This is a genomic window from Streptococcus sp. 27098_8_113 (assembly GCF_041432545.1).
Lineage (GTDB): Bacteria > Bacillota > Bacilli > Lactobacillales > Streptococcaceae > Streptococcus.
The window spans coordinates 1-57671 of record NZ_JAPVZU010000003.1 but is presented as its reverse complement, the minus strand read 5'-3'; the positions used below and the strand labels follow the sequence as shown (position 1 = coordinate 57671).

General features: G+C 42.4%; 62 protein-coding genes and 1 other annotated feature (1 of these 63 running past the window's edge). Of the genes, 11 read left to right on the top strand and 51 right to left on the bottom strand.

Annotation, left to right across the window (positions count from 1 at the left end; genetic code table 11):
- From O3644_RS02885 to O3644_RS02725, 33 genes are all read right to left on the bottom strand, one after another.
- Nucleotides 1–42, bottom strand: partial view of an ABC transporter ATP-binding protein gene (locus O3644_RS02885; RefSeq protein WP_371595066.1) — the beginning only. The gene continues 693 nt to the left of window position 1, outside the view; the window shows 42 of its 735 coding nt (coding positions 1–42); the start codon lies at nucleotides 40–42; the stop codon falls past the left edge of the window.
- 268 nt (nucleotides 43–310) lie between these two features.
- Complete coding sequence (slmA, locus tag O3644_RS02880; RefSeq protein ID WP_371595008.1) at nucleotides 311–442, bottom strand: salivaricin M family lantibiotic; 132 nt, start codon at nucleotides 440–442, stop codon at nucleotides 311–313.
- 267 nt (nucleotides 443–709) lie between these two features.
- On the bottom strand, nucleotides 710–1078 hold the full coding sequence (gene rplL / locus O3644_RS02875) for a 50S ribosomal protein L7/L12 (protein WP_001196964.1): 369 nt from the start codon (nucleotides 1076–1078) through the stop codon (nucleotides 710–712).
- 74 nt (nucleotides 1079–1152) lie between these two features.
- Nucleotides 1153–1653: a 50S ribosomal protein L10 gene (gene rplJ / locus O3644_RS02870; RefSeq protein WP_001287273.1), complete on the bottom strand. Its 501-nt coding sequence runs from the start codon at nucleotides 1651–1653 to the stop codon at nucleotides 1153–1155.
- A 37-nt stretch (nucleotides 1654–1690) separates the two neighbouring features.
- Nucleotides 1691–1825: a sequence feature (ribosomal protein L10 leader region), on the bottom strand.
- A gap of 60 nt (nucleotides 1826–1885) precedes the next feature.
- Complete coding sequence (locus O3644_RS02865) at nucleotides 1886–2227, bottom strand: hypothetical protein (RefSeq protein ID WP_005589765.1); 342 nt, start codon at nucleotides 2225–2227, stop codon at nucleotides 1886–1888.
- 128 nt (nucleotides 2228–2355) lie between these two features.
- The gene (locus O3644_RS02860; protein ID WP_005589763.1) at nucleotides 2356–3153 is read right to left on the bottom strand and encodes a formate/nitrite transporter family protein; all 798 of its coding nucleotides are present in this window, start codon (nucleotides 3151–3153) and stop codon (nucleotides 2356–2358) included.
- 106 nt (nucleotides 3154–3259) lie between these two features.
- Complete coding sequence (mmuM, locus tag O3644_RS02855; RefSeq protein WP_062004717.1) at nucleotides 3260–4204, bottom strand: homocysteine S-methyltransferase; 945 nt, start codon at nucleotides 4202–4204, stop codon at nucleotides 3260–3262.
- 136 nt (nucleotides 4205–4340) lie between these two features.
- Nucleotides 4341–5039 (bottom strand): glucosaminidase domain-containing protein, encoded by a 699-nt coding sequence (locus O3644_RS02850; protein WP_371595007.1) that lies wholly within the window; start codon nucleotides 5037–5039, stop codon nucleotides 4341–4343.
- 292 nt (nucleotides 5040–5331) lie between these two features.
- Nucleotides 5332–5919 (bottom strand): ribosome biogenesis GTP-binding protein YihA/YsxC, encoded by a 588-nt coding sequence (gene yihA, locus O3644_RS02845; protein ID WP_005589759.1) that lies wholly within the window; start codon nucleotides 5917–5919, stop codon nucleotides 5332–5334.
- 9 nt (nucleotides 5920–5928) lie between these two features.
- Nucleotides 5929–7158: an ATP-dependent Clp protease ATP-binding subunit ClpX gene (clpX, locus tag O3644_RS02840; RefSeq protein WP_005589758.1), complete on the bottom strand. Its 1230-nt coding sequence runs from the start codon at nucleotides 7156–7158 to the stop codon at nucleotides 5929–5931.
- A 218-nt stretch (nucleotides 7159–7376) separates the two neighbouring features.
- On the bottom strand, nucleotides 7377–7889 hold the full coding sequence (locus tag O3644_RS02835) for a dihydrofolate reductase (protein WP_048764204.1): 513 nt from the start codon (nucleotides 7887–7889) through the stop codon (nucleotides 7377–7379).
- 151 nt (nucleotides 7890–8040) lie between these two features.
- Complete coding sequence (locus O3644_RS02830; RefSeq protein ID WP_048764203.1) at nucleotides 8041–8526, bottom strand: hypothetical protein; 486 nt, start codon at nucleotides 8524–8526, stop codon at nucleotides 8041–8043.
- Nucleotides 8527–8660: 134 nt separating this feature from the next.
- Complete coding sequence (locus O3644_RS02825) at nucleotides 8661–9500, bottom strand: thymidylate synthase (RefSeq protein ID WP_048764202.1); 840 nt, start codon at nucleotides 9498–9500, stop codon at nucleotides 8661–8663.
- A gap of 84 nt (nucleotides 9501–9584) precedes the next feature.
- Complete coding sequence (locus O3644_RS02820) at nucleotides 9585–9992, bottom strand: hypothetical protein (RefSeq protein WP_048764201.1); 408 nt, start codon at nucleotides 9990–9992, stop codon at nucleotides 9585–9587.
- 45 nt (nucleotides 9993–10037) lie between these two features.
- A complete protein-coding gene (locus O3644_RS02815) occupies nucleotides 10038–10997 on the bottom strand; it encodes an ROK family glucokinase (protein WP_048764200.1) in 960 nt (319 codons plus the stop codon).
- Nucleotides 10998–11203: 206 nt separating this feature from the next.
- Complete coding sequence (locus tag O3644_RS02810; RefSeq protein WP_048764199.1) at nucleotides 11204–12052, bottom strand: DNA/RNA non-specific endonuclease; 849 nt, start codon at nucleotides 12050–12052, stop codon at nucleotides 11204–11206.
- Between the two features lie 71 nt (nucleotides 12053–12123).
- Entirely contained in the window at nucleotides 12124–12312 is a 189-nt protein-coding gene (locus O3644_RS02805; protein ID WP_005592154.1) for a DNA-directed RNA polymerase subunit beta, read from the bottom strand.
- Nucleotides 12305–13585, bottom strand: coding sequence for a UDP-N-acetylglucosamine 1-carboxyvinyltransferase (murA, locus tag O3644_RS02800; RefSeq protein ID WP_061423045.1), 1281 nt, complete (start codon nucleotides 13583–13585; stop codon nucleotides 12305–12307). Before murA ends, O3644_RS02805 begins: the two co-directional genes overlap by 8 nt.
- A gap of 68 nt (nucleotides 13586–13653) precedes the next feature.
- Nucleotides 13654–13884: a DUF1146 family protein gene (locus O3644_RS02795; RefSeq protein WP_371595006.1), complete on the bottom strand. Its 231-nt coding sequence runs from the start codon at nucleotides 13882–13884 to the stop codon at nucleotides 13654–13656.
- A gap of 88 nt (nucleotides 13885–13972) precedes the next feature.
- Nucleotides 13973–14395: a F0F1 ATP synthase subunit epsilon gene (locus O3644_RS02790; RefSeq protein WP_125446508.1), complete on the bottom strand. Its 423-nt coding sequence runs from the start codon at nucleotides 14393–14395 to the stop codon at nucleotides 13973–13975.
- A gap of 7 nt (nucleotides 14396–14402) precedes the next feature.
- Nucleotides 14403–15809: a F0F1 ATP synthase subunit beta gene (atpD, locus tag O3644_RS02785; protein ID WP_005589740.1), complete on the bottom strand. Its 1407-nt coding sequence runs from the start codon at nucleotides 15807–15809 to the stop codon at nucleotides 14403–14405.
- Between the two features lie 37 nt (nucleotides 15810–15846).
- Nucleotides 15847–16725 carry a F0F1 ATP synthase subunit gamma gene (locus tag O3644_RS02780; protein ID WP_005589739.1) on the bottom strand — a complete coding sequence of 293 codons (879 nt, stop codon included), beginning with the start codon at nucleotides 16723–16725 and terminating at the stop codon, nucleotides 15847–15849.
- 15 nt (nucleotides 16726–16740) lie between these two features.
- Entirely contained in the window at nucleotides 16741–18246 is a 1506-nt protein-coding gene (gene atpA / locus O3644_RS02775; RefSeq protein WP_005589738.1) for a F0F1 ATP synthase subunit alpha, read from the bottom strand.
- 15 nt (nucleotides 18247–18261) lie between these two features.
- Nucleotides 18262–18798: a F0F1 ATP synthase subunit delta gene (locus tag O3644_RS02770; RefSeq protein ID WP_148888066.1), complete on the bottom strand. Its 537-nt coding sequence runs from the start codon at nucleotides 18796–18798 to the stop codon at nucleotides 18262–18264.
- Nucleotides 18798–19292: a F0F1 ATP synthase subunit B gene (atpF, locus tag O3644_RS02765; protein ID WP_005589735.1), complete on the bottom strand. Its 495-nt coding sequence runs from the start codon at nucleotides 19290–19292 to the stop codon at nucleotides 18798–18800. The genes O3644_RS02770 and atpF overlap by 1 nt, the downstream gene beginning before the upstream one ends.
- 22 nt (nucleotides 19293–19314) lie before the next feature.
- The gene (atpB, locus tag O3644_RS02760; protein WP_048764192.1) at nucleotides 19315–20028 is read right to left on the bottom strand and encodes a F0F1 ATP synthase subunit A; all 714 of its coding nucleotides are present in this window, start codon (nucleotides 20026–20028) and stop codon (nucleotides 19315–19317) included.
- Nucleotides 20029–20061: 33 nt separating this feature from the next.
- Nucleotides 20062–20262, bottom strand: a complete 201-nt coding sequence (locus O3644_RS02755; RefSeq protein ID WP_005589732.1) for a F0F1 ATP synthase subunit C — start codon at nucleotides 20260–20262, stop codon at nucleotides 20062–20064.
- Nucleotides 20263–20612: 350 nt separating this feature from the next.
- A complete protein-coding gene (locus tag O3644_RS02750; protein ID WP_371595005.1) occupies nucleotides 20613–21989 on the bottom strand; it encodes a sensor histidine kinase in 1377 nt (458 codons plus the stop codon).
- On the bottom strand, nucleotides 21986–22642 hold the full coding sequence (locus O3644_RS02745) for a response regulator transcription factor (protein ID WP_045496783.1): 657 nt from the start codon (nucleotides 22640–22642) through the stop codon (nucleotides 21986–21988). Before O3644_RS02745 ends, O3644_RS02750 begins: the two co-directional genes overlap by 4 nt.
- A gap of 21 nt (nucleotides 22643–22663) precedes the next feature.
- A complete protein-coding gene (locus O3644_RS02740; RefSeq protein WP_371259509.1) occupies nucleotides 22664–23818 on the bottom strand; it encodes an ABC transporter permease in 1155 nt (384 codons plus the stop codon).
- Nucleotides 23819–23892: 74 nt separating this feature from the next.
- Entirely contained in the window at nucleotides 23893–24567 is a 675-nt protein-coding gene (locus O3644_RS02735) for an ABC transporter ATP-binding protein (protein ID WP_005589728.1), read from the bottom strand.
- On the bottom strand, nucleotides 24554–25819 hold the full coding sequence (locus tag O3644_RS02730) for an efflux RND transporter periplasmic adaptor subunit (protein WP_371595004.1): 1266 nt from the start codon (nucleotides 25817–25819) through the stop codon (nucleotides 24554–24556). The genes O3644_RS02735 and O3644_RS02730 overlap by 14 nt, the downstream gene beginning before the upstream one ends.
- A 28-nt stretch (nucleotides 25820–25847) precedes the next feature.
- Nucleotides 25848–26114 carry a hypothetical protein gene (locus O3644_RS02725; protein ID WP_005592220.1) on the bottom strand — a complete coding sequence of 89 codons (267 nt, stop codon included), beginning with the start codon at nucleotides 26112–26114 and terminating at the stop codon, nucleotides 25848–25850.
- A 238-nt stretch (nucleotides 26115–26352) separates the two neighbouring features.
- Here O3644_RS02725 and O3644_RS02720 point away from each other — a divergent pair, with 238 nt between their 5' ends.
- Both O3644_RS02720 and O3644_RS02715 read left to right on the top strand, forming a co-directional pair.
- Nucleotides 26353–27363: a lactonase family protein gene (locus tag O3644_RS02720; protein ID WP_048764021.1), complete on the top strand. Its 1011-nt coding sequence runs from the start codon at nucleotides 26353–26355 to the stop codon at nucleotides 27361–27363.
- Nucleotides 27364–27394: 31 nt separating this feature from the next.
- The gene (locus O3644_RS02715) at nucleotides 27395–27580 is read left to right on the top strand and encodes a hypothetical protein (protein WP_005589722.1); all 186 of its coding nucleotides are present in this window, start codon (nucleotides 27395–27397) and stop codon (nucleotides 27578–27580) included.
- 60 nt (nucleotides 27581–27640) lie between these two features.
- On the opposite strand, the gene O3644_RS02710 is transcribed toward O3644_RS02715, so the two are convergent.
- On the bottom strand, nucleotides 27641–28225 hold the full coding sequence (locus O3644_RS02710) for a hypothetical protein (RefSeq protein WP_371595003.1): 585 nt from the start codon (nucleotides 28223–28225) through the stop codon (nucleotides 27641–27643).
- A gap of 76 nt (nucleotides 28226–28301) precedes the next feature.
- Entirely contained in the window at nucleotides 28302–29606 is a 1305-nt protein-coding gene (gene eno / locus O3644_RS02705) for a surface-displayed alpha-enolase (RefSeq protein WP_015604660.1), read from the bottom strand.
- A gap of 184 nt (nucleotides 29607–29790) precedes the next feature.
- Between eno and O3644_RS02700 the strand changes: the two genes are divergently transcribed.
- Complete coding sequence (locus O3644_RS02700) at nucleotides 29791–30249, top strand: DUF1694 domain-containing protein (protein WP_045496765.1); 459 nt, start codon at nucleotides 29791–29793, stop codon at nucleotides 30247–30249.
- A complete protein-coding gene (locus tag O3644_RS02695; protein WP_125379588.1) occupies nucleotides 30246–30596 on the top strand; it encodes a nuclear transport factor 2 family protein in 351 nt (116 codons plus the stop codon). Before O3644_RS02700 ends, O3644_RS02695 begins: the two co-directional genes overlap by 4 nt.
- A 130-nt stretch (nucleotides 30597–30726) precedes the next feature.
- Here O3644_RS02695 and O3644_RS02690 read toward each other — a convergent pair whose 3' ends face one another.
- The 9 genes from O3644_RS02690 to O3644_RS02650 form a co-directional block, all read right to left on the bottom strand.
- The gene (locus tag O3644_RS02690) at nucleotides 30727–31860 is read right to left on the bottom strand and encodes a glycerate kinase (protein ID WP_371595002.1); all 1134 of its coding nucleotides are present in this window, start codon (nucleotides 31858–31860) and stop codon (nucleotides 30727–30729) included.
- Between the two features lie 8 nt (nucleotides 31861–31868).
- On the bottom strand, nucleotides 31869–32516 hold the full coding sequence (gene serB / locus O3644_RS02685; protein ID WP_048763830.1) for a phosphoserine phosphatase SerB: 648 nt from the start codon (nucleotides 32514–32516) through the stop codon (nucleotides 31869–31871).
- Between the two features lie 99 nt (nucleotides 32517–32615).
- Nucleotides 32616–34340, bottom strand: a complete 1725-nt coding sequence (gene ezrA / locus O3644_RS02680; RefSeq protein WP_148888057.1) for a septation ring formation regulator EzrA — start codon at nucleotides 34338–34340, stop codon at nucleotides 32616–32618.
- A gap of 85 nt (nucleotides 34341–34425) precedes the next feature.
- Nucleotides 34426–36375, bottom strand: coding sequence for a DNA topoisomerase (ATP-hydrolyzing) subunit B (gene gyrB, locus O3644_RS02675; RefSeq protein WP_371595001.1), 1950 nt, complete (start codon nucleotides 36373–36375; stop codon nucleotides 34426–34428).
- 1 nt (nucleotide 36376) lies between these two features.
- The gene (locus O3644_RS02670) at nucleotides 36377–36955 is read right to left on the bottom strand and encodes an HAD-IA family hydrolase (protein WP_371595000.1); all 579 of its coding nucleotides are present in this window, start codon (nucleotides 36953–36955) and stop codon (nucleotides 36377–36379) included.
- A 122-nt stretch (nucleotides 36956–37077) separates the two neighbouring features.
- On the bottom strand, nucleotides 37078–37626 hold the full coding sequence (locus O3644_RS02665; RefSeq protein WP_371594999.1) for a DJ-1 family glyoxalase III: 549 nt from the start codon (nucleotides 37624–37626) through the stop codon (nucleotides 37078–37080).
- A 36-nt stretch (nucleotides 37627–37662) separates the two neighbouring features.
- The gene (locus O3644_RS02660; protein ID WP_371594998.1) at nucleotides 37663–38895 is read right to left on the bottom strand and encodes an FtsW/RodA/SpoVE family cell cycle protein; all 1233 of its coding nucleotides are present in this window, start codon (nucleotides 38893–38895) and stop codon (nucleotides 37663–37665) included.
- A 12-nt stretch (nucleotides 38896–38907) separates the two neighbouring features.
- Nucleotides 38908–39882, bottom strand: coding sequence for a YeiH family protein (locus O3644_RS02655; RefSeq protein WP_371594997.1), 975 nt, complete (start codon nucleotides 39880–39882; stop codon nucleotides 38908–38910).
- A gap of 114 nt (nucleotides 39883–39996) precedes the next feature.
- A complete protein-coding gene (locus O3644_RS02650; protein ID WP_371594996.1) occupies nucleotides 39997–42441 on the bottom strand; it encodes a bifunctional DnaQ family exonuclease/ATP-dependent helicase in 2445 nt (814 codons plus the stop codon).
- 132 nt (nucleotides 42442–42573) lie between these two features.
- Here O3644_RS02650 and O3644_RS02645 point away from each other — a divergent pair, with 132 nt between their 5' ends.
- Nucleotides 42574–43206, top strand: a complete 633-nt coding sequence (locus tag O3644_RS02645; RefSeq protein ID WP_125388120.1) for an MBL fold metallo-hydrolase — start codon at nucleotides 42574–42576, stop codon at nucleotides 43204–43206.
- Between the two features lie 184 nt (nucleotides 43207–43390).
- Nucleotides 43391–43588, top strand: a complete 198-nt coding sequence (locus O3644_RS02640; protein WP_371594995.1) for a hypothetical protein — start codon at nucleotides 43391–43393, stop codon at nucleotides 43586–43588.
- Nucleotides 43589–43677: 89 nt separating this feature from the next.
- On the opposite strand, the gene ftsX is transcribed toward O3644_RS02640, so the two are convergent.
- The 3 genes from ftsX to prfB form a co-directional block, all read right to left on the bottom strand.
- Nucleotides 43678–44604, bottom strand: a complete 927-nt coding sequence (ftsX, locus tag O3644_RS02635; protein WP_371594994.1) for a permease-like cell division protein FtsX — start codon at nucleotides 44602–44604, stop codon at nucleotides 43678–43680.
- Entirely contained in the window at nucleotides 44597–45289 is a 693-nt protein-coding gene (gene ftsE / locus O3644_RS02630) for a cell division ATP-binding protein FtsE (protein ID WP_005589698.1), read from the bottom strand. The genes ftsX and ftsE overlap by 8 nt, the downstream gene beginning before the upstream one ends.
- 54 nt (nucleotides 45290–45343) lie before the next feature.
- A protein-coding gene (prfB, locus tag O3644_RS02625) for a peptide chain release factor 2 (protein ID WP_111705360.1) occupies nucleotides 45344–46439 on the bottom strand; the annotation gives its coding sequence in 2 pieces (ribosomal slippage) (nucleotides 45344–46366 and nucleotides 46368–46439; 1095 coding nt in all).
- Between the two features lie 280 nt (nucleotides 46440–46719).
- On the opposite strand from prfB, the gene O3644_RS02620 reads away from it, so the two are divergent.
- Nucleotides 46720–47580, top strand: a complete 861-nt coding sequence (locus tag O3644_RS02620) for a metallophosphoesterase (protein WP_371594993.1) — start codon at nucleotides 46720–46722, stop codon at nucleotides 47578–47580.
- Here the strand turns inward: O3644_RS02620 and O3644_RS02615 are convergent.
- From O3644_RS02615 to O3644_RS02605, 3 genes are all read right to left on the bottom strand, one after another.
- Nucleotides 47574–48365 (bottom strand): DUF2785 domain-containing protein, encoded by a 792-nt coding sequence (locus O3644_RS02615; protein WP_371594992.1) that lies wholly within the window; start codon nucleotides 48363–48365, stop codon nucleotides 47574–47576. The two genes, O3644_RS02620 and O3644_RS02615, sit on opposite strands and share 7 nt — an antisense overlap.
- Before the next feature lie 88 nt (nucleotides 48366–48453).
- A complete protein-coding gene (locus tag O3644_RS02610) occupies nucleotides 48454–51150 on the bottom strand; it encodes a cation-translocating P-type ATPase (RefSeq protein WP_371594991.1) in 2697 nt (898 codons plus the stop codon).
- Between the two features lie 206 nt (nucleotides 51151–51356).
- Nucleotides 51357–51746 carry a DUF1934 domain-containing protein gene (locus O3644_RS02605; RefSeq protein ID WP_371594990.1) on the bottom strand — a complete coding sequence of 130 codons (390 nt, stop codon included), beginning with the start codon at nucleotides 51744–51746 and terminating at the stop codon, nucleotides 51357–51359.
- A 117-nt stretch (nucleotides 51747–51863) separates the two neighbouring features.
- Here O3644_RS02605 and O3644_RS02600 point away from each other — a divergent pair, with 117 nt between their 5' ends.
- The 4 genes from O3644_RS02600 to O3644_RS02585 are packed head-to-tail and all read left to right on the top strand — an operon-like array spanning nucleotide 51864 to nucleotide 56440.
- Complete coding sequence (locus tag O3644_RS02600; RefSeq protein ID WP_371594989.1) at nucleotides 51864–53165, top strand: HD domain-containing protein; 1302 nt, start codon at nucleotides 51864–51866, stop codon at nucleotides 53163–53165.
- A gap of 1 nt (nucleotide 53166) precedes the next feature.
- Nucleotides 53167–53976, top strand: coding sequence for a sugar-phosphatase (gene yidA, locus O3644_RS02595; RefSeq protein ID WP_371594988.1), 810 nt, complete (start codon nucleotides 53167–53169; stop codon nucleotides 53974–53976).
- On the top strand, nucleotides 53976–55190 hold the full coding sequence (locus O3644_RS02590; protein WP_371594987.1) for an aminoacyltransferase: 1215 nt from the start codon (nucleotides 53976–53978) through the stop codon (nucleotides 55188–55190). The genes yidA and O3644_RS02590 overlap by 1 nt, the downstream gene beginning before the upstream one ends.
- A gap of 14 nt (nucleotides 55191–55204) precedes the next feature.
- A complete protein-coding gene (locus O3644_RS02585; RefSeq protein WP_371594986.1) occupies nucleotides 55205–56440 on the top strand; it encodes an aminoacyltransferase in 1236 nt (411 codons plus the stop codon).
- Nucleotides 56441–56472: 32 nt separating this feature from the next.
- On the opposite strand, the gene O3644_RS02580 is transcribed toward O3644_RS02585, so the two are convergent.
- A partial coding sequence (locus O3644_RS02580; RefSeq protein ID WP_371594985.1) for a GBS Bsp-like repeat-containing protein occupies nucleotides 56473–57671 on the bottom strand: 1199 nt, incomplete at its 5' end.

Below are 57671 nucleotides of genomic sequence, written 5' to 3'. Positions count from 1 at the left end.
ACCAAATGTTTTCGTTAATCCTGTCACAATAAGCTGTTTCATCATTTCATTCCTCCGTTTCTTTTTTACACTCTCATTATACGGTTTCTTTCAAGGTTTGCCATGAGTATTTTGTGCAATATATTTATGCTATAAAAAAAGCCGATACTTTTTTAGGTATCGGTCGATATTGATTATTTTCGATTGTTTCTTTTTTTCATAAAGTAAACAATCCCTATGACAATAACTCCTAAGACCAGTACAGGTGCATAGAAATCTAGTGTCCCAATAATTCCTTCCATTTTATCCTCCTGTCAAAAAATAGAGAGTTTTATCCACAGCGCACGTTTGGCGAAAAAGAATATGTAAACCACCAACCACAGCGCCCCTGTACTGTTAATCTAACAGCCGTACGCCACCCAGCAGCAGATTTACCATCCAATTCTTGGATATTAATTTCCATAATCCAAAGAATTAATCTCAAAGTTGTCTTGTTTTATTTGTATTTCTCCCCGTAAATATAACACCAAATCAAAGTGTTGTCAAATTTAAGTAAAATAATCAATGACTTGATAAAATTTTATTACTTTTCATAAAAAAGACACCCCCACAATAATTTGTGGGGGTGTCTTCGGGGTGTTTCTAACGAAACTTCCCATTTTTTGAATCGCCTTAACTCAACGAAAAGGCTTTAATACTAGGCTTTCAGTCCCAAGCAATCAATAAATGATTATTTAAGAGTAACTGAAGCTCCAGCTTCTTCCAATTTAGCTTTGATTTCTTCAGCTTCTGCAGTTGGAACGCCTTCTTTGATGACACCTGGTGCACCATCAACAAGTTCTTTAGCTTCTTTAAGGCCAAGACCAGTGATTTCACGTACAACTTTGATAACGCCAACTTTTTTGTCACCAGCAGCTGTCAATTCAACGTCAAATGAATCTTTAGCAGCACCAGCGTCAGCAGCACCAGCTGCAGCAACAGCTACAGGAGCAGCTGCAGTTACACCAAATTCTTCTTCGATAGCTTTTACAAGGTCGTTCAATTCAAGGATTGAAGCTTCTTTAATTTCAGCAATAATGTTTTCAATGTTCAATGCCATTGTTATTTCCTCCAAATAAGTTTTTATTTTTATAATAATTTTTTTGTAGCTAGGCTACGCTGCGTAGCTTAAGATTAAGCTGCGTCTTCTTTGTTGTCTGCAACTGCTTTGACAGCAAGTGCAACGTTGCGAACTGGCGCTTGAAGTACAGAAAGGAGCATAGAAAGAAGTCCTTCGCGGTTTGGAAGAGTTGCAAGTGCAAGAATCTCTTCTTTTGATGCGACAGCGCCTTCGATAGCACCACCTTTGATTTCAAGTGCTTCTGCATTCTTAGCAAAATCGTTCAAGATTTTCGCTGGTGCGATAACATCTTCGTTAGAAAATGCTACTGCAGATGGTCCAACAAATACTGATGCAAGATCTTCAAGACCAGCTTTTTCAGCTGCACGACGTAAGATTGAGTTTTTAATTACTTTGTACTCAACTTCGCTTCCACGAAGCTCACGACGAAGAACAGTATCTTGCTCAACTGTCAAACCACGAGCGTCCACAACAACGATTGATGCAGCAGCTTTCATTTTCTCAGCTACTACGTCAACTAATTCTGCTTTTTTAGCAATAATTGCTTCACTCATTTAGTGTTTCACCTCCGTAATTATTTTGCTTGGGGAATTTTCTAAAAGAAAAACGCGCCCAAACCTAGACACGAAAGTACAATACGCTTCTTTTACATGATACGTTTTGTCCTCGGTAGGATTTTTATGAGTCGAGCTCCCCTACTGTCTTAGGCAGTTTTTTCAAACCATTGATAATTATAGCAAAAGAAAAAAAAGATTGCAAGCTTTTTGTGCAATCTTTTTACTTTTTTTATGCATTTTTAGGAAAAGTCTTGTCAAGCAAGGCTTTACTAGCATCGTCAGTAGGCACCCAACCATCAGTGAAAACTCGGTCTTTTATCCAAAGACGATTATAGAAAAAGGCCCAAAACAAGTTGTAGGCAGTTCCTACAGGTCTCAAGAAATCATCTGGGATAAGAAGTGTTGCAATCACAGCAAATACAAACAGTGATCCAAGCATGATCCCAAAGTATTTCCAGTCTTTACGAAAAAGAGGAACGAAAAAGTTAAATAGCAAGGTTGTAATAGAGTACATTGGTGACAAAGTCTTAACATTGCTGCCATCTGGTGCTTGAATAGTAAGTTTATTCATCAAGATCTCCCTAAATATAAAAATATTAATAAAGTTTAACAAAATTTTATATGTTTGTCAATTTAGGCAAATCTAGACGAGAATCAGAGCGTCACTTCTTCAAAAAAATGTAACCCTAAGGCTACATTTTAATCTACATAATGCTCTTCTTTTTTATTGAACCAAGCATATGGCAGACCGATTAGGAGACCACCACCAATCAGGTTTCCTACGAAGGTCACAGCCCAGTGACGCAGGATATTTCCAATACCAAAATTTGCCACCTGTGATGCAGCTGAGCTAAATTTGACGATAGCAAAAGAAGCAAAGTTAGCTGCCAAGTGTTCGTTGGTTAAGAATACAAACATATAAATGGCTGAAATAACCAAGAAAAGCTTAGCTGTACTATCTTTCACCAAGACGAAGGAAAGAATCGCAATATTAACAAATACATTGGCTAGTATTCCCTCAAGTAAAATAAGTTCATTGGAACGGGCAAGCTTCATCTGCACAACACCAGCAATGAAACTTTCCTTGCTCAGTCCTGCATAAGCCGCAGAATTAGCAAAGAGCCAGCCAGCAATCAAAGCCCCAATCAAGTTAAAGAAAGTACAATAGAACAAAATAATCAATGCTTTTTTCCAGTCAATCTTCTTCAAGAAAGTGCCAGCTGTCAGAAACATCATGTTGGAAGTCACCAGCTCAGCATTCAGAAAGACGATGTAGGCCAATCCCCAAGCAAAGATAAAAGGGAAGAGAAAACGACCCGTTCCTGGGACAATCTTATTTGTCAGGTCTGCCGCAATAGCTCCTGCTCCTGTACTGAAAGTCAGAAAGGCCCCCGCAAAGATAGAGCGAACAGCATACTTCCCTTTACTTGTGTCGAACAAGCCTTCTTTCTTACGGCAAGCTGCTTCTATTTTTGGAATAAATGTCGATTCGACCATAATAATTCTCCTCTAAGTTAAACTATGTACAGTATATCACAAACTTTTATTTTTCGAAAGCGTTTTCTGTAAGTTTTTTTCTAAATTTGAACTTGGAATGCTATATTCAAGTTCTTAATTCGCCTGCTAGCTGCCTTATATCTTCTGGCCGAGTTCGACAGCAACCGCCAAAAAGCTGAACGCCCTGTTTCTTCCAAAGATGGCTGTAATCAGTTAAACAGAGCTGCTGCTCAGGATTGTCCTGCCAAGTATTCGTCACCCCATTATAGACCTCTCCAGAATTTGGATAGGCTAGTAAGGGATTATCGCACACCTGTTTTAACTTTTCTAATAAAGGAGCAATCAAATGCGGAGCTGTACAGTTAAAACCGACAGCCAATACTTGTGGACTCGACTGAGCCAAGCGCCCAACTTCTTCTATCAGTGTTCCATCCGAAATCGCTGATACCGTTTGAGCGGTAAAAGATAAATAGGCTTCCACCTGAGGAAATTCTTCTGATAGTAAATGAACAAGCGCCTCGGTTTCTGCTCCGTTAGGAATCGTTTCAAGTGCCAATAAATCACAACCCGCATCCAGCAAGGCTTGTATCCGCGGACGATGAAAGTCTTTAAATTCCTCCTCACTTAAGTGATAGGCTCCTGTATACTCCGAACCATCAGCCAGATAAGCAGCATATGGTCCGACCGATCCAGCTATCAAAGGATATGAACGCTGCTGCTCATCTAGCGATAATCCCTGCCAGACATTTTTAACAGCTGCCTGTGCCAAAAAGACCGTTTCTTTGAAGATTTCATAAGCCTTATCTAAACTCAATCCTTCTTCGACCAAAGCTGGAATGCTGGCTTGATAACTGGAAGTGGTGATGATGTCACTACCCGCCCGAACATAATCTTCATGCAGGTCTTGGATAATCTGAGGATTCTCAAGCAAGTACTTGGCTGACCAAAGCCGACCAGAAACATCATAGCCCTGCCTCTCCAGCTCTGTCCCCAAAGCACCATCTAGAATTATTATGTCTTGCTTTTCAAGTAAGTCTTTAAACGCTCCCATCTTGCTCCTTAAGCCTTTTCTAAAATATCAACTTAGTCAGTTTTGCTAAAGATAAATAAATCTGCTTATTTGAAATGATCGTCTATTTCATTAGTAAAACGCAAAAAAGAGATTATTACAATCTCTTTTTTCTTATCTAGTTATGTGATGCCCATGCTTGGTCTGTTTCCAGAACATCTTGAGTCGTGTATTGTCCACGGTAAGGATTGTAAACCATATTAGATGCTCCTGTCTGATAGCTAGGTGAATCAAACTGAGTCAGATTGTATGCTTCAATCAGATAGTTCAATTTCGCATAGTAGTTACTATCCGTCGCATACACACCTGTCAAGGCAGCTGTCGCATCTTGATAAGTCGGGGCATTGCTCTTCCAAGCTCCTGCAAAATGACTTTGTCTCAAGACGTAGACATAATCCTGAAGTGACTCAACATAACTTGAGTAAGAGCGGAATTGATCATTGATTGCGTAAGTATTGCCCTGACCATCTTCTTCCAAGGTCTCCATCGTCGCTGACTGACCAGCATAAGCTCCTTTAATCCCGAACAGATTATAGTGAGGATAGCCTGATAGACCAGACTGGCCAGAACCACTCTCTAAAATAGCTTGTGCAATCATCACAGAAGCATACAGATCATTATCCTGGGCCAACTGGCGAGCTGGCTCACTAATTTGTGAAATGAAATATTCTGTTTGGTTCAATGGTTGCTGAACAGCATCATTTGCACTTGCTGGCTTGATTTGCTTTGACAAAGCCAGACCAAAGACAATGGTTGAGGCCATTACTGCCAAACCTATCAAAAGTTTTTTTCTTTCTTTTGAAATTCTCTTCTTCACAGTCTTTCTCCTAAATACAATATTTATTCTACTATTGTAACATACTAAAAGCAAAATAACATTAGCAATAAATTACAAGTATATGACATTTTTTAGATCTTCTACGAATATAAGTTTCACAAGCCACGATTGTTCCATTCAAAACTTTCTCGTTCGACTTGCATAATGAGCCTTATCACTAAGATATACAGACTGAACTGAAGATAAAAATAACCTGACTCCAACCCATACGGAATCAGGCTATGATCTTAAACTCTGAAATTTCAACTATCATTCCGATACAATCTAACATCTAGATCTTGCCTAAAATCGCATCCCAGGCTTGATCAAGACCAGTTTTATCAACTGAAGAAAAGATAATAAAATCATCAGTTTTATCAAAGTCCAGCTTTTTCTTAATGGCGCTCTCATGTTTGTTCCACTTACCACGTGGAATTTTATCAGCCTTGGTAGCCACAACAATAACTGGAATTTCATAGTATTTGAGGAATTCATACATCTGCACATCATCCGCACTAGGATCATGGCGTAAGTCTACTAGACTCACGACCGCTCGCAGATTGTCCCGACTGGTCAGGTATTCCTCAATCATTTTACCCCATTTAGCGCGCTCCGTTTTCGAAACCTTGGCATAGCCGTAACCAGGAACATCCACAAAACGGAGCTTGTCATCGATATTGAAAAAGTTCAACAACTGCGTTTTACCAGGCTTACCCGAAGTCCGTGCTAGATTTTTACGATTGAGCAGAGTATTGATAAAACTAGATTTACCGACATTGGAACGACCCGCCAAGGCGATTTCTGGGATATCATCCTGCGGGTAATGCGATTTATTGGCTGCGCTCAGTAAAATCTCAGCATTATGTGTATTGATTTCCATAAGCTTCCCCTAGGCAGTTTCTAAGATTGGCTTGTCTGTGCCGTCCACTGCTTCCTTCGTGATACGAACCAGCTTAACATTTTCCTGACTTGGCACTTCAAACATGACATCCATCATGGTTTCTTCAATAATTGAACGAAGTCCACGCGCACCTGTCTTGCGTTCGATAGCTTTTCTAGCTATGGCTTGCAAAGCTTCCTCGTCAAATTCAAGTTCAACATCATCATAAGAAAGCAAGGTTTGGTATTGCTTCACTAGCGCATTTCTCGGTTCACTTAAAATGCGAACCAAATCATCAACAGTCAGCTGCTCTAGTGCTGCAAAAACTGGCAAACGACCAATCAACTCAGGAATAATTCCAAATTTTTGAATATCGTCCGCAACAATAGCTTGCATATAAGACGCACCCTCGTCAATTGCCTTATTATTTTGACCGAAACCGATAATCTTCTCACCAAGACGTTGCTTGACAATCTCTTCAATACCGTCAAAAGCACCACCAACGATAAAGAGAATGTTCTTGGTATCAACCTGAATCATTTCTTGCTGTGGATGCTTACGACCACCTTGAGGAGGCACGCTGGCAACTGTTCCTTCAATAATCTTCAGTAAGGCTTGCTGAACACCCTCACCTGAAACATCACGAGTGATAGAAACATTTTCGCTCTTCTTAGCAATCTTATCGATTTCATCCACATAAATGATGCCGCGTTCTGCCCGTTCAATATTGAAATCAGCTGCCTGTAAAAGCTTGAGCAGGATATTCTCTACATCTTCACCAACATAGCCAGCCTCAGTCAAGGCTGTCGCATCCGCGATAGCAAAAGGAACATTGAGACTGCGCGCCAAGGTCTGAGCCAGGAATGTTTTCCCAGATCCAGTTGGACCAATCATGAGAATGTTGGATTTTTGTAGCTCCACATCATCCTCTTCGCGACTGTCATGAAAATTAATTCGCTTATAGTGATTGTAAACAGCAACTGCCAAAGCCCGCTTGGCCCGATCTTGACCAATCACATAGTGGTTCAAAATATTGAGCAATTCTTGCGGTTTTGGTACCTCAGAAAGATCAGCTAAAACTTCCTCAGCTAATTCTTCTCGAATAATTTCCTGCGCCAATTCGACACATTCATTACAGATAAAGGCATTGTTGCCCGCAATAATTTTTTGGACTTCGTCCTGATTCTTTCCACAGAAAGAACAATATACCATCATCTCATTATTACGATTTGTAGGCATTTTTTACTCCCATTCTAAATTTCTAATTCAATTTTTATTTACATTTTAAAAGAGGGTCATATAAAAAGCATGGATGGAATTAACAAGATTTGTAAAAGCATTTAACAAAAATAAAATAGCCAATCCATAACGTTTTTTACGAAAAGTCTGAAGCGAACAGATCAGACAAATTGCACATAAAAAGGCCGTAAAAAAACCAAAAACACTTCTTTCCATTCCTATGAACCCTTTCTTTTGAGGATTTTTACGGTGAAATCATACTCATTTTTTTCATCTTTGGGTTGAAAGCGACTGCTCACTTCCTCGAACTGTGTCAGATCAAAGTCTGTTGGAAAATAAGTATCGCCTTCCAAGCTAGCATGGATTTCCGTCTTAATCACCTCATCCAAGTCATGCTCAAATAAAGAAAAGATTTGGCCGCCACCGATAATATAGAGATTCTTCTCTTGCTCTTGGTACCATTTCAACACCGCTGAAAGATCATGAAATACTAAAACACGCTCATCTTCAATCTGATAATCCCTATCGCGTGTCAGAATCAGAGTTTTTCTATTTGGCAGCACGCGCCGATGCATGCCATCAAAAGTCACCCGACCCATTAAAATCACATGTCCAGTCGTGATTTCTTTGAAATGCTTCAACTCTGCTGGTAAATGCCATGGCAAGCTTTGGTCTTTGCCAATCAGACCATTTTGATCCTGTGCCCAAATCGCCGCAATCTTTTTCGTCATTTCTCCATCCTTCACATTGATATTTCTATTCTATCAAAATTTATTAAAAAAGACTTGTTTGGACTATCACTTCTATCTATTATTTTTGCCAGCTGATTCAGAAAAAAATCGATAACCCAAAAGATTATCGACTATTCATTTGCTAGGTAAATCACCCTTTCTTCATCTTTTTGACAAAGACAAATCCTACAACAGCAGCCACAAGGCCAAACAAGGAAACGTTCAAGAGCGTTGAGTCTGACTTCTTAGGCTCAGCAGTGGCGGCCTCTTTTTTATCCGCTAAGGGATCAATATCGCACCCCTCTCTTTTGACTGACTTACCTTCAGTTGAAGCATCAGCATTGCTTTGCTCGGTCCCTTTGTTTTTAGGGCCTTTTCCATGACAAAGCAAATCAATCGTATAGGATTTCTTTCCCTGATTTGCCCCATCCGAACCTTGGTCTACAAGCTGCAGAAAGTCATCTTCTTCCACTGAAGAATCTGCTATTTGCTCAAGTTGGGACTCTGCCTGTTGGACTTCATCCGCACCCACAACAGCCATCGGTGTCACAGAAACCGATAAGCCAAGCAAAAATGAATAAATGCCCAGACTAAAAAGTTTTCCCCTGCTTCTATGTGTTAAAAAATTTGCTTCCATATCAATACCTCCGAGATAGGCACTAGCGAAACACATATATCTATTGTCATTATAGCACTTACAAAATATATTTCAATCATTTGCTCTTGAAAATTAAAAAACCTACTGACTATCATTCAGTAGGAAAAATATAATCAAATCGCTAAATCGAATTTGAGCTGAGGTTTGACTGGATCGTAGTCTAAGAGCTCAAAATCCTCTGCCTTGATATCAAAGAAATTGGTTCCATCCGGCACATTTAAAATGAGTCGTGGTTGACAATCGCTAGGCTCTCGGCGTAAGAGTTCCTCCGCCTGCTCGAACTGATTGTCATAGATGTGCAAGTTATTGATAAAGTAAAAGAACTTGCCGACCTTCCAGCCAAAATGCTTGGCAATCATCATCTGCAGAGCCACATACTGCATAGCGTTGATATGGTGAGCCACTAGCATATCATTTGAGCGCTGGGTCAGAGTCGCATCCAGATAAATGTCTCCATCTACACGACGAACATCAAACATGGTTTGAAAAGCGCATGGCAGCAGGCCGTCTGTTTCTTCAAAAGCTTCATAATCCCAGAGAGAGATGATATTGCGACGGTTCCAAGGATTGGCTTCCAGCTGTTGAAGAATTTTATGGATAATATTGTGCTTCTTGACAACAGCACCATAGCGCTGGCCAATAGTACCCGTGTCGCCAACTTCCCAGTCATTCCAGTAGTGAACATTGTACTTGTCGTTGAGCAGTTCCAAGCTATTAGACTGGTCTTGATAGATCCAAAGGACTTCCTTGATGGCAGACCTGATGGCAATAGGGCGCAGCGTTGTGATTGGAAACTCGCCCTTGCTCAAATCGTATTCTGCGAAAGAACCAGTGATATATTTAGAGTTGGCCACATTTCCATCCTTGTAGCGCGGACGGGCATTCTCAGAAAAAACACCTTGCTCCATAATCTTTTTTATATTTTCTTTGAAAATCGTATCTGCTAACGTCATGATTTCTCCTTCGTTCGGTGAGCTCTTTCTAGTATAGCAAATTTTCCATAAAAATTCTCCTGACAAGTTTAGCAGGAGAAAACCTTATTTGACCCATTCATCTGGATGATTGAGCTTATTCGCATTCTTTTCTGATAATCTCAAGGTAATATCTGACACAGCAGGAATATTTGAAAGAGTTACATAGGGGTAGTTTTTGTAGGTCGTGAATTTAACGCCACTTTCTCCCTTTCTCCCACTAATATCGTAGATGTAATTAACCTCTGCATCATCAGGTAAATCAACCCAGGCATCTTCATTATCTTCCTCAGATTCGACCTTATCCAGAATGTCTGCAAATTCATCCAAAGTTTTGGTATTATTCGTCTGATAAACTTGCTGATTCTGACTATCCAATATGGTCAGAAAACCTTCTGTCTTTGATTTGCAAGCGGATAGGATCAAAAGAAAAATGGGAAATAATATTAGAAAATATGCAACTTTTCTCTTCATTTTTAGCCCTCCTTATAGCTATGCTAAGAGAGGAAGTAATTAGAACTATTGAAGTACCAGCGAAGCTGCTCCAATTACGCCAGCATCATTTCCAAGTGTAGCCAGCGCCAATTTAGTTGATGTACGCACTTGTGGGAAGGTATTTTCATCATAAACTTTTTGGACACCTTGTAGAAGGAATTCTCCCGCTGCTGACACTCCGCCACCGATAACAATGGTTGAAGGGTTTAGGATAGAGCCGATATTGGCACAAGCAATCCCCAAGTAACGTGAGAAGTTACGATAAACGATCAAGGCAAGATCGTCGCCTTCTTTTGCCAAATCAAATACAGTTTTAGCGGTTACTTCTTCTCCGTTATCAATCAAGCGTTTCAAAGTTGCGTCACCCTCATATTCATCAGCGTAACGACGAGTCAAATTGACAATCCCTGTTGCAGAAGCTACTGTTTCAAGACAGCCTTTTTTACCACAAGTACATGCGATTGGTTGGTCGAAATCAACAGTGATGTGGCCCAGCTCACCCGCCGCACCTGCCACACCGTGGAGCAGCTTACCTTCCGCAACGATACCGCCACCAACACCTGTACCAAGCGTCATAAAGACAACGTCTGGTTGGTTTTCACCAGCACCCATCCAACGCTCACCAAGCGCAGCTACGTTGGCATCATTATCGATGAAGAATGGAATGCTTGTCGCTTTTTCGATTTTCTCTTTTACCGGTTGAAGGGTCTTCCAGTTTAGGTTATAGGCACCGATAACAGTCCCTTTCTCACGATCAACCACACCCGGTGATCCCATGCCAATTCCGACAAAGTCCTCAGCTGATAGATTTAGGAGCTCCAAACGATGCTGGATAGACTCAATCATATCGTCTACAATATGGCTTCCTTCATCCAAAATATTAGTTTTAATAGACCATTTTTCTTGGATTTCACCCTCTTGCGTTAAAATTGCAAATTTGATAGATGTACCACCAAGGTCAATCCCAATAATTTTTTTTGACATGATATTCTCCTCTGTATTCGTTCTCCCTCTTATTATAGCAGATTTTTTTAACGGTGAAAAGGTTTGCACGGGATTTTTTACGTTTAGTTTGTGCTTATTTCACTCAAAATAAAAATCGGCATCTCTTGAGATACCGACAAGTCTATTGAAGCACACAAATCATCCTAGCTGCTAACTTCAAATGGATCATATTATTTAAATCATATTTATCTAATGCTCACTCTGCCAGTGCGGTAATCAAGGACAATTCCTGACTGGACATTTGGGACAAAAACATTGAATTCCAAACTTCCATCGCTGGACTTAGCTTCTAAATGCGAACCAGAGGGCACCAGATCATTTTCCGAAGCATAGATCAACGTGACACGATAGCGAACTCGCTTATTCTGATCCAAGGCACGACGAATCAGAGTTTCGTAGTAGTTCTGCCCCGTCGAGTTGTCTTTATTGGCCTGATTGGCCCAAGCTGTCTGGACTGCGATATTGACTGGATTGCTAGTGGAAGCATCAAAGCCCTTTAAGCCACCGATTAGAGAGTAAGCCAAAAGATGCCCGCGATCCACTGCATGGTTGTATTCACCTGATAGATGTTTGACTTGGTGCCAACCAGCAGGAACCCAAGAAGTGGAACCATTTCCCGTTTCTTCCCTTGATTTATATTGGCGGGTCGATTTGGTAAGCAAGGCATTGGCAACTGTAGGGACCGTCTGCCCTTGAACAATCTTCGTTTTATTATCTGCATAAGGCGCACTCGACACTTTGGCATCTAAGTTCGTTTGATTCCCATTGATGATGAAGGCGCCAGTCCCATTCCACTCGATTTTTCCACCAAGTTGAGAACGCACTGAGTCTGTGAGAACACTCTCAGCCAGCGCTTGATCTGGTGTGCTGGTATCCTTATTTTGACTGACAACTGCAGGTGTATTTACTGCTGGTGACTGAGTGCCATTTCCAAAAAAGTAGGCTCCCAGTGATAAAGTCAGAGCAACCAGAAGCCCAGCTATCGTCTGAGTAGATTTAGTGCTCTTTTTTTGTAATTTCTTTCTTTTGGACATCTTTTCTTTTCCATTTAAAAGGACTGCGCAAAATTCTGCACAGTCGGTAACTTTTCGGACATCTTGGCTGATCAATGACCAGTGAACTTAGAAACAAGTTCATTCCAAGTATCTAGCGATAAGATAGACCAAGGATTGTCTGCATTTCCAATCACGCCATATCCGATGACCAGACCAAGACAAAAAATGATAAAAGCGACTACCAGCACCAAGGCAATGATGCCTAATTGTCTAGCCAAATATTTCCAATTTTCACTCATCATCTTCTTCCTTTACGCGTTTGACGTTGGCACCAAGAGCTGCCAGCTTTTCATGAAATTTATAGTAGCCACGATCCAAATGGACCAACTTGCTAACTTTTGTCTCCCCTTCAGCAATCAAGCCCATCAAAATCAAGGTCGCACTAGCCCGGAGATCTGTCGACATGACTTCTGCTCCTTGCAAGCTGCTACCACCCCAAATCCGAGCGGTATCCCGCATAATATCGGAGTGAAGACCCATCCGTCGCATCTCTTCTAAGTGCTGGAAGCGGTTTTCAAAGACCGTCTCAACCATGACAGACTCTCCTTGAGCTATCGCCATCAAGGCAGTAAACTGAGCCTGCATATCGGTTGGGAAACCTGGATAAGGCAAGGTTTTGACAGACACAGCTTTTAACTTTGAAACATCTGAACGGACGCGAATTCCTTCGTCTTCTTCCGTCACTTCTACACCCATTTCTTGCATCTTTGACAGAAGCGGACGATTGTGCTCCCAAATCGCATCCTCAATCAGCAAATCACCACCCGTCATAGCAGCAGCAACCATAAATGTACCAGCTTCGATGCGGTCTTGCACGACATTGTGCTCAGCTCCATGAAGTTTTTCAACACCGATGATTGTTATATTCTCCGTTCCTGCCCCTCTGACTTTAGCGCCCATTTTATTTAACAATAAAGCCAAGTCGACAATTTCAGGTTCTCGAGCAGCATTTTCAATAACAGTGGTACCTTGAGCCAAAGTCGCTGCCATCATAATATTCTGTGTCGCGCCAACACTTGGGAAGTCCATGTAGATATGGGCTCCCATCAAGCGGTCTGCCTTGGCTTCGATGTATCCTGCAGTCTGCGTAATCTGAGCACCCATTGCTTCCAAGCCCTTCAAATGAAGGTCGATAGGTCGGCTACCAATCGTACAACCGCCCGGCATGGACACTTTAGCATGCCCATTACGAGCAAGAATGGGACCCAATACAACAATCGAAGCCCGCATCTTGCTGACATACTTATAAGGAGCCTCTTCTGTCAATGGTTTAGTCGCATCTACAACTACAGTATTTTCATCTTGATCAAAGTCTACCTGCGTATTCAAGCCACGAACAACATTGTTCATGGTAAAAACATCCGAAAGGACTGGCACATTTTTAAGAGTTGTTTTTCCCTCACTGGCTAAAACAGTTGCTGCCAACAACGGGAGCACCGCATTTTTAGCTCCTTCAATCCGAACTCTGCCAACCAGACGGTTATTTCCACCCTGAATAATAATTTTTTCCATACTAACTAGTTACTCCAAATCTTAAAAATTCATCCTTACTATCATACCATAAAATCAAGATTCTGACCTTATAAAGTTCCATTAAAGATTGCCCGACTCATATCATAAATACCGATAAAAAATAGGCTAGCCATGTAGCCCAAGGCAATACTTAGCAATAAAATCAAAAAACGAATTTTGATGGCATTATCAGCATTTACTTTTAAAAATTTTTCCCAACTGACCACTGTCGCCAAAAGGTGAAAAGACACAAAAATAAAGAGAAGGTGACTGCATAATCGAAACATTAATTCTATCATAGATTTTATTATACCATAAGAAAAGCTGTTTCTAGCGGAAAGGAGTATGGGACAATAAAAAAAGAATGGAAACTCCATTCTTTTTTCATTACATTCTTGTTCCAACGTTAATACGGTTGATGGCACGCTGGAGGGCGATTTTAGCGCGTCGCTCTTGGTCAATCAAATGCTTGTCTTGGGCTTCTTCGATCTCTTTCTCAGCACGCAGCTTAGCTCGCTCGGCACGGCTGATATCAATATCACGCTCACGTTCAGCTGAGTCCGCGATAATAGTAATCACATTATCAGCGATTTCTATGATGCCACCGTTGACCGCAATCCAGTCAATATGCTTGTCATCATCAATTCTGCGTACCTTGACTTGATCCACTTCCAAAACAGCAATTGTATTGATATGGCGAGGCAAAATCCCCATTTCTCCGTCAATCGTTTTTACGGAAACAAATGCAGCATGGTGGTCATAGATCAGACCATCCGGTGTAACGATTTGTACTGTCATTTGAGCCATCATTCACCTCTTAGAATCCCATTTTTTCCGCTTTAGCAATGACATCCTCAATCGAACCGACACCACGGAAGGCATCTTCTGGTAACTTATCATACTTGCCTTCGAGGATCTCTTTAAAGCCACGAACTGTCTCAGCTACAGGCACATAAGATCCCGGCTGGCCAGTAAATTGCTCCGCAACGTTGAAGTTTTGAGACAGGAAGAATTGAATCCGACGCGCACGCGCAACCAAAGTCTTTTCTTCATCTGACAACTCATCCATACCTAGGATGGCAATGATATCCTGCAATTCATGATAACGTTGCAATACGCGTTTCACTTCAGCAGCCACTGCATAGTGCTCTTCACCAACAATCTCAGGAGAAAGAGCTCGAGAGCTTGAAGCAAGTGGATCCACGGCTGGATAAATCCCCAATTGAACCAATTTACGTTCCAAGTTGGTTGTAGAGTCCAAGTGGGCAAAAGCCGTCGCTGGTGCTGGGTCAGTATAGTCATCGGCTGGCACGTAGATGGCCTGGATAGAGGTTACAGAACCTTTCTTAGTCGATGTGATACGCTCTTGCAATTGACCCATTTCAGTCGCAAGTGTTGGTTGGTAACCAACGGCTGACGGCATACGTCCCAAAAGGGCAGAAACTTCAGAACCTGCCTGCGTGAAACGGAAGATGTTGTCAATGAAGAGCAAAACATCTTGACCTTCCACATCACGGAAGTATTCTGCGATCGTCAAACCAGTCAAAGCAACCCGCATACGTGCTCCTGGTGGCTCATTCATCTGACCGAAGACCATGGCTGTTTTCTCGATAACGCCAGACTCCTTCATTTCCCAATAAAGGTCATTCCCTTCACGGGTACGTTCCCCAACGCCAGTAAATACAGAAATACCACCGTGTTCTTGGGCAATGTTGTGGATCAATTCTTGAATCAGGACGGTCTTACCAACTCCGGCACCACCGAAGAGTCCAACTTTACCACCTTTCAGATAAGGGGCTAAAAGGTCGATAACCTTGATACCTGTCTCTAAGATCTCTGATGAAGTAGATAACTCATCAAAGGTTGGAGCTTTCTTATGGATTGGTTGACGCTCTGCATCATCCGCAAAAGGAGCATCCAAGTCAATGGTATCTCCCAAAACGTTAAAGACGCGACCAAGTGTTTCTTTGCCGACTGGCACAGAAATTGGACGGCCAGTATCTAGCACTTCCATGCCACGAGTCAACCCATCCGTTGATTCCATAGCGATGGTCCGAACCACTCCATCACCAAGCTCAAGAGCTACTTCAAGGACGATTTTTGATTTTTTTTCGTCATTTTTATAGACTACAAGTGCATTATTGATCTCAGGTAGCTTGTCGCCAGCTGCAAACGCTACATCTACAACCGGTCCGATAACCTGAGTAATTTTGCCTGAGCTCATTCTTTTCTCCTCTTTATACTATTTATTTTCTGTGACACTATTCCAGTGCACTTGCACCCGCCACAATTTCAGTAATTTCCTGCGTGATAGCTGCTTGTCTAGCACGGTTATACTGAATGGTCAAATCATTGATAACTTTTTTAGCGTTATCCGTTGCTGTCTGCATGGCTGTCATACCAGCAGCATTTTCAGCAGTTTTTGCGTCAATAATCGCTCCATAAATCATACTTTCAGCAAACTGAGGCAAGAGCTGATCTAAAATCGCGTTTCGGCTGGATTCTAATTCTAGATTGAGGATATAGTTCTCATCCGCTTCACTAGGATCCAAGTCGACGATTGGCAACATTTGCTCTACCCGCATCTGACTGGTCAAACTGTTGACATGGTGGTTATAACACACATAAAGTTCATCAAAAAGCTCATTCTGATACATTTCAATGGTCTTGGAAATGATTTTCCGAACTTCATCAAAACTCGGATGATTAGCCAAGCCGCGCAATTCATAAATCGGCTGAATGCCTCGTGCGCGGAAGAAATCCGCTCCCATTCCTCCGATCGAAATAATGACATAGTCATCCTTTTCGTGGTATTCAGAAATCAATTCCATCATGGATTTGAGGATGGTTGCGTTGTAGCCACCGACCAAACCACGATCAGACGTAATGACGATATAAGCCGTTTTCTGAACTGGTCTGCTCTTTAGCAGTGGATGGTGGCTAACATTTTCTTCCTCATGACCATGCAAAAGGTCGGTCAAGAGTTTTCGAACCTTAGAAGCATAAACCTGGAAGTTTTTTGCTGCTTCTTCGGACTTTCCCAACTTAGATGCAGAAACCATCTGCATCGCATTAGTGATTTGACTGGTGTTTTTTGTGGATGCAATTTTATTTTTTATATCATTTAATGAAACTGCCATCTGACACCTCTATTCTTATTTGAAGTTAGACTGATTTATAAATTCAGTAATAGCGGCATCCAGCACTTCTTCGCTCGGCAAATCTTTTGTCTGACGAATTGTTTCATAAATGTCTTCATGATGAGCATCAAAGTAAGCGAAAAGCTCTGCTTCAAACTGAAGAATCTCATCCACTGGTACTGTATCTAGGAAACCATGAGTCAGTGCATAAAGGATCACAACTTGTTTTTCAACTGGCAGTGGTTCATGAACTGGCTGTTTCAATACTTCTACCGTACGACGTCCTCGGTTCAACTTAGCCTGTGTTGCTGCATCCAAGTCAGAACCGAATTTGGTAAAGGCTTCCAGCTCACGATATGAAGCAAGGTCAATACGCAGGGTTCCTGCAACCTTCTTCATGGCCTTGATTTGTGCAGATCCACCTACCCGAGATACAGAAGAACCGGCGTCAATGGCTGGTCGAATACCTGCATTAAAGAGGCTATCGCTAAGGAAAATCTGACCATCCGTAATTGAAATCACGTTTGTCGCGATATAGGCTGAGATATCTCCTGCTTGTGTCTCGATAAATGGTAGGGCTGTGATTGAACCACCACCCAGCTCATCAGAAACTTTAGCTGAACGCTCAAGCAAACGACTGTGGAGGTAGAAGACATCCCCTGGGAAGGCTTCACGACCTGGCGGACGGCGAAGCAAGAGGGAAAGCTCACGATAAGCTACCGCTTGTTTAGACAAGTCATCATAAACAATGAGGACGTGCTTGCCATTGTACATAAATTCTTCAGCCATTGCTACACCGGCATAAGGAGCCAAGAAGAGCAAAGGAGAAGGCTGTGAAGCAGAGGCTGTTACCACGATAGTATAATCCAAGGCTCCATACTGACGGAGAGTTTCCACTTGTGTACGGACAGTAGATTCCTTTTGACCAATGGCAACATAGATACAGATCATATCCTGCCCTTTTTGGTTGAGAATCGCATCGATGGCAATACTAGTTTTACCAGTCTGACGGTCACCGATAATCAATTCCCGCTGACCACGACCAATCGGTACAAGGGCATCAATAGCTTTCAAACCTGTTTGCAATGGTTCTGATACAGACTTCCGTTGCATAACTCCTGGAGCTGGTGCTTCTACAGGGCGTGTTTTAGTTGTAGCAAGCTCACCCAAGCCGTCAACAGGACGACCGAGCGGATCTACGACACGACCAATCAAAGCATCTCCGACAGGAACTTCCATGATTTTACCCGTGCGACGAATCGTATCGCCCTCACGAATATCTGTAAAATCACCCAAGATAATGATTCCGACATCGGTTGACTCCAAGTTTTGGGCCATACCATAGGAACCATTTTCAAAAATCAAGAGCTCGCCACTCATGGCATTATCAAGACCGTGGGCACGAGCGATTCCATCACCAATATAAGTGACGACCCCAGTTTCTGTGACGTCAAAATTTGGCTGGAAATTTTCAATTTGTTGCTTAATTAAAGCGCTGATTTCTTGTGCGTTAATCGCCAAAATTCACACCACTTTCTATTTCAAATTTTCTTTTACGAGTTGTAATTGACGTTTTATACTTGCATCAATTGTTTTATTATTGGCTGAAATGACGAAGCCACCAATCAGGCTAGCATCTAATTCCTGCTTGAGCGAGCGAACCTTGAGGCCCATTTTTTGCTCGATCATTGGTTTCAATCTTTCTTTTTGACTGTCTGTCAATGCTTGAACAGATTTAACCGTCACTTCAAATTCATTGCTTTGTTTCTCAATCTGATGCTGAATTTCTACCAACATATCGTAGAATAAATCTGCTCGATGATTGAGAATAACGACTTCGATAAAGTTATCAATCAGCTGTGAATCTGAGTTTTGAAAAAGTCGAAGAGCCTTCTCCTTCTCTCCCTCATCAACGCCAATATGTGATAAAAAGTCAGCAAGATTTGTTTCCTCAAACACAGCCTTAATTTGGCTAAGTTTTTCAAAAACATCTTGTTGCTGACCTTTTTCAAATACTAATTGAACAAAAGGCAAGGTATATTTTTCAATTACCGCATAGTGCTTTTTGTCCATTAAGCATCTCCTAATTTATCAATATAACGATCAATAAGCTCACTGTGTGCTTTTGTATCAAGCTGCTGGCTCAAGATCTTACTTGCAAGACTTACTGTTAGGTCAGCCACATCGTCTTTAATGCTATTCAAGGCTTCTGCCTTGCTTTGAGCAATTTCCTGATTGGCTTTTGCTTTCAAACGTCCAGCTTCTTCAGCTGCATCCGCTAAAATTCCAGCCTTATTTTTTTCAGCTGTTTCCTTAGCATGTTCGATAATCGTCGTTGCTTCCTGACGACTTCCTGCTAATTCATTCTCACGTTTTTGCGCAAGTTCCTCAGCCTTTTTGCGGGCTGACTCAGCCCCGTCAATATCATCCGTAATCTTTTTAGAACGTTCTTCTAAGATACTGGTAATATTGCCCCAGGCAAACTTCTTTACTAAAAAAATTAATAAAAGGAAGGAACCAGCGATGAGAATAAAGTCACCAATAATGGCACCGATAGTTACGTGCATTCCTTTTCTTCCTTTCTACTTACTATTCTTCACCGTTTATTTTCTTACCGATATACATCGAAGACAGCATGGTAAAGACATAGGCCTGGATACATGAAATAAATATCGAGAAGGCTGTCCATAACATACTACCTAGGAAAGCAGCTGGATACCAATAAAATGCTTGATGTGACAAGGTAAGCAACAAGCCAGCCAAGACTTCCCCTGCAAAGATATTTCCGAAAATCCGCAGAGCTAAGGAGGCAAAATTGGTAAATTCTTCCAAGATATTCATTGGAGTCATAAATCCAGGTGTTGCAAAAGCTTTTAAGTAATCTTTAAAACCACGACGACGGATTCCTTCCACATGACTAATCAATGTAATGATAAAGGACAAGGCTAGGTCATAGCCCAAATTTGCCGTCGGTGAGGTCCAGAGATTGTAGCCATTGGTGGTTTGAATTTTAGCCATCAAACCGATATTATTGGCAACTGCAATAAAAAGAAACAAGGCAAACATAAACAAAGAATAATCTTTGATGTAGTGTTCCCCAATATTTTCTTTAGTAAATCCAATGACAAAATCATAGACGTACTCAAGTAAATTTTGCTTTCCTTTTGGTCGGATGGACATTTTTCTACTTCCCCAGTAGATAAAGCCAAAGACCATCAAAACGGTCACAAGTGACATAGCAAGTAGGGTCAAATCAAAGGAAATTGGGCCTAGCTGAATAGTCGGATTAAGACTCTCTTCCAAGGTTTGACACCCCCTTTTCTAAAATAGAAAAAACTATTTGATAATGAAAGACATAACCAAAGTAACGAAGAAAGTACCTTCAACAAAAGCGACACCCATGATGAGCAAGCTTCTTAATTGATCAACCATTTCTGGCTGACGTGAAGCTGCTTTAAACAGATTGCTCATAATCAAACCTTCAGCTAATGAGACGCCAAAACAGGCAATACAAAGTCCTAAAAATGTTAAATTCATGATGAATTCTCCTTTTATATTTTTTAAATGTACCCCATTAGTTTACTCCTAATAAAGTTAATAGTCAATTATTTTGTGATATTGTAAGCGTTTTTCGCACTTTTCTTTTAAATTTAAAATAAAACTTGAATAAAGGTGCTTTTCAAACATTTATCCTATAAAAATCCAAGCAAAAATGAGATTGGGACAGAAATCGATAATTCGTTAGAATTCGATTTCGTCGTCCCACCTCCGCACAGTTGAGTAGGGCTGTAAAAGCTGATGAAATCAGCCTAGTAGAGCCCACTCAACCACTGCGTCTTGCTCGACAATCCAAAGACAATTAAGAGACTAGGACTTTTGTCCCAGCCTCATATCTGTTCCATTTGAGGTAAAAAAATCGTGAAGCGCATCCACCTATTCTCAACTGCTTCAAAGCGATAAGCGAGATGGTGCTTTTCTAAAATCTGCTGCACGATGAAGAGCCCCAGCCCCGTACCACCATCCTTGCGATTGCGACTGTAGTCTGGTCGATAAAATGGCTGGAAAATCTGCTGGATCTGTGAGTCATCCAGCACTCGCTCAGCTTCATTTTCTACAATTAATACCCCATCTTCTAAACGAACCAAGATTTCTCCGCCTTCTACTGTATAATGGAAGGCATTGTCAATCAGATTCTTAATAGCTTTCAGTAAATAGGTCTTATTTCCTCGGACTTTCGTTTCTGTAAGTTGGACATTAAATTGATAATGCTTGAGGTCAGCCAGAACCTTGTAGGTACTGATATTTGCTTCAAGCAGCTCTTTGAGTGAGAAGATTTCTCGCTCTGTCTCCATGGTCATTTCTAGCTTTGAAATGGCTAGGATAGACTGGACTAAGCCTGATTGCTCTTCCAATATTTCGCGGCACTTCTGCAGGTATTTGTCCCGATCTTTAAAATCGCCCACTCCATAAATCATCCCGTCAATCATTCCCATCATACTGGTAATGGGTGTCTTGAGTTCGTGGGAAGTCATTCGGAGAAATTCTGCCTTTTCGCGCTCGCTTTCTGCAACTTTTTCATTTTCTAATCGCAGAGCTTCCATACTTGCTAGGAGGTTGGCATATAAGTGATTGATATCCTGAGCTAGATCGGCAATTTCATCATGCCCTTTCACCTGACAGGAAACATCTGGAAGCAGACTTGTCATTTGCCGAGTGCTAGAGGAAATATCCTTAATTCGCTGACTGGAGGTCCGACTATAGAGATAGGCAGCAAGCCCTCCCAGACTCAACGACAAAAATAATACAAAAGGATAAAGATTAAGCAAGATCCGACTGGCATCCGAAACGGGCTGCAGAGAATATTCCCCTCGCAGGACTACTTCTTTGCCGTCCGATGTCCGAAAACTTTCTGACAGAGTCTTGCTTTCATAGTTACTATTGGCGATGGTCGGAACAATCGTCAGCTGGAGAGAGCTTTCTCCATTCGTTTCAAGTGCTGGGTAAAGAATCGTATTGTCTTTCGCCAGCAAGGTGAACCAGATCTGATTGCTTTTTTTGCTATAATTGCTCAAGAGCTCACTGATTTCTTGGCTAGACTTTCCCTTGACCTGCTTGGCTACCTGAGCAAACTCACGCTGGGCTTCTCCTCCCTTGACCTGCTGGTAGTAAACCGGCATGGCAAAATAGAGAGTGGATAGAACGATCGTCACAACGACAAAGATGATGAAAGTCGTCAAGAGGAAGTTCTTTTTGACAATCTTCACGTGTCTTCTCCTCCAAGCTGATAGCCCATACCTGTGATGGTTTTCAGAGGGATACCTGGGATTTTCTTACGAATGTTCTTGATGTGATTATCTAGCACCCGACTGTCTAGCTCACTGTAGCCCCAAATGGTATTCATGAGCTGATCGCGGGTTACTAAATGATCCTTTCTCTTGGCTAGAGCCTGCAAGATCTCATACTCTTTCTTGGTCAGAGGCATCTTTTCTTCCTGCCAGTAAACGGTACAATCATCGATAGAGACAGTCAAATCACCAACAGTAATCTCTGACGCAACCGTATTTCGTCGCAGAATATTCTCGATCCGTTTAACTAAGATTAGTGGTGAGAAAGGCTTGGTCACATAGTCACTGATGAGGTGATTAAAGCTGACTAGCTGAGTGTACTCGTCATCTAGTGCCGTCAGGATCATGACTGGAATCTGAGAAGTCTTGCGAATTTCCTTGAGGACATCCAGCCCACTCATGGTTGGCAACATCATGTCTAAAATAACTAAGTCAAAAGACTCTGCTTCAAATTGAAGCAAAGCCTCGCCTCCATCAAAGACTGGTGTAACTGCATAGTTACTTTCTTTTAAAAATTCACAAATGACTTGATTGATCGTAGTATCGTCTTCCACTACTAAAATCTTGTGCATATATGCTTGATTCTCCTTTATTTATTCAAATCGCAGGGCTTCAATTGGATCCAGCTTGGATGCTTTTACGGCTGGCAAGAGCCCAAATACTACTCCTATTATACAACAAAAGAGCAAACTTACAAAGACAGAAAAGAGGGATAAAATATAAGGATAGGCCAAAGACTGGGTAATAGCAAAACCAGAGGCGATACCTGCTACCACACCAATAATTCCTCCCATCAGCGTCAGGATGACAGCTTCGATCAGGAACTGCTTGAGAATGATCTTTCTCCGAGCTCCCAGAGCCTTTTTAATCCCGATTTCACGTGTCCGCTCTGTCACTGAGACCAGCATGATATTCATAACCCCAATACCTCCGACTAAAAGGGAGATGCTGGCAATACCCGCTAGCAAGACAAAGTTAGACTGGTTGAGGTTATCCAATTGACGTTCAAATTCTTGCAGATTCAGCACACCAAACATATAGTCTGACTGAGGCATCTGCTGATTGAGATAATCACTGACCTTCTTGGCCACCTTCTTCAAATCATCGGCTTTGTGGGTCTGGACAGTGACTTCTGGACTGACATTGATGGTATCAAAAATCCGATGCCATTGCTGCAGAGGAATATAGGCCACCTTTTCCGAACCAGAGGTTAAGCCACTCTGCTCAGTCGACTCAAAAACGCCGATAACTTTAAAAGGATTGCCCTTGACTTCTACATACTTACCGATACCGTCTCCCTTAGGAAAGAGGGTATCATAAAGAGACTTTTCTAGATAGGTTACTTGTTCTTGATTTTTGAAGGCTTCAGAGTCAAAGCCTTCCCCTTCCAACAGCCGTTGCTGCTTGATATCAGCTACCGACTGGGAAACTGCCTGAACCTTGCTAGATGACTTTTGACTGAGATAGTAAATCTTTTCGTCCGCCCCATAGGTCATCAAAGCATTTTTAACTCCAGGAATTTCCTTGATTTTGGACAAGACATCCTCTCCCATGAAAGGAATGTAGGAAGGCTTCTGAGCTTGGGATTTTTCTGGAATAGAGGGATCGATGGCGCTTTTCTTGTCGTAGACGACTTTGATGGTATTATTGCTACCACCGATCAGCTGACGCTTGGTATTTTCTGTATTTCCTTCAATGATGGAAAAGATAGCAATAATAGCGCCAATCCCGATGATAATTCCTAGCATGGTCAGCATAGAGCGCATTTTATGGGACAGGATGGAGTTTAGAGCTACAAATATATCTTCCATATAGCCCCCTTCTATCCTAATGCCCGAGTCTCTATATTACCGTCCCGCAAGACAACCGTTTGCTTGCAAAGCTGAGCCACTTCTGGCTCGTGGGTAATGATGACAATGGTCTTACCTTGTTCGTTAAATTGCTTGAACAGCTCCATGATCTGAACACTGGTCTTGGTATCCAGTGCTCCAGTCGGCTCGTCTCCCAGAATAAAGCTGGGATTGGTTACCAAGGCACGCGCAATGGCTACCCGTTGTTTTTGACCGCCGGACAGCTCCATAGGCTTGAAGTCACTTCTTTCTTCCAGACCGACAAGTCGCAGCATTTCCAAGGCGCGCTCGCGTCTCTCTTTTTTAGGAACTTTCATGTAAGTCAGAGGCAGTTCAACATTCTGACAGGCTGTCAGCTTGGGCATGAGGTTGAAATTCTGGAAAACAAAGCCAATTTTCTGATTACGCAAATCAGATAGTTGGTTGTCGGACAGGTCAGAGACGTCAGTCCCTTCAATATGATAAGACCCTGCGCTAGCCTTGTCCAAACAGCCGATAATGTTCATCAAAGTGGACTTACCTGATCCAGACGGCCCCATAATCGCTAGAAAATCCCCCTCTTTCACATGCAAATCAATTCCTTTCAAAATCGGAAATTCCTGACTGCCTTGTTGATAAGATTTGTGGATGTTCTTAAGCTTTAACATTCTGTCCTACCTCCATTCCGTCTTTCATGCCTTCTCTAGGCGTCGAAATGGTATCCTTCATAGTCAAACCTTCTGTAATCTCTACCAAACGGTCAGAGACTTTCTTAGTCTTGACTTCCTTCATTTTCACCTTTTTACCCTCTACCTTCCAGACGTAGGTCTTACCATTCTTGCTGAAAGTATAGGCCTTGTTGACGACTACCTTGCCTGCCTCAGGTGAATTTTCTACGACATTCACATAAGAATGAGAGCCTACAAGTGGCATTTCACCGCCTTGGTCCAGCTCGACAGTATAAGGGAACTTGCCTTGGTTGGGATTTTCCTGTTGTTTATTTCCACCATTGCTATTTCCAGTATTTGCAGTTGTCAAGGTGCCGACTTGCGTCACGGTACCACTCCAGCGTTTCTTAGGATCCTTGCGGTCCACAACATCTACTCTCTGACCCACACTCAGCTTCTCACGGTCAAATTCACTAACGCTCCCTTTGATCAAAGTTTTAGACTTATCCATGATTTCGATAAAGGTTTCTTCTTCTTTTTTAGCCTTGGATTGAGTTGGTAAGTCTTCGTTCATAGAGGTAATAGTTCCCGCTGTATCAGCCGTCACGGTATCATATTTCATGCGGTCTGATTCCGTCTGAGCTGTCACCTGAGCCTTTTCGGCTTCAATCTGAGCATTCGTTACTTCATTGTCAGCAGTCTTAGCGTCACTTAGCGCTTGAGCCAGCTCGTCTTCAGCAGATTTTATCTGATCTAACAAAGACTCATCCTTACTAGAATTGTATTTATTCTTAAGAGTATTGAGATTAGCCAGCTTTCGGTTATAGGTTTCCCATTTGATAGATGCGCTAGTTTGTGCCGCCGTAATGCTATTGGCCTTAGCTTGAGCATCATACTGAGCAGACTGGGCTGTCAATTCCTGCGAGGTCACATAGGAAAAGAGGGGCTGACCTTGTGTAACAGTATCGCCATTTTTAACGAATACTTCCTTAACTTCACCTTTTGATGGGTCAATCTTGACCTTACTACTATTGTTAGCAACTACTTCTCCAGATAAAACTAGGCTTGTTTTTTTACTGTTATTAACAGCATCTTGGACCGTCAGTGAATCAATCTTATTATCGACCATTTTCATGGCTTGTTGTTGATTAACCTGATGAAGAAGTACATAGCCTCCCAGCCCTGCACAAGCAAGAATGACCGTGCTTCCCAATAGAATGGTTTTACGATTCATTTTTTTTATTTGAAACATATTGCCTCCAACCTACAAGTTCTAACTTTTATTTATCAGTTGATTCAGATTCATCTGTTGGTAATTCTTCTCCATCCGCTGGGATTTGAATCACATTTCCGTCCGGCATAGTATACTCTGTCACTTCCTTGCCGTCTACTGTTTTCGTTTTTTGATCAACAGCATCTTTCTTAAAATCTACTTTTTTCCCATCACTAATTTCTTTATTGTCAGCATTCTTAGAACCACATGCAGCTAGGAAAAAGACAGACATTCCGATAAGAGTTACAAGCATAGCGAATTTTTTTACGTTCATTTGATTTCTCCTTTGTTTTAGAAAACAGGAATTTTGAGCTTTCCTGATCGTATTTGTTTTTTTGAACAATTCCATTCTATCAAAGTGGTCTATCCCCTTCCTACCCACCATCTGTTTTTTATCTATTTTTTGATAAAATTTGAGATTGTCCTCTAGATGCAGGACTTTTCCTATCCAAACAGCTTCTTAAGTCGTTTTATGGTATAATAGATTGATTTTAAAAGAATGAGGTGGAAACATGACTCAAACAGTTTATTTTGGAACATACACCCGACGAGTTTCCAAAGGAATTTACAAGGCAGATTTTGACACTGAAAAGGGACAACTCTCAAACTTAGAATTAGTAGCTGAAGAGCCAAGCCCAACTTACCTAGCCTTTGACCAAGCTGGTCATCTATACACCGTTGGTGCAAAAGACGGACAAGGCGGGATTGCGGCCTATGACCAAGAAGGGCAGCTGCTCAATCACGTGGTTGAGGAAGGCGCTCCGCTTTGCTATGTTGCTGTAGATAATGAAAGAGGTCTTGTCTACGGAGCTAACTACCACAAGGGACAAGTGCTGGTCTACAAGCAGCAAGAAGATGGCAGTCTAAAACTGGCTGATTCAGATACTCATGTCGGGCAAGGACCTCACGCCAATCAAGCCTCTGCCCATGTCCACTATGCTGACTTGACTCCCGATCAATATCTGATTACTTGTGACCTCGGAACAGATCAAGTCACTACCTACGATGTGACAGAAGACGGACAACTGAACAAATTGGCCACCTACATATGTGCTGCTGGAGCCGGGGCACGCCACATTGTCTTTCATAATCACTATAAGATTGCTTACCTTATCTGCGAACTAAATTCTACCATCGAAGTATTGATTTATGATGGCGTTGGTCAGTTTGAACACCTGCAGACCATCTCAACTCTCCCAGCAGGATTTGAAGATTTTAACGGCACTGCAGCCATCCGCATCTCTGATGACGGAAAATTCCTCTATGGCTCTAACCGCGGCCATGACTCAATAGCTGTTTATCAAATTCTAGCTGATGGAAGCCTACAGCTCGTTGAAATCACGCCAACAAAGGGCAAAAATCCACGCGATTTCAATATTACACCTGACCAAAACTACCTCATCGCTGTCCACCAAGATTCGGACAATGCAACTGTCTTCAAACGCGATCCTGAAACAGGTCGATTAACAGAAATCTTTCATGATTTCTATGTGCCAGAAGCTGTCTGCGTGACCTTCCAATAATCAAAAGAAAATTATCAAAGGAGCATTCAAGATGAATCCAGTAGAATTGTTTAACCAAGTCAAAGAATTGATCGAAAAGAAAGATTTTGATGCAGCTAAGAAGTTTGTCGAAGACCACAAAGATGAGCTAGGCGAATACTTAGACAAGGCAAAAGATTTAGTAGCAAATTCAAAAGGTCTCAACGACGTCATCAACAAAGTTAAGTCTATTTTCTAAAATCTTAATTAAAAAAAGCTGTTAGATGAAAATCCAACAGCTTTTTTATTTGATCGAGCCTTATTTAGTCCATTTCCGATTCATAAAATCCTCTAATTCTTCCAATCGCTCCCTTGTCAAAGGTTGAGCAAGAAAAACATCCTTATCGACATCTTTGTCCTTATTAAAATCATGTAAGTCAACCTTTTCATAAACTATCTTATTTGCATAAGGAAGTTGACCATTTACATAGGTCATAATTTCTATATCGCTCTTACTAAAAAATGATCCATAGTAATCTTCCCGAACCACTACTGTCTGCCCTTTTTCCTCAAGATAGGCATAATAGTTCACTGGAACATAGACTCTAAAAATATAGCCAAGAATAGGAGAAACTGCCAATAGCAACAAGCCTAAAGCAAGAGCAGGATAAAGAAGCCATCTATATCTTTTGACCAATAAATAGAAAGCGAGAAACAAAAAGGGAAAAGCAATCCATAGACTGAACTGAGGATACAAGCATATACTGGAGATTAAGAGGAATAAAAGAGTCACCAAAAATGCCAGAGACCATGATTTCCGCCTATAAGCTAAAAAGAGTCCTAGAGATAAAATAGTTAGAGCTAGCCATCCCTTGCTTAGAATATACAGTATAAAATAAAGCATCCCAAAAATCTCCCCTTATTTATTAAAAATCCCTTGAGTTGGCCTCAAGGGATTTGCTTCATTCCATTAGAAGGAATTATTTTTTCAAGTTGTAGAATGATTTCAATCCACGGTATTCAGCTACTTCACCAAGTTGGTCTTCGATACGAAGCAATTGGTTGTATTTAGCGATACGGTCTGTACGTGAAAGTGAACCAGTCTTGATTTGTCCTGCGTTAGTTGCAACTGCGATATCAGCGATTGTTGAATCTTCAGTTTCACCTGAACGGTGTGATACAACGGCAGTGTAACCAGCTTCTTTCGCCATTTCGATAGCGTCGAATGTTTCAGTAAGAGTACCGATTTGGTTAACTTTGATAAGGATTGAGTTAGCAGCACCTTCTGCAATACCTTTTTCAAGGTAAGAAGTGTTTGTTACGAAGAAGTCGTCACCAACCAATTGAACTTTACCACCAAGACGTTCAGTAAGAGCTTTCCAACCATCCCAGTCGTTTTCGTCCATACCATCTTCGATAGTGATGATTGGATATTTGTTTACCAATTCTTCAAGGTAGTCGATTTGTTCTGCAGCAGTACGTACAGCAGCTCCTTCACCTTCGAATTTAGTGTAGTCGTATACTTTACGTTCTTTATCGTAGAATTCTGATGAAGCACAGTCAAATCCGATAAATACGTCTTTACCTGGAACATAACCAGCAGCTTCGATAGCAGCAATGATAGTTTCTACGCCATCTTCAGTTCCTTCGAAACGAGGAGCAAATCCACCTTCGTCACCAACAGCAGTTTCCAAACCACGAGATTTAAGGATTTTCTTAAGAGCGTGGAAGATTTCAGCACCCCAACGAAGAGCCTCTTTGAATGATGGTGCACCAGCAGGTACGATCATGAATTCTTGGAAAGCGATTGGAGCGTCTGAGTGAGAACCACCATTGATGATGTTCATCATTGGAGTTGGAAGAACCTTAGTGTTGAATCCACCAAGATAGCTGTAAAGTGGGATTTCAAGGTAGTCAGCAGCAGCACGAGCTACAGCGATAGACACACCAAGGATTGCGTTCGCACCCAATTTACCTTTGTTTGGAGTACCGTCCAAAGCGATCATTGCACGGTCGATAGCTTGTTGGTCACGAACATCGTAACCGATAATAGCTTCAGCGATAACGTTGTTCACGTTGTCAACTGCTTTTTGTGTACCAAGACCGCCGTAACGAGATTTGTCACCATCACGAAGTTCAACTGCTTCGTGTTCACCAGTAGAAGCTCCTGAAGGAACCATACCACGTCCGAAAGCACCTGATTCAGTATAAACTTCTACTTCAAGTGTTGGGTTACCGCGTGAGTCGAGGACTTCGCGAGCATAAACATCAGTAATAATTGACATTTTGACTCTCCTTATTGTTTAAAATTATTTACTAGTCTATGATACCTCAAAAGCGCTTTTTTTTCAAGGAAAAACAGCAGCTTTGCTTGAAAAATCACAATTTTTGAAATGCAATCGGTTACATCCTATCTTTTTCTTAACAGTTTGAAAATCAGAAGTCCTTTATTTATGATATACTAGAAACATGACAGATCTAAATAACATTATCATGGAAAAATCTCAGGGAAATGCTAAGCTCAATCCTGATGAACAACGCAAATTTCTGGAAACTTTTGAAGAGCGGGTGATTGGCTACTGCTCTATTTCTGATGCCAATTCTACTCTTCTAAAGCAGCATTTTAAAGAAATAGTTGAGAAGATCACTGAAAGCTACCAGCCCGTCACAGTCAAAATATCGCCTGAAGTCATATCCAGCCAGCAGGTTTTCTACCTAAAAACCGCCAAAGACTTAGGCTGTGAGGCCACCATTGTCTCCGCTTTTTGCCAATCCTCTCCTTTTGGCTTGGTAATCCATAGCGATCGTCCTGTGACTGTGGAAGAAAAGGACTTGAGCAAGCAATTTGCCGATGTCCTCCACCCAGCAGATAGTAAACCATCTCCCCTCAAGAAGACCTCCCTTTGGAAAAAAATGTTTCATAAATGACAAATTTAGAGAAATTATTTACCTTTTTCGAGGCGGAAAATCAGCGTAATTGGGACATTTATCAAACTCTTTTAGACGAGCATGTCGTCTGGGAGCTGCATGGAGAATCCTCAGAAATCATTCAGGGAAAAGAAGCCTACCTCCACAGGATACAGGAGGCTTATCAGAATAGTTCCACACAGTTTAGTTGCCAATACTATCACACCAATTCCGAGCAAAGTCGGATTCTAACAGTTTTGGTCAATGACCACGGAGACCTTTCCTGCGATCTATTTGAATTTACAAACGGCTTAATCGTCAAAGAGATCGAATATTTACTGAAAAAGAGGCTGGGACAAAAGTCCTAGCCTCTTAATTGTCTTTGGATTGTCGAGCAAGACGCAGTGGTTGAGCGGGCTCTACTACGCTGATTTCATCAGCTTTTACATCCCTGCTCAACTGTGCGGAGGTGGGACGACGAAATCGAATTCTAACGAATTACCGATTTCTGTCCCACTCTCTTTTTTTGATGGCTAATAGGTTGCCAATATTGCGAGCTGTACGAACCAGATTTTCCCTCGCTTGAGCTAAGGTTACGTCCAAATCCACCACTTGCGAGATAATGGGAAAAGCTGCATGGATATTCTCCTTAGGAAATGGAGGCAAATCATCAGCCAAACTGCCACAGATCGCAAGAACGGGAATCTCTTTTGGCGTCCTCCTTGCGATTCCAACTGGGGCCTTTCCCGCCAAAGACTGCTTATCCATGCGCCCCTCACCGACAACAACCAAGTCCGCTTCTTTAACCCTGCGGTCAAAATCCAACAAATCCAGACAGGTATCAATTCCTGACACGACTTTCCCCTTGGCAAATGTGACCAGCCCTGCTGCCATGCCTCCTCCGGCACCAGCACCAGCTTGGGTGAAAATCTGCGGATTGGCCAGTTCATAGAACTTCCTCATTTCCTGATCGACAGATGAAAGAAGCCATTCAGACAAGCCTTTCTGTCGTCCAAATACCTGAGTCGCTCCCTGCTGCCCACATAAAGGATTGGACACATCTGTCAAAATTTCGATTTCTATATCATTCAGGAAAGTTGGAACACGTTCCGCAGAAATTCGGGCAACTCTCCCTAGAGAGGAACCGATAGGTCGCAGTCGATGATTGTTTTCATCAAAAAATTCATAGCCCAGACCGGCTGCCATACCGATGCCTCCATCATTCGTCGCCGAGCCTCCAACACCGACTAAAATCTTTTTGACTCCATGTTCGACCAAATGAAGGATCAGCTCCCCCAGACCTCTGGTTTCTAAACTTAAGGGATTACGTTTTTCCTTAGGAATTAAAGCCAGTCCCACTAAATCTGCCATTTCAAAAAGCGCTAGCTGCTCTTGTCTTGCATATTTCATTTCGACTGGCTGGCCGAAAGGTCCGGTTACCCAATGGCGAAACTCTTTTAGCTTCATAGCCGAAATCAAGGCAGCCACAGTCCCTTCGCCGCCATCTCCAATAGGCAGTAAGTCAAAAGCCGCCTCTGGCAAAGCTTGGGAAAAACCTTCTTTCAAGGCTTCTGCTACTTGAACAGCAGACAAACTTTCCTTAAAAGAATCTGGTGCTAACAAGATATGCATCGTGCCTCCTATTTTTCCTTCCCATCCAAAATATCCATTACCTGATAGAGGTCATAAACATTGATTTGATAGGGCGCTTGCTCTCTTACAATTGGCTTGGCATTAAAAGCAATTCCGATGCCTGCCGTTTGAATCATAGGCAAATCATTGGCGCCATCTCCCATGGCAATGGTTTGATCTAATTCCAAATTGTTTTCTTGAGCCCATTCTTTCAGCATCTGAACTTTGGTATCTTTGCTAACAATCTCTCCTAAAACACGACCTGTCAGGAAGCCGTTCTTGATTTCTAAGCGATTGGCCTTTACATAGTCAATTCCTAGCTCCTCTGCCAGTCTATCCACCGTTTCATGAAAGCCACCTGACACCAAGCCAACCTTGTAGCCCCGTGCATGCAGCTCATCTACTAATTTTTTAGCACCAGGTGTGAAATGAATCTTATCAGCTATTTGAGAAAAGATAGTTTCCGGAAGTCCCGCCAAAAGTGAAACCCTCTCCCGTAAGGCAGCCTCGAAATCCAATTCTCCGCGCATGGCTCGCTCAGTGATAGCAGCGACTTGCTCCCCAACTCCTGCTTCCTCGCCCAATAAATCAATGCCCTCTTCCATAATAAGAGTGCTATCTACATCCATCACCAATAAACCTGTGACCTGACTCATCTACTCACCTCATATTTTCTGTGATTTGTTGTATTATACAGGATTTTTAATCGCAAAACAAGCAAGATCGCAAAGAAAAAAGTTCTCGAAGGAACTTTCTTAGAAGCGAATATTTTCGCGTGTTTTTTCATATGAATTGATAAAACGAGCTGAAACTCCAGGCTCAACAATATCCAAGGCTTTTGAAATAATTTCCAAAGATTTTGCATAATCAAATTCAACTTCAAAGGCATGAAGGGATTCATTGAAGGCTGCCTGCACATTATCATCGAAGGAACGATAACGGTTAGAGTATTGTAGCAACTGCTCTGTTAAGGTAGAATTTCGAACGATTCGGTATGTCTCTTCTTCCAATTCATTCATTGTATTTGCCAGAATCTCTAACCAGCGGTTAACAGATTCGATATTCACACGAGTTGCCTCCAACTCTCTAGCCAGCTCCTCAATATAGTCGCTTGCTCCAAAGAAAATTGTTAAGAAGGACTCTGGAATACCCGGTAAGTTACGTTTTTCCATAAATCGCTTAATCGTATGCAATTTATTGGCGTAAATCGTAACTTTTTGACGGGCATTGACATCGTCTTTTTCGATCTTTTCTAGTTGCTCACCAAGTTCAATCTGTTCATCTTCGATTTCTTTCAATCGATCTTGAATAGCTTCCAACTCTTCTCTAACCAATGAGAAAGGTTTCTTCATTTCAGCTGTATCTTCAAGTGAAGAGTGTACCACTGCTTCTTGAGCAGATAATTCAGATTTCAAATCCTTGATATGATTTATTTCAGGTTCTGGTAGCAAGAAGGAATGTGATAAACGTTCCATTTCGCTTTGAAGCTGTTGGTTATTCTCTTTAGTGTGTTCTAAATAGTCAGGAAGGTAGTTCACCAACTTCTCAACGACTTTATGAGCCTCAATCTCTCGAGTAAAGATGGCATACAGAGCATCGATTTCCTCTTGAATTTGTTCATTCTCATACAAGGCATTATCCAACTCCAAAGCCGCAAGATTTTCTTCATTTCGTTTCAAACTAGCACGAAGTTGTTGGAAACGCGCCTCTAAGTCAGTCTCAATAAAATGATAATTGGTTTCCAATAATTTACGGTAGCCAGACTCCAAATCTTCTAATTGATCTGGTAATTTCTCAGTCAAGTCTTCTACAATTGCTGGAACTTTTTCGACGATCTGTGTCAATGCTAGGATACGATCTTCTGTTTTGTCTAAGATTTCTGCCGCTTCCACAGGATCCCCTGAAGAATTGAGAGTAACAAATTGAGAGAAATCAGACTCAATATTTTCCATTTGCTTCTGAATTTCTGCAAGAGCTCGTCCATAAGCGTCAGGATTGCTAGCCACAGTATGCTGCAAATTTTCAAATAGATCTAGGGCATGTAAGACCCGTCCGCTATTTTTAGATTCTTGTTTCTTCAGATCTTCTAAAGCTTGACGAATCGCATGAATATCTTCACTGATTAAATCAATTTGGCTTTCAATGTTTTCAATCGCATGCTTGGCTTTGAGGAAACGGAAAGAATTATTGTAGCCCTCTGCCTCAAAGAGATTGTTCTCAATATCAGCAAATGAATTTAAAGAGAGGTCTACCCATTTTTGATTCCATTCACGGAAAGTCACTTGACTTTGACCAATCAAATGTAAATTTTTAACTTCTTCCACTTCATCATTCACAGGAAGATTGTAAAGTTCCTCTTTTTTCTCCTCCAAACTTCGAAGCTTCGCTTCATTTCGTTTTCTCATATAGATAGCAGTAAAATAGCCTAAAATTAATAGTGCTGCTACTACAATAATGAGAATAATCAGTCCATTAGACATATAAAACTCCTTCATTCTTTTACTAAAAAGCAAACATATTGATTATATCACAAATTCATTTGTAATGGTTGTTTTTTCTAACTTTTTAGACATCAAGTGTGCTATATACTGCATTTTTTTCAATAAAGTCACGACGAGGTTCAACACGGTCCCCCATCAGCATGTCAAAAATCTTGTCAGCTTCTGCTGCATCATCCACCGAAACTCGCGCCATTAGACGGTGTTCTGGGTTCATGGTCGTTTCCCACAACTGATGGTCATCCATTTCTCCCAGACCTTTGTAGCGCTGAATCGTCGGCTTAGAGCGACCTTCACTATAGCGCTCGAGAGCAGCTTGCAGTTCTTCTTCTTGATTAGCACCTGGCTGGATGTATTCTTTTACCTCGCTGCCGACCTTGACACCGTAGATGGGTGGTTGGGCGATGTAGACATAGCCTGCTTCCAGAACCGGCTTCATGTAGCGGTAAATCAAAGTTAGGAGCAAAGTCCGAATGTGAGCTCCATCCACATCCGCATCAGTCATGATGACTAATTTATGATAGCGAGCCTTGCTGACATCAAAGTCAGCTCCAAAGCCCGTTCCCATAGCAGTAAAGAGGCTGCGGATTTCTTCATTAGCCAGAATCTTATCCATGCTGGCTTTTTCAACGTTGAGAATTTTACCGCGAATCGGCAAAATAGCCTGAAATTCACGGTTACGCCCAGACTTAGCTGAACCACCCGCTGAGTCCCCCTCCACGATGAAGAGTTCTGTTTCCTGTGGGTTGTTGGACGAGCAATCAGCCAATTTTCCTGGCAGATTAGAGATTTCTAAACCAGACTTCTTGCGGGTTACTTCCCGAGCTCGCTTAGCAGCAATTCTGGCCTTAGAAGCCAAAATTCCCTTTTCGACAATTTTCCGAGCCACCGCAGGATTTTCCAAAAGGAAATCTGAGAAAGCTTCACTAAAGAGGCGATTAGTAATCTTGACCACTTCGCTATTGCCCAGCTTGGTCTTGGTCTGACCTTCAAACTGAGGGTTAGGGTGTTTGACAGAGATGACCGCTGTCAGACCCTCACGAACATCTTCCCCAGTCAAATTGTCCTCGTTTTCTTTGAGAAGCTTGTTTTTCTTGGCATAGTCATTTATAACTCGTGTCAAGGCGGTCCGGAAGCCTTGCTCATGCGTTCCACCCTCGTGGGTGTGGATGTTATTGGCAAAGCTCATGACTGTTTCATGGTAGCCAGTCGTATACTGCATAGCGACTTCAACCGTAATATCGTCCATTTCGCCGTCAGTGTAAATCGGCGTATCAAAGATTGCATCCTTATTTTCATTGATGTATTGGACATAGCTGGCAATCCCACCCTCATAGTGGTAATCCTTGGCCTGCTCCATTCCATCCCGCTTATCTGTGATGGAAATTCTGAGACCACGGTTGAGGAAGGCCAGTTCCTGCACCCGCTTATTGAGCTTTTCAAAGTCAAATTCTACTGTTTCAGTGAAAATCTCTGGATCTGGCGTAAAGTGAACGGTCGTACCTGTACGATCGGTCTCACCGATGACTTCTAGATCAGCGACTACATGACCGCGACGGTATTCTTGGTAATGAATCTGGCCGTTTTTATAAACACGGACATCCAGCTGAGTGGACAGGGCATTTACAACGGAAGAGCCTACACCGTGCAGACCTCCTGAGACCTTGTAGCCACCACCGCCGAATTTTCCTCCAGCGTGAAGGACAGTAAAGACGGTTTCCACAGCCGGGCGGCCTGTTTTCTCCTGAATATCAACCGGAATGCCTCGACCATCGTCAACAACTGTAATCGAATTATCTTTTTCAATAAAAACTTGAATGTGAGTGGCAAAGCCAGCCAAGGCTTCATCAATCGAATTGTCAACAATTTCCCATACTAAGTGGTGCAAACCTTCCTTGGAGGTCGAACCGATATACATACCAGGGCGCATCCGAACGGCTTCTAAGCCCTCCAAGACCTGAATCTGACTGGCGTCATATTCTTGCGCTTGTATGTCTTGTTGCTTTTCTTCTGTCATGTTATTCCTTTTCTAGTTCAATATCTACAAATTCTTCAAGATTTTTCATATTATCAAAAAGATAGCAGCTAAAGCCCGCCGCCTGACCAGCTTCGATATCAATCGGCCGATCTCCGATAACCAGACCAGACTCAATCTGGTATTTATCTTTTAAATACAGCATAGACTCAGGGTCTGGCTTGCGTTTAAAACCATTAGTAGCTGTCACTACTTCTGTAAAATAAAGACCAATCTGCGTCTTCTGCAAAATCTCTAACACCTGATCATCTCGGTGAGAAATCAAAAAATTTCTACCACCCTGCTGAATAATTTGTGCTAATAATTCTGAAGCTCCCTCAAACAAAATCGGATGTTCTAATTCCTTGGCTTCATTCGCCTTATAAGCCTTTAAAAATTCCTTATTTCCAGGGGCAAACTGGCAGACTGCATACTCTGTTGAGACCTTGAGAGCCTTATAAACTTCATCATGACTCGCAGTCAGACCAAAGTCCTGCAAAGTATGGACAAAAGCTGCGGTTGAAGTCTCATAATTATCCAAGAGAGTCCCACCCAAATCCCAGATGTAATCTTGATAATTCATACCCTTTATTATATCATATTTTTTGAAAAAAAGGGCTTTTATTTATGATGAAATAGCATATTTTCATAGATTTTTCATCCAACTTAGACAGAAAAAATTCACTCGAAAATCGAGTGAATTTTTTACTTCTCAAAAACGTCTTTAAAAAGCATAGAACTTGCCAATTGATCCGCATCTCCGCCTAGCTGGTGAACCAACTCATAGGCAAAAGGCAGGGCTGTGGATGGGCCACGGCTGGTGATTAGCTTTCCATCCACGACAACGGTCTGCTTCTGATAGCTACCATTCTCAATGTTTGCTTCTACTCCATCGTAGCAAGTAAAGTTCTTGCCATTCAGCAGACCTGCGCGGTCAAGAGCGATCGGAGCGGCACAGATTGCTGCGACAAATTTATCTTCTGCTTGAAATTCCTGTAGAACTTCCATCAAGCGCTCATCATCTCGCAGATTTGTTGATCCTGGCATACCGCCTGGAAGAACAACCATATCATAAGCAGATAGATTCCCATTCCAGACTTGATCGGCTTTGACAGTAATCTGATGAGAGCCTGTCACAGCCTCCTCAAAACCAATCATATCACAGATGAAGCCTGCACGACGCAAGACATCGACAACGGCGAGGGCTTCAATTTCTTCAAAGCCATTGGCTAACATGAGAGCTACTTTTTTCATCTAAAACACCTTTCTAGGATACAAGGTATCCACTTCTTATTTTATTTTTCTAAGTACAATCTTTTTACGAACAGACAGAGTCACGGCATGCTTCTCCTCTTCCAAGCTATTTTGATAAGAGACAGACAGTAGGAGACCGATTCCGATGAGATTGCTGACGATGGAGGAGCCACCTTGGGAAATAAAAGGAAGCGGAATCCCTGTCAAAGGCAAAATCCCTGTCACAGCACCAATATTTTCAAAAATATGAAAGAGCAGCATCATAATGAGACCGGTCGAGATATAGGTGTAGAACTGATTGTTGGACTTAATAGTAATCTGAAGCATACGATGAATCAAGAACAGATAAATCACAATCACCAAACTCGAACCAAGAAAACCAAAATCCTCTGCAATCACGGTGAAAATCATATCACTTTCACGGACAGGTACTAGAAGATTTGAGACATTAAATCCTTGACCTAACAAACCTCCACTTCCAATAGCAATCTGTCCCTGTGCCTGCTGATAGGTTACTGTCTGAGCATATTCAAAAGGATGGAGCCAGGCTGAGATCCGATTGATCTGGTAAGTCGGCATCCCTAAACCATGGAGAAAAGCACGGCCACCATTTGAAATAAAGATCAACATAAAGACAGTAAAAAGAAGGGATACTGTCAAGAAAACCGGTAGAATAATCTTCCACGAAACACCAGATAAGAGGACAATGCCGCAGTAAATCGCAGCAAATACTAGGGCTGTCCCCAAATCACTCTGCAAGGCCAAAAGCAACAAAACCGGCAAGGTATATAATGCTAATTTTACAATCAAAAAGAGATCTAAAGCAATGGTTCGCTCATAGTTCTTATTTTGCTGCAGAAACTTCACTACAACTCGTGACAGCATCAAAATATATGAGATTTTCATAAATTCAGATGGCTGAAAGAGAGTAACACCGCGAATAGATACCCAGTTTTTTGCCCCTGTAGAAGCCACTAAGCTCTCACTATAAAATACAAGCGGAAGAACCATAAGTCCTAAGCCTAAAAGATACAGAAAAGGCGTCATCTTCCAAAGAAACTTAGTGTTAAAAAACATAACGATAAAGCTAATCAGAAAGCCTAATAAAATCCAAACTACTTGCTGACCAACAATCTGCAAGACATTATTTGGATAATCATGGCTAACCGCTATATAAATAGCCGTAACTCCGATCGATAGTAAGAGCAAGACAGGTAAAAGCAAGCTGTAATCAATCCTAGATTCAAATGTTCTTTGCTGTGAAGGCATAATTTTCCTTTCTTACAAAAAATATTGGATAATCAAGCTAGAAACTGCGACGCAGAACCAAGCAAAAGCTCCGGTTAATAATGGTCCCGCTCCAGCTTCCTTGAACTGTTTGAATGACACCTTGGCTCCAATCCCGGCTAAGGCCATAGCCATCAGCCATTGGGACAACAGCTTCGTGTAAGGAACTAGATTTGATGGGAAAATTCCCAAACTACTCACTACAGAAGCCAAGACAAACCACAAAATAAACCAAGGAAAAATCTTCTTGAGGTCTACTTTTTGAGCCGACCGCTTATCTCGGACATAGCGATAGCCTGCAAAGATGAGACAGGCGGGTACAATCATCAAGGCTCGGCTCAGTTTGACAATGGTTGCCAAATCTCCCGCCGCTTGACTGTAAGTATAACCTGCCGCAACGACTGACGAAGTATCATTGATGGCCGTCCCTGCCCAAGTCCCAAAATAGACATCAGACATTTGCATAAGATGGCCCAGAAAAGGAAAGATGAAAACAGCTAAAATATTGAAAAAGAAGATGGTTGCAATGGAAAGAGCGATATCCTCTTCTTCTGCTTCTAAAATAGGCGAAGCTGCTGCAATAGCCGATCCACCGCAAATAGCCGTTCCAAAGCCAATCAAAATGGTTAAAACACGTCTCATCTTGAAGAACTTTCCAGCTGCATAGGCCGCTAAGAAAGCAATCAAAATGGTTAAAAGACTAATCTTCAAAGAAGATAAACCCGTCGCAGAAACCTTGCCGATGGACATGGAAAAACCTAAAAAGATAATAGAATATTGAAGCAGTTTCTTTCCTGCATAGGTCAAGCCCGGCTGAAAGGCATCTGGAAGTTTCCATAAATTACTGAGCAAAATTCCTAAAACGATGGCAAACACACTGGATCCAATCAGCGGAAACCAATTTCCTAAACAAATGGAAACAGCCGCTATCGCAAACGATAGAGCAATTCCTGGTAGATTCTTTTTCACGTCATAACCTTCTTCCTATTCTCTTCATTATAGCAGATTTTTGGCATCAGTAGCCTAGAAAATTGCAATCATTTAGAAAAACAGCCAGATAAAATTGACTGTTTTCAAGCAGTTTTAATCGAAAAATTCTTTTAATTCCTTTACAATATCCCGCTGCGACAGCATTTCTAGAGATGCCAATTGATTCAGATTTTGCTGGATCTGCCGACCGTAGCGCTTGGTTGAAATACGCTTGTCCAAGAGAATAACCGCCGACTTTTGGTGTTCATTGCGACGGGTTCGCCCCATGGCCTGCTTCAATCGTAAAATAGCTGACGGCAACTGATAATCGTAAAAAGGATTTTTGCCTTCTGCCTTCAGATGGTGATTGATTTTTTGCACAAAGAAATCTTTGGGATTATCAAAAGGAATCCGCGTGATGAGCTGAATGATTTGCTCTTGCTGAGCAAAATCCGCTCCTTCCCAGAAACTGCCTGCTCCTAGCAAGATGGGTGCCTCTCCCTTGTCAAAACGTCGCTTGATATTGGCTGGCTCGCCATTCTTATACTGGGCCAAATGCGGCAAGGTCAGCTGGTCTGAAGTGGCCAGCAATAAATCCTTGGAGGTAAAGAGAACCACCATTGGCAGATTCAGTGGAGCCAAGCTCTCTAAGCTTGTAACAATCCTCTCAGCGTATTCCTGCGTTGATAACTCCACCACATCTGGAAAATCTAGATCTAAGAAAAGTTTCTGCAGGGGCTTCTTTTGCTGAGGAAGTTTATAAAAATGATAATCCTCAAAACCTAGTAATTGAGGCAAATTCACCTTGGAACTAATCTCTAAAGTAGAGGAGACTAAGATAACCTTAACTGTCTCAGGCAGGAAATCCTTAAATCTCATGAGTTCTGAGCGCCCAGCATGAAGCTTAATTAGCCGATGATCGGTCAACTGTTCTTCCGTTAGCCAGTAGTATTGGTACTTGGTTGAAAACAATTCCCTGAGCTCTGGTAGCAAGCTTTCATCCAGCTCAGACACATCTTGACGCAGCTTGGCTATCTTCTGTGAATCCAATTCACTGATCTTGCCCCGATGCTTTTCAGCAGCATCTGCCAATTCAAATTGGATGCTTTGCAAGAGGCGTTCTTGTAAAATCTGTTTTTCTGTCTGCAGAGCTTGGCTGATAGTTTGCAATTGCTTGGTCAAATTGATACTGGCCTGCGAAAAACTTTCCAAGGCAAAAAACATTTTTTGAGCCTCGTCCACCACCAGCATCCGATTGTCCAGCAAAGACTGGTCATCTTCAAGGCGCGTCAAAAGATAAGCATGATTGGTAATCACGACACGACTGCTAGCCGCCTTGACCTGCCCCAGTCGCCAAAAATCCTCTTCATAAAAGAGCGAATACTTACTTAATTTCCCATCATGGCGTATCTGGCTAAAGTAAGACTCGAAACGATAAGCCTGACCGATTTCATTTAAATCACCCGTCTCCGTCTCTGTCAGCCAAACCAAAAGCTGCATTTTGCAACGATTAACAAGTCGATTATCATCCAAGACCGAGAGACTTTGATAAAAATAATCTAATTTCAGATAATTTTCGGGACTTTTGAGATTATGAAAGGAGATATGAAAGACTTCCTCTAAGAGTCGACCTTCTTTTTGTATCAGTTGATCCTGTAAAATCTTCGTTGGAACGGTCACCAGGGCTCTATCCTGACCATGAGCCAAAATGGGCAATAAATAACCAAAAGTCTTTCCAAGCCCTGTCTGGGCCTCCAAAAAGCTAGCCGCAGTCTGACTATGCGCCTCAGTCACATATTGCGCAAATGTCAGCTGCTCAGGGCGCTCGTCCAGCCCCAGCAGATAAAGATTTGTCAGAAAGTCCTGCGAAAGTTTCTTCTCAGGCGGCAAGATTTTCGGCTTTTTCAAAAAGATACCATGCGTCTCCTGCAAAGCCTGACCAGAATAGTCTGGCATCGACTGAAAAATCTCTTCGATCGCTAACCGTGACTCATAGATAAGACTATCGGAAAATTCCAGCACCTTCTCCAGCAAAGCCTTTGGCAGTCCTGCCATCTTTTCCTGGATTTTTAGAAATAACTGAGCTGTCGCCTGAGCATCTGCTAAAGCGGTATGAGCATTTTCCAGAGGAATCTCCAGAAGTTCGCACAGGTTCCCCAAGGCATATTTATCAAAAGTCGGATAGAAAACCTGAGCCAATTCCACCGTATCCACTCTCGGAGTCAGCAAGTCAAAGCCTTCCCAAAAGAGAGCTTCTGCCAATAGATTGGCATCAAACTTGACATTATGAGCGACAAAAATCGCATCCTCAATCAGCTCATAAACTTCACGGGCAACCTGTGAGAAGTCCGGAGCTTGGCGTAAGCGCTGATCATCCAATCCTGTCAGCTGTTTAATATGCTCATCCAAGTCCTCATGCGGATTCACATCTGTTTCATACGTTTGGCAAATCACCCCGTTTTCAATGATGACAATGCCGATTTGAATAATTTTTGCATTGCTGTTCGCACTTGTAGCCTCCAAGTCGATGACAGCATATTTATAGTTCGATTGTGTCATACTGCTATGATTATATCACAAATGCCAGCCTGAGACATCTGAAAATAAGCTGAGCCTCAAAATAAATTTTGTGCAAAATTTCTGCTTTTTTGTTACACTCTTTATTGAGAAAACATACACAGAGGAAGCCCAATGAAAGTTCACAAAATTGTCAATCTCATCGCTTTTGAAAACACTTATATCCTTGAAAATGACCGTCATGTCATCGTAGTTGACCCCGGCAGCGACTGGCGAAAAATCCAACGCAAGCTAGAAGAAATTGCTAAGCCCATCACAGCTATTTTACTGACTCATACGCATTACGATCATATCATGAGTCTGGATAAGGTCCGAGATAACTTTGCCAATCCGCCCGTCTATGTAGCGGAGAGCGAAGCAAGCTGGCTCTATACTCCTACTGATAATCTATCTGGTCTTGACCGCCATGCAGATTTGGAAGATGTCATTCTCAGACCTGCCGAACATTATTTCACCTATCACCAAGACTACCAACTGGACGACTTTCATTTCTATGCTGTGCAGACACCTGGTCATTCTATCGGAGGAGTTTCCATTATTTTCCCAGAAGATCAGGTCGTTCTGACTGGTGATGCTCTCTTCCGTGAAACCATCGGCCGTACAGATCTACCGACTGGTAATATGGACCAGCTCCTTGCTGGCATCCGCGAAGAATTATTTGTCTTGCCCAAAGACTATCGTGTCTATCCCGGCCATGGAAATGACACAACGATTGGTCACGAAAAGAATTTCAATCCATTTTTCTAATAAACTAATAACGAGGCAGAAATCAAGACTGCCTCATTTTTATCTAGTAAATGACTATTTCTACATCTGCAGATGAAATTAGAATGAAAAGTCAGGAAATATACTCTACAATCGGACTTCCATGTCTTGTCGCTTTTTGCTTATTATGATATACTTAGTCCATAGAAAACAAAGGATGGTCTTCATGATGGATAAAAGAAAAATTTGGTTAATTCTGCTGGCTATTTCAGCTATGATAACTCTCCTTGGATTAGGTTTTTCTGCTTATAATTTTTATGTTTTTGACAAGCCTTTTCTAAACAGTACCACAAAAGGCCTCTTGTCTGCATTCTTTTTTACCCTCATTATAATCAGCCTCGGCCTACCGAAAACAAAGCGATAACAATAATTTATATTTTTAATGCAATAAAAAAACAAACACCAAATGATGTTTGTTTTCAATCCGAACAGCCTTTGTAGGCTGTTTTTTTATTAAATCTTCAAGAAGCGTCTCATAGAAATGGATGAACCAAGTGAACCGATAAAGATTCCCAAGACTGATACAGCCCCAATCATAGCAGGGACAAACAGGTGTGGCTCAATCATGGAAAGATTTTGCGCAACGAGATTTTTATTCATGGTTTGATAGGCCATATTATAACCAAAATAAACTAAAACTACTGGCAAAACTGAACCTAGCAAACCAATCCAAGCGCCTTCAAAGAGGAAGGGAACGCGGATATAGCTGTTTTTTGCACCCACTAAGCGCATAATCTGAATCTCACGACTCCGTGAAATAATGGTAATCCGAATGGTATTGGAAATCAGGAAGACTGCAATAAAGATGAGCAAGCCTGCTCCTACCAGTCCCCATACTCGAATAAAATCAGATAGAGCAAAGAGCTTTTTCGTATTAGCTCCACCATCCTGCACTTCCGAAACGCCTTCCAGCTTCTTGGCTTCTGCCGCAACAGAATCTACGTATTTATGCTCTGTCGTATCGACAATGTAAGCGTCATAAAGTGGGTTTGAATCCCCCTCAAAGACCTTCCATTCACTTCCCATCGTCTCTGTCAGCTTTTCATACTGCTCTTCTTTACTTGAGTAAGTAACCTTTGAGACATGATCCATTGAAGTTAGGGCGTCATAAATCTTGTGGTAATCATTATTTTTAACTGTCTGACCTTCTTTAACGATTGTTTTGCTGTTGTCAGCGATGTCTTTGCGCATATAGACAACAATACGAACGTTGTTTGAAATATCAGACGCTAGCTTCGCGGTATTTAAAATAACAGAGGCAAAGATAGCAACTAAACTGAGAGTAATCGTAACTGAACTCACAGCTGCGACTGTCATCCAACCATTCCGCTTAAGGCTCTTAAGCGATTCAATCAAATGACGGAAAAACCTTCTAATCATCGTATCCGTATTCTCCTTCCGCCTCATCACGCACCACACGACCATTTTCGATAGCAATGACGCGGTGACGTAGGGTATTTACAATCTGACTATTGTGAGTCGCCATCAGAACTGTAGTTCCTTGCAGGTTAATGCGCTCCAGCAAATTCATGATTTCCCATGAATTATCTGGGTCCAAGTTACCAGTCGGCTCGTCAGCAATCAAGACCTGAGGATTGTTGACAATGGCACGCGCAATCGCAATCCGCTGCTGTTCTCCCCCTGATAGCTCATTAGGGAAGGAACGGACCTTGTGCTTAAGGCCAACCAGATCCAAAACTTCCATGACGCGTTTCTTGATATTTCTACGACGCTCACCGATAACTTCCATGGCATAGGCAATATTCTCATAAACGGTCTTTTTAGGAAGTAGTTTATAGTCTTGGAAAACCACACCAACTCTACGGCGCAGCATTGGAATATCCCGTTTCTTGATTTTTCCCAAGTTAAACCCTGCTACAGCAAGGTTTCCTTTATCGATTTTAATTTCACGATAGAGGAGTCGAATAAAGGTTGATTTACCTGCTCCTGATGGACCTACAATATAGGCAAATTCACCTGGTTCGATATGTATAGATACACCACGTAGAGCAGTTGTCCCGTTGTCATACTTTTTAACAACGTCTTTCATTTCAATCATTGACATGAATTAGTACAATTCCTTTCATCAGAGTTTTTATCTAGCGATTTCACTCTGTTTTTAGTTGAGTCTCCATTTTAAATAGGCATCAATAAAGCCGTCTAAGTCTCCGTCCATAACCTTATCTACCTGAGCCACTTCATAGCTGGTTCGATGATCTTTGACCATGGTATAAGGAGTGAAGACATAAGAACGAATCTGACTGCCCCAAGAAATCTCTTTTTTATCTCCCTTGAGCGAGTCGACTTCTGCTGCTTTTTTCTCTTGCTCCAACTGATAGAGCTTAGCCTGCAGCATTTTCATAGCCCGGTCACGGTTGCCATACTGGGTCCGGTCAACGGTAGACTGTACGACAATTCCTGTCGGAATATGGGTCAATCGCACACCAGTTGATACCTTATTGACGTTTTGTCCGCCGGCTCCGCCTGAACGGAAAGTATCCATCTTAATGTCATCATCACGGACCTCTACTTCAATAGTATCGTCCAACTCTGGCATAACCTCTACTGAGGTAAAGGAAGTATGACGACGTTTCGCCGAGTCAAATGGCGAAATCCGAACCAAGCGGTGAACACCCATTTCTGACTTAAGCAGACCATAAGCATGCGGCCCTTCAAAGGAAAGAGTCACTGACTTAATACCAGCCTCATCGCCAGCCTGATAGTCCAAGACTTCTACCTTGAAGCCCTTGGCATTGCCAAAGCGTGTGTACATCCGCAGCAGCATATCGCCCCAATCTTGAGCCTCTGTTCCACCAGATCCTGGGTGAATTTCAAGAATGGCGTTGTTATTATCATAAGGCTCCGACAGCAAGAGAGTCATCTCATAGCTGGTCATCATTTTCTCAAGCTCGGTCAACTTTTCTTCCAGCTCTTCTTGAACTGAGTCGTCCTCAGCCAGAAAATCAAGCAAGATTTCCGATTCATCAAAAAGCTCGGTCATCTGGTGGAAATTTTCATAGGTTTGCTTGAGTTCATTGAGCTCTTGAGATGTCTTCTGGGCTGCAATGTTGTCATCCCAAAAGTCAGGTTCTGTCATCTTATTTTCTAAGATGGCAATTTCTTCTTCCAGACCTTCTAAGTCAAAGAGACCCCCTGAAAGAAGCTAATTTTTCACGATTTGCGTCAATCTTTTGACGAATTTCTGAAATGTCCATAAATACCTCTTTTCATATATCGTTTTATTATAACACATTTTCAGACATTTGCCTAATCGGATAATGAAGCACCTTCATTTTATACAATTTTTAGTAGATAGGCAAGAATGGGAGCGGCTTGTTACGGAATTGTTAAAAAAGTAATATAATGACATGGGGTTGGAAGAATTATTCTGGATTACAAGGTTCTAATAATCTATTTGGGATTCAGATAGAAGCGATACCCTCCATAAGACGCTTAAATATTTTCAAGTTTTAAAAAATGTGCTAGACTAAAACCATGACAAGAATCGGATTTATGAGCGACCTCCATCTGGACTCCAATCAGTTTGGGGATTTTGAGCACCAAGCTCTTCTCCAGCTTTTAAAAGAGGAAAGGATTGACCACCTACACATTGCTGGAGATTTATCCAACGACCTGACCAAGATTAGTTTGCCCTTTCTTGAAACTTTGAAGCAAGAGATTCCCCTCTCTTTTAACCTAGGAAACCACGATATGCTGGGACTTTCTGAGCAAGAAATTTCAAACTATGATTTTCAGGTCCAGCAGTTCGGCCGGACCAAGCTCGTCAGCTTTTCTGGCTGGTATGACTACAGCTTTGTTCCAGAAAAAAGCAAGAAAGAGCATCTGAGAACCAAGACCAATTTCTGGTTTGACCGCAGATTGGAGCGTCAACTCGACGACCCTAGCATTACAGCTCAGACGCTGCAAGAGTTAGAAAAACTGCTGATGACTTTAGATGGCCCAATTATTGTTGCTCTGCATTTTGTCCCCCATCAAGACTTTCTATACGACCATCCCTATTTCCAGCGCTTCAACGCCTTCCTAGGAAGCCAAGCTTTTCATCGACTCTTTGTCAAATACAGGGTGAAAGAGGTGGTTTTCGGCCATCTCCATCACCGCCACCAAAGCCGTATCATCGAAGGTGTCCGCTACCATATGCGTCCTCTGGGCTACATCCGCGAATGGGAACTGACTCGGAACTTTTTTAATGACTTTCCTCAGTATAAGATCCCCCAGATGTACCGCCTGCACAAGCGTTATAATGCTGTTAAAGATTTAGTCGAATTTAGAGACTATAAGAAAAAACACCTGGTAGCTGAACTGCGAGATGCTTTAACAGTGATTGAAGTTCAGTAATGGAAATGTTGAATAGCAGTTCTCAGCTCATCTGAGAGCTGTTTTTTGCTGTCCAACTGCACATAGACTTCTAATAAACAGGAGCGAAAATTGGAAAAAGCAATGAAGTCTTGCTTGCTTTCCAATGGAAAACTCTGTGATTGAAGCCACAGTCTAAGTTCATGCTGCGACAGTTTTTTCTTTAAGACAGCTTGATAGAGCACCTGGGCTAAGCGCCAATCTTCATCGTTTCCGAAACGGACTGAAACTCTTTTAAAAACTTGATGAATGACCTCTAGAATCTCTGGCATCCTACTGGAGGGAAAGTCCGGATGACAAGCCACTTCTGTCAATAAGTCTGCTCCATGAGCGAAGGCATGAACCCAACCGTATTTCCTAGAGTAACCCCTTGTGTCTCTTTCTACTGACAAATAGCTTAGCCCCTTATCTAGTAAATAGGTTCTTTCTTGTACTGATAAAGCCTGATAATACAAAGAGTTTGGATTACCATCACAGTTTAAGAGATTAGCATAAAGCAAAGCCGTGAAGGAGCGTGTTAAGGTAGCTTGACCATTTTCGTCACTCTTGTAAAAAAGTCCTTGTCTTTTGACTGCTTCTTGAGCCAAGAAACGAAACTGTTCAACTGAAAACAAATCAGCCTGAAGTCCCCTTGCCAAGGACGAAAAGACTAACTCATCACGGATTTTCGCTTCTGGATGACCAATATGATCCAGTAACCATAAGATTTCTTCCTCATAATATAAAGGAGAAGCTTCTTCCAACTTCTTTCGTAAGTTTTGATACATACTTTCACCGTCCTTTCGAGTTGAACTCTTTGAAGTTGATTATAACCCCTTGTACGCAAAAAAGCCATCTGCAGATGACTTTTTGCTGTTAAATAGCATTCTTGTCCATACCCAATTTACGTTGGATGAACTTAACAATTTCAACAATGATAATCATAGAGAAACTGCCGATCAGGACAACAGCCCATTGTGTCACATCTAACTTGGTCACATGGAAAATCTTTTCCAACGGATCAATCACAATGGTTGAAACCAATAGAATGAAAGAAACCAGAATAGACCAGTTAAAGGTCTTAGACTTAAACGGTCCAACTGTAAAGATAGATTGGTAAACAGATTTCACATTGTAAGCATGGAAGAGCTGGATCAAACCAAGAGTTGCAAAAGCCATTGTCAGAGCATCCGCATGGATCGCTTTTACATCACCAATATGAACAGGATTAGCAATAGCATAACCATAAACTGCCAACACCAGAGCACCTTGTAATAGCCCTTGATAGATGATGGAGCTAATAACACCACCAGAGAAGAAGCTAGACTTACGACCACGAGGCTTGTGAGTCATGACACCTGGCTCGGCAGGTTCAACACCAAGAGCGATAGCTGGGAAAGTATCCGTTACCAAGTTGATCCAAAGCAGATGAACTGGTTGCAAGACATCCCAACCAAACAAGGTAGCTAGGAAGATAGTCAACACTTCAGCTGTATTAGCTGAAAGAAGATATTGAATGGTCTTTTGAATGTTTGAGAAGACCTTCCGTCCTTCTTCGACTGCGACGATAATGGTCGCAAAGTTATCATCTGCCAAAATCATGTCAGAGGCACCTTTAGACACTTCTGTACCTGTAATTCCCATACCGATACCGATATCAGCTGTCTTCAGAGCTGGGGCGTCATTAACACCGTCACCTGTCATGGCAACGACCTTACCTTGGTTTTGCCAAGCTTTGACAATCCGTACCTTGTGCTCAGGAGAGACCCGCGCATAAACAGAGTATTGACCAACCACTTTTTCAAATTCTTCGTCTGAAAGTTCGTTGAGCTCAGCACCTGTCAGAACATGGTCTTCCGTATCTCCAGCTTCAATGATTCCTAGGCGCTTAGCAATCGCTTCTGCTGTGTCTTGGTGGTCACCTGTGATCATGATTGGACGGATTCCTGCTTCCTTAGCCACACGAACGGCTTCTGCCGCTTCGGCACGCTCAGGGTCAATCATACCGATTAAACCAGTAAAGATTAAATCATTTTCTAGATTTTCAGATGTCAAGTCAGTCGGAACTGCATCAATAATCTTGTAGGCACCAGCCAGCACGCGCAGAGCTTGGTGAGCCATTTCTGAGTTATTAGACTTAATCAGCTGTGAAGTAGCATCATCAATCGCTGCAACATCTCCAGCCTTATCACGCGCAACACAACGTTTCAAGAGTTGGTCAGGAGCTCCCTTGACTGCCACGAGGAATTTCCCGTCTGGTAATGGGTGAACGGTAGACATGAGCTTACGGTCTGAGTCAAATGGTAGCTCAGCCACACGAGGATATTTCTCTAAAAATCCTTTAACATCATAGCCCTTGTCCAAAGCATACTGGATAAAGGCTGTTTCCGTTGGGTCACCAATTAGCTTCCCTTCTTGGTCAATCTTGGTATCATTGGCTAAGACAACCGAACGTAAGAGCGGCAGCTCCAAGCCAAGTTCAATATCTTGCCCAGCTTCATTCAGGACTCCGTCGTAAAAGACTTTTTCAACCGTCATCTTATTCATGGTCAGAGTACCGGTCTTATCTGAAGCGATAATTTCAGTTGAACCAAGTGTTTCTACTGCTGGCAATTTACGGACAATCGAATTCCGCTTAGCCAGAACCTGTGTTCCCAAAGCTAGAACGATAGTAACGATAGCAGGCAGACCTTCTGGAATAGCCGCAACTGCCAAGGCTACAGATGTCATCAATTCACCAAGCGGATCTTTTCCTTGAATGAAAACACCAACTACAAAGGTCACCGCAGCAATCACTAAGATCGCATATGTCAGAACCTTAGACAAGTTATTGAGGTTTTGTTTGAGCGGTGTGTCCGTTTCATCCGCATCTTGCAACATACCTGCGATGTGACCGACTTCTGTGTACATCCCTGTATTGACAACAACCCCTACTCCTCGACCGTAAGTGACATTGGAGTTTTGGAAGGCCATATTGACCCGGTCGCCAATACCAGCATCTGCAGCTACATCGACAGTCAAGTCTTTCTCAACTGGCACAGACTCACCCGTCAGAGCTGCTTCTTCGATTTTCAAGGAATTCGCTTCTAAAAGACGCATATCCGCTGGGACAACATCGCCGGCTTCCAGTCTGACGATATCGCCAGGCACCAAATCCTTAGAATCAACCTCTGTGACATGGCCATCGCGCAGGACACGCGCAGCTGGGCTGGACATAGATTTGAGAGCCGCAATGGCTTCTTCAGCTTTGCCTTCCTGATAGACACCAAAGATAGCATTGATGATGACAACGGCTAGGATAATCACAGCATCTGCAATATCCTCTCCACCTGACGTCACAACAGACAAGATAGCCGCTACCAACAAGATGATAATCATCAAATCCTTGAACTGCTCGATGAATTTCATCAAGAGAGTCTTTTTCTCCCCTTCTTCCAATTCATTGCGACCGTAGTCCGCCAAACGTTGCTGGGCTTGGCTGCTGGTCAACCCTTGTTCGGAAGCTTCCATTGCTTGCAAAACTTCCTCAGGACTTTGCGTATAAAAAGCTTGGCGCTTTTGTTCTTTTGACAAAATGTCTCCTCCTTTTGATGGGCCTCTTTCAAAATAAACAAAAAAGAGACCTGTTGATTAACAAGTCTCGCTATTTCATACAAGGCCGGAAATTTCTTTCGTATTGACGACCTTGTAACGGTAAAACCGTTAGCTACTCCCTTGAGTGTATTTATTATACCAAAATTTTTGTATTTTTCAAGGCAGAGCTGTTATTTTTCAAACTTTTATTCTTTCCATTCGATTTTCATCTGATAGGAAGCAAAAAGCTGATCATCGTCGGCTCTTTTCAAATCATAATGAAGTTCCAAAGCCTGATTTTCTGCATCTAAGTGATAGTGCTGAGTATCCGTCAAAAACTGTTGAGCACCCAGCGGAGTCGGGATAGATACTAAATGCTGACCATTCTTGATAAAATGAAGAATGGTCTTAGGCTCAGAAAAGCGGGTCATAGTCAGCTTATCCGCATTAAACTTGAGAACGACCTTTTCCTGCTCCTCGCTCTGATAAACCAAATAGTTATTGCTTCCTTTTTTTGTCCATTCTACATCGTAGACCTGGTCAATCAACTCCATTTGTTCATCTAATTTGATTTGATTTCTCATTCTAATTTTCATGATTTTCTCACATTCCTTGTTTCTTTCCTCTATTTTACCAAAAATCCCTTGAAAATTCTTCCTTTCTACTTCGGGCTTTGAATTTCGCCCACCGAGCATTTATGATATAATAGGACTATGATTGAAAAAGTATTTCGAGATCCCGTCCATAATTATGTGCATGTGGATCATCAGGTCATTTATGATTTAATCAATACCAAAGAATTTCAACGGCTGCGTCGCATCAAACAGCTGGGCACTTCCGGCTATACTTTTCACGGCGGAGAGCACAGCCGTTTTTCGCATTGTCTGGGAGCCTATGAGATTTCTCGGCGCATCACCAAGATTTTCAATGAAAAATATAGCGATGTCTGGGATAGTCACGAAAGCCTGCTAACCATGACAGCCGCTCTCCTGCATGACTTGGGACATGGCGCTTATTCACATACTTTTGAACGTCTCTTTGATACCGATCATGAGGACATTACGCGGCAAATCATCACCAGTCCTGAGACAGAGATTCATCAAGCCTTGGTGCAGGTTTCGCCAGATTTCCCCGAAAAGGTAGCTAGCGTCATCAACCATACCTATCCCAATAAGCAGGTAGTCCAGCTGATTTCCAGTCAGATTGATGTGGATCGGATGGACTATCTCTTGCGAGATTCCTTTTTTACTGGCGCTTCCTATGGGCAATTTGACTTGACTAGAATTCTAAGAGTGATTTGTCCAGTAGAAAATGGCATCGCCTTCAAGCGCAATGGCATGCATGCGGTAGAAGATTACGTTGTCAGCCGCTACCAGATGTACATGCAGGTTTATTTCCACCCGGCCAGCAGGGCTATGGAAGTTTTGCTGCAAAATCTGCTCAAGCGGGCCAAGTTTCTCTATCCGGCTCAGAAGGATTATTTTGCGCTGTCATCGCCCAATCTCATTCCATTCTTTGAAAACAGAGTGACCCTGCAGGATTATCTGGCCTTGGATGATGGTGTTATGAATACCTATTTCCAAGTTTGGATGACTAGTCCAGACAAGATTTTATCTGACCTGGCTCAGCGTTTTATCAACCGCAAGGTCTTTAAGTCTATCGTCTTCTCTCAGGAAAACGAAGCGCATTTGGATATCATGCGAGACCTAGTTGGACAGGTTGGTTTCGACCCTGATTACTATACTGCTATCCATCGTAATTTTGATTTACCTTATGATTTCTACCGGCCTGACGTTGAAAAACCCCGAACCCAGATTGAAATTCTGCAAAAAGATGGCAGCCTAGCAGAACTGTCCAGCCTGTCTCCTATCGTTCATTCGCTAGCCGGGACCAGACAAGGAGATAATCGCTTCTACTTCCCCAAGGAAATGCTAGCAGAGACCGGACTTTTCAGCGAAAAGAACCAGACCTTTATGCACTATATCAAAAACGACCAATTTACCTACGGAGAATAATATGTCTATCAAATTAGTTGCCGTCGACATTGACGGCACCCTTTTAAATAACCAAAAAGAGATCACTCCTGAAGTCTTTAGCGCTGTTCAGGATGCCAAGGCTGCTGGCGTCAAAATCGTCATTGCAACCGGCCGTCCAATTGCAGGTGTAAAAAAACTCCTCGAGGAGCTAGAACTTAAGCAGCCAGGCAACTATGTCGTGACTTTCAATGGCGGACTGGTGCAGGATACTGTTACAGGTCAAGAATTAATCAAAGAAACACTGACTTACGACGATTATCTGGATATCGAACTGCTCGGACGAAAATTAGGCGTTCATATGCATGCCATCACCAAGGACGGCATTTATACAGCCAATCGTAACATCGGCAAGTACACTGTTTACGAGTCCAATCTTGTTAACATGCCTATCTTCTATCGCACGCCTGAAGAAATGACTGATAAAGAAATCGTCAAGTGCATGTATGTCGATGAGCCAGAAATTTTGGACGCGGCCATTGCCAAGCTTCCACCAGAATTGGCCGAAAAATACACACTGGTTAAATCCGCTCCTTTCTATCTAGAAATTGTCAAAAAAACTGTCAATAAAGGAGCTGCTATCCTCCATCTAGCTGAAAAACTTGGCTTGAGCAAGGAGCAGACCATGGCTATTGGTGATGAAGAAAATGACCGTGCCATGCTGGAAGCAGTCGGATCTCCTGTTGTCATGGAAAACGGCAGAGAAGAACTCAAGAAAATCGCCAAATACATCACCAAGTCGAACGAAGAATCCGGCGTAGCACACGCTATTAGAGAGTGGGTTTTAAAATAATGTTTAGCTACAAAATTGGAATTTCAGCTCAGGAACACGATGATTTTGTCACGGCTCATCCGCAGGCCAATCTCCTGCAGAGCTCTGCTTGGGCTCAAATCAAGGACAACTGGGGAAATGAACGCTTGGGCTTCTACAAAGACGGCCACTTGGTTGCTGCAGCCAGTGTCCTGATTAAACCACTGACCTTGGGGATGACCATGCTTTATATCCCTCGCGGTCCTATTATGGACTATAGTGACAAGGAGCTGCTGACCTTTGTTTTGGCGTCGCTCAAGAAATTTGCCAAGGAGAAAAAAGCGCTCTTTGTCAAGTTTGACCCTAGCCTCTTTCTGGCAGAAAGCAAGATGGGTGGCGAATTGCAAGACAAAGCCGAGACGGTTGAGCTGATTCAACAGTTGCAGCAGGCAGGCGCTGTCTGGGTCGGACGGACTGAGTCTCTGGATGAAACCATCCAGCCTCGCTTGCAGGCCAATATCCATAAAGAAGATTTCAGCGAGGATTTGCTTTCTAAGAGTACTCGCCAGGCTATTCGTACAGCCCGAAACAAAGGCATCCAAATCCAATTTGGCGGAGCAGAATTACTGGATGACTTTTCAGCCCTGATGAAGAAGACAGAAAACAGAAAAAACATCCACCTACGCGGCAAAGACTATTATCAAAAACTCTTGGATACTTATCCTGATCACTCCTACATCACCTTGTCCAGCATTGATCTAAAGGCACGCTTGGATGACTTGCAGGCTCAGCTGACCAAGACACTCCAAGAAGCAAAGAAATTTACCGAGAAAACCAAGCCTAGCAAGATTGAGAATAACCAGCAAGAACAGAAACGCCTCCAAGAAGAGATTGACTTTCTGCAGGACAAAATCAGCCAAGGGGCTACTGTCGTTCCCCTGTCTGGCACTCTGGTCTTAGAATACGGCAAGACCTCTGAAAATATCTACGCCGGAATGGACGAGGAGTACCGTCGTTACCAGCCTGCAATCATCACTTGGTACGAAACGGCCAAACATGCTTTTGAGCGCGGAGCAGATTGGCAAAATATGGGCGGAATCGAAAACGACCTCAAGGGTGGTCTCTATAGCTTTAAATCCAAGTTCAATCCGACCATTGAAGAATTCGCTGGTGAGTTCAACCTGCCGACCAATCCTCTTTACCACCTCTCCAATCTGGCCTACACTCTCAGAAAGAAACTGCGTAGCAAGCATTAAAAGAAAGGAAGCCTATGACCTTTAAACTTCTCAGCCAAGAAGAATTTATCCAGCATACCTCAGCTAGCTCCCAACGCTCTTTTATGCAGACCGTGGAAATGGCAGAGCTGCTGAGCAAGCGTGGCTTCAGTACCCAGTATGTCGGCTACACTGACCCGCAGGGCCAGGTAGTGGTGTCAGCTGTCCTCTACAGCATGCCTATGACTGGCGGCCTACATATGGAAATCAACTGCGGCCCTGTCTCTACTGATTCACAATACTTGACACCCTTCTATCAAGCTTTGCAAGCCTATGCTAAAAAAGAAGGCGCTCTAGAGCTCATCATCAAGCCCTATGAAACTTATCAGGCCTTTGACAGCAATGGCCAACCCACATCTGAAGAAAAAGGCGAGCTTATCCAGCAACTGACTGACTTAGGCTTTGACTTTGACGGCTTACAGACGGGCTATCCAGGCGGGGAGCCTGATTGGCATTATGTCAAAGATTTAGCTGGTCTGACGGAGAAAGACCTACTCAAATCCTTCAGTAAAAATGGCAAGGCGACCGTCAAAAAGGCGAATACCTTTGGTATCAAGCTAAAAAGGCTGGAACGTGACCAACTCAGCGTTTTCAAAGACATCACAGCTGCCACTTCTGATCGGCGGGAATATGATGACAAGCCATTAGACTACTATCAAGATTTTTATGATAGCTTTGGTCAGCAGGCGGACTTTATGACAGCCAGCCTTAACTTCAAGGAGTATCTTCAGAACTTACAAAAAGATCAAGAGAAACTGGGCCAGAAAATTCAGAAACTGCAGGCTGACTTGGAAAAAAATCCTCAATCTGAAAAGAAACAAAACCAGCTGCGAGAGCTTTCCAGCCAGTTTGACAGCTTTGAAACCCGCAAAGCAGAGGCCCAAGAGCTGATTGACAAGTACGGCGACCAAGACCAAGTCCTGGCTGCCAGCCTCTTTATCTACACCCCTCAGGAAGCAACCTATCTCTTCAGCGGCTCCTATCCTGAGTTTAATAAATTCTACGCTCCAGCCCTGCTGCAGGAATACGTTATGACCGAAAGTATCAAGAGAGGCATTCCATTTTATAATTTCCTCGGTATTATGGGAATTTTCGACGGTTCTGACGGTGTTCTGCGCTTCAAACAGAATTTCAACGGCTTCATCGTCCGAAAAATGGGAACTTTCCGTTATTATCCTAACCCACTCAAGTTTAAACTGCTTCAGCTCATAAAGAAAATTCTAAGACGTTAAAAAACCAAGGTTTCCCTTGGTTTTTTTTGTGTTTATCTATAACGAGGTGACGCGAAACCACGGATATTTCCATGACCAATACGGTAAGTATTACGTTTAACTTCGTCGTTACTGTTACCTTCAATCGTATGAATGATACCATTTTCGACTTTTTCGACAATACCGATATGATCAGCCCAGCCATCATTTTGCTGGCTATTTTGATCCCAGTTAAAGGTGATGATATCGCCCGCTTTAGGTGTAGAATTACCATCTTCATTCCAGATACCTAGACGTTTAAAGATATGAATATGGCGCTCAACACCGCATTCACGACCAATAAGATCGCTCAAGCCTTCTCTTTGGAAAATAACTGTCGTGAAAATGTCGCACCAGTCATCTGAATTCTTCACAGCATAACCGACTGGTAGCGGTCTAACGCTATTATAGTCATTGACCAGACGGTGGTGCTCGGCACTGCCTCCCTTGACGCCAACCATCGCTGCTGCTGCTGCAAGAACACGATCACGCTGACTGCTAAGCGATTGAGGATGTTTAATAGAAACCGTAGTTTTCTCTCCACCAGCTCCTTGCAGCTGATTGCGATTGTTCAAGTAATATAGGTGAACATTGTACTCGCCTTGGCTATTTTTATGGTCTCTTGCATAAACATGCTTGCGATAAGTACCATCAGCTTGGCGTTCCGCCGTATACCATTGAATATCATCTTGGCCATTTTGACTGGACCAAGTTGGCAAATAGACAGTTTTGACACCTTCTGGAGCTACAACACCAGAAACGACGACATCAAATTCACCAGTTTCATTGTTTTTATTTTGGATACTGATTTTTCCCTGTGGCTTCTCCCCTGCCGCAACGGAAACCTTAGTCGTTGTGCCACCGACACCAACCATCTTGCCGTCGTTTTGGACATAGTACAAGTGGACACTGTAGTCGCCGACAGAATTCTTATGCTCGCTGGCACGGACGGTGAATTTATATGTACCATCTGACTGTTTCTGCGCCTTGTGCCAGATGATGTCATCCTGACCTTGCTCATTTGACCAAGTTGGAAGTAAGACTTCACGAACGCCTTGTGGGCTAGAAACCTCGGACACGATCACATCGAATGTACCGGTCTTAGGATTGTTGTTGGCAATAGTCAGCTTGCCCTCTGGTTTAGCAGCTGAAGCTCGAGTGACTTTGGTTGTTGTACCACCAACGCCGACCATCTTGCCGTCATTTTGGATAT

Bases quoted from the DNA above. Each gene is read 5' to 3' on its own strand.
- slmA (WP_371595008.1), bottom strand. From the start codon at position 442: ATGGAAATTAATATCCAAGAATTGGATGGTAAATCTGCTGCTGGGTGG.
- rplL (WP_001196964.1), bottom strand. From the start codon at position 1,078: ATGGCATTGAACATTGAAAACATTATTGCTGAAATTAAAGAAGCTTCA.
- rplJ (WP_001287273.1), bottom strand. From the start codon at position 1,653: ATGAGTGAAGCAATTATTGCTAAAAAAGCAGAATTAGTTGACGTAGTA.
- O3644_RS02865 (WP_005589765.1), bottom strand. From the start codon at position 2,227: ATGAATAAACTTACTATTCAAGCACCAGATGGCAGCAATGTTAAGACT.
- O3644_RS02860 (WP_005589763.1), bottom strand. From the start codon at position 3,153: ATGGTCGAATCGACATTTATTCCAAAAATAGAAGCAGCTTGCCGTAAG.
- mmuM (WP_062004717.1), bottom strand. From the start codon at position 4,204: ATGGGAGCGTTTAAAGACTTACTTGAAAAGCAAGACATAATAATTCTA.
- yihA (WP_005589759.1), bottom strand. From the start codon at position 5,919: ATGGAAATCAATACACATAATGCTGAGATTTTACTGAGCGCAGCCAAT.
- clpX (WP_005589758.1), bottom strand. From the start codon at position 7,158: ATGCCTACAAATCGTAATAATGAGATGATGGTATATTGTTCTTTCTGT.
- O3644_RS02835 (WP_048764204.1), bottom strand. From the start codon at position 7,889: ATGACGAAAAAGATTGCGGCGATTTGGGCACAGGATCAAAATGGTCTG.
- O3644_RS02830 (WP_048764203.1), bottom strand. From the start codon at position 8,526: ATGGAAGCAAATTTTTTAACACATAGAAGCAGGGGAAAACTTTTTAGT.
- O3644_RS02825 (WP_048764202.1), bottom strand. From the start codon at position 9,500: ATGACGTTAGCAGATACGATTTTCAAAGAAAATATAAAAAAGATTATG.
- O3644_RS02820 (WP_048764201.1), bottom strand. From the start codon at position 9,992: ATGAAGAGAAAAGTTGCATATTTTCTAATATTATTTCCCATTTTTCTT.
- O3644_RS02815 (WP_048764200.1), bottom strand. From the start codon at position 10,997: ATGTCAAAAAAAATTATTGGGATTGACCTTGGTGGTACATCTATCAAA.
- O3644_RS02810 (WP_048764199.1), bottom strand. From the start codon at position 12,052: ATGTCCAAAAGAAAGAAATTACAAAAAAAGAGCACTAAATCTACTCAG.
- O3644_RS02805 (WP_005592154.1), bottom strand. From the start codon at position 12,312: ATGAGTGAAAATTGGAAATATTTGGCTAGACAATTAGGCATCATTGCC.
- murA (WP_061423045.1), bottom strand. From the start codon at position 13,585: ATGGAAAAAATTATTATTCAGGGTGGAAATAACCGTCTGGTTGGCAGA.
- O3644_RS02795 (WP_371595006.1), bottom strand. From the start codon at position 13,884: ATGATAGAATTAATGTTTCGATTATGCAGTCACCTTCTCTTTATTTTT.
- O3644_RS02790 (WP_125446508.1), bottom strand. From the start codon at position 14,395: ATGATGGCTCAAATGACAGTACAAATCGTTACACCGGATGGTCTGATC.
- atpD (WP_005589740.1), bottom strand. From the start codon at position 15,809: ATGAGCTCAGGCAAAATTACTCAGGTTATCGGACCGGTTGTAGATGTA.
- O3644_RS02780 (WP_005589739.1), bottom strand. From the start codon at position 16,725: ATGGCAGTTTCATTAAATGATATAAAAAATAAAATTGCATCCACAAAA.
- O3644_RS02770 (WP_148888066.1), bottom strand. From the start codon at position 18,798: ATGGACAAAAAGCACTATGCGGTAATTGAAAAATATACCTTGCCTTTT.
- atpF (WP_005589735.1), bottom strand. From the start codon at position 19,292: ATGCACGTAACTATCGGTGCCATTATTGGTGACTTTATTCTCATCGCT.
- O3644_RS02755 (WP_005589732.1), bottom strand. From the start codon at position 20,262: ATGAATTTAACATTTTTAGGACTTTGTATTGCCTGTTTTGGCGTCTCA.
- O3644_RS02745 (WP_045496783.1), bottom strand. From the start codon at position 22,642: ATGCACAAGATTTTAGTAGTGGAAGACGATACTACGATCAATCAAGTC.
- O3644_RS02740 (WP_371259509.1), bottom strand. From the start codon at position 23,818: ATGCTAGGAATTATCATCGGGATTGGCGCTATTATTGCTATCTTTTCC.
- O3644_RS02735 (WP_005589728.1), bottom strand. From the start codon at position 24,567: ATGTTAAAGCTTAAGAACATCCACAAATCTTATCAACAAGGCAGTCAG.
- O3644_RS02730 (WP_371595004.1), bottom strand. From the start codon at position 25,819: ATGTTTCAAATAAAAAAAATGAATCGTAAAACCATTCTATTGGGAAGC.
- O3644_RS02725 (WP_005592220.1), bottom strand. From the start codon at position 26,114: ATGAACGTAAAAAAATTCGCTATGCTTGTAACTCTTATCGGAATGTCT.
- O3644_RS02720 (WP_048764021.1), top strand. From the start codon at position 26,353: ATGACTCAAACAGTTTATTTTGGAACATACACCCGACGAGTTTCCAAA.
- O3644_RS02715 (WP_005589722.1), top strand. From the start codon at position 27,395: ATGAATCCAGTAGAATTGTTTAACCAAGTCAAAGAATTGATCGAAAAG.
- O3644_RS02710 (WP_371595003.1), bottom strand. From the start codon at position 28,225: ATGCTTTATTTTATACTGTATATTCTAAGCAAGGGATGGCTAGCTCTA.
- eno (WP_015604660.1), bottom strand. From the start codon at position 29,606: ATGTCAATTATTACTGATGTTTATGCTCGCGAAGTCCTCGACTCACGC.
- O3644_RS02700 (WP_045496765.1), top strand. From the start codon at position 29,791: ATGACAGATCTAAATAACATTATCATGGAAAAATCTCAGGGAAATGCT.
- O3644_RS02695 (WP_125379588.1), top strand. From the start codon at position 30,246: ATGACAAATTTAGAGAAATTATTTACCTTTTTCGAGGCGGAAAATCAG.
- O3644_RS02690 (WP_371595002.1), bottom strand. From the start codon at position 31,860: ATGCATATCTTGTTAGCACCAGATTCTTTTAAGGAAAGTTTGTCTGCT.
- serB (WP_048763830.1), bottom strand. From the start codon at position 32,516: ATGAGTCAGGTCACAGGTTTATTGGTGATGGATGTAGATAGCACTCTT.
- ezrA (WP_148888057.1), bottom strand. From the start codon at position 34,340: ATGTCTAATGGACTGATTATTCTCATTATTGTAGTAGCAGCACTATTA.
- gyrB (WP_371595001.1), bottom strand. From the start codon at position 36,375: ATGACAGAAGAAAAGCAACAAGACATACAAGCGCAAGAATATGACGCC.
- O3644_RS02670 (WP_371595000.1), bottom strand. From the start codon at position 36,955: ATGAATTATCAAGATTACATCTGGGATTTGGGTGGGACTCTCTTGGAT.
- O3644_RS02665 (WP_371594999.1), bottom strand. From the start codon at position 37,626: ATGAAAAAAGTAGCTCTCATGTTAGCCAATGGCTTTGAAGAAATTGAA.
- O3644_RS02660 (WP_371594998.1), bottom strand. From the start codon at position 38,895: ATGCCTTCACAGCAAAGAACATTTGAATCTAGGATTGATTACAGCTTG.
- O3644_RS02650 (WP_371594996.1), bottom strand. From the start codon at position 42,441: ATGACACAATCGAACTATAAATATGCTGTCATCGACTTGGAGGCTACA.
- O3644_RS02645 (WP_125388120.1), top strand. From the start codon at position 42,574: ATGAAAGTTCACAAAATTGTCAATCTCATCGCTTTTGAAAACACTTAT.
- O3644_RS02640 (WP_371594995.1), top strand. From the start codon at position 43,391: ATGATGGATAAAAGAAAAATTTGGTTAATTCTGCTGGCTATTTCAGCT.
- ftsX (WP_371594994.1), bottom strand. From the start codon at position 44,604: ATGATTAGAAGGTTTTTCCGTCATTTGATTGAATCGCTTAAGAGCCTT.
- ftsE (WP_005589698.1), bottom strand. From the start codon at position 45,289: ATGTCAATGATTGAAATGAAAGACGTTGTTAAAAAGTATGACAACGGG.
- O3644_RS02620 (WP_371594993.1), top strand. From the start codon at position 46,720: ATGACAAGAATCGGATTTATGAGCGACCTCCATCTGGACTCCAATCAG.
- O3644_RS02615 (WP_371594992.1), bottom strand. From the start codon at position 48,365: ATGTATCAAAACTTACGAAAGAAGTTGGAAGAAGCTTCTCCTTTATAT.
- O3644_RS02605 (WP_371594990.1), bottom strand. From the start codon at position 51,746: ATGAAAATTAGAATGAGAAATCAAATCAAATTAGATGAACAAATGGAG.
- O3644_RS02600 (WP_371594989.1), top strand. From the start codon at position 51,864: ATGATTGAAAAAGTATTTCGAGATCCCGTCCATAATTATGTGCATGTG.
- yidA (WP_371594988.1), top strand. From the start codon at position 53,167: ATGTCTATCAAATTAGTTGCCGTCGACATTGACGGCACCCTTTTAAAT.
- O3644_RS02590 (WP_371594987.1), top strand. From the start codon at position 53,976: ATGTTTAGCTACAAAATTGGAATTTCAGCTCAGGAACACGATGATTTT.
- O3644_RS02585 (WP_371594986.1), top strand. From the start codon at position 55,205: ATGACCTTTAAACTTCTCAGCCAAGAAGAATTTATCCAGCATACCTCA.